Annotated in this window: 60 protein-coding genes and 2 pseudogenes (2 of these 62 only partly in view); 7 read left to right on the top strand and 55 right to left on the bottom strand. The window is 38.3% G+C overall.

Annotation, left to right across the window (positions count from 1 at the left end; genetic code table 11):
• The 3 genes from ABC371_RS09020 to ABC371_RS09010 all read right to left on the bottom strand — a co-directional run.
• Positions 1-997, bottom strand: the 5' portion of a protein-coding gene (locus ABC371_RS09020; RefSeq protein ID WP_412896493.1) for a M20 metallopeptidase family protein. The gene continues 155 nt to the left of window position 1, outside the view; the window shows 997 of its 1,152 coding nt (coding positions 1-997); the start codon lies at positions 995-997; its stop codon lies beyond the left edge, outside the window.
• 90 nt (positions 998-1,087) lie between these two features.
• Complete coding sequence (locus ABC371_RS09015; protein WP_412896492.1) at positions 1,088-1,552, bottom strand: hypothetical protein; 465 nt, start codon at positions 1,550-1,552, stop codon at positions 1,088-1,090.
• A gap of 104 nt (positions 1,553-1,656) precedes the next feature.
• Complete coding sequence (locus ABC371_RS09010; protein WP_412896491.1) at positions 1,657-2,790, bottom strand: zinc-dependent alcohol dehydrogenase; 1,134 nt, start codon at positions 2,788-2,790, stop codon at positions 1,657-1,659.
• A 218-nt stretch (positions 2,791-3,008) separates the two neighbouring features.
• On the opposite strand from ABC371_RS09010, the gene treP reads away from it, so the two are divergent.
• A complete protein-coding gene (gene treP, locus ABC371_RS09005) occupies positions 3,009-4,436 on the top strand; it encodes a PTS system trehalose-specific EIIBC component (RefSeq protein ID WP_412896490.1) in 1,428 nt (475 codons plus the stop codon).
• Positions 4,437-4,526: 90 nt separating this feature from the next.
• Positions 4,527-5,243 (top strand): trehalose operon repressor, encoded by a 717-nt coding sequence (gene treR, locus ABC371_RS09000; protein WP_412896489.1) that lies wholly within the window; start codon positions 4,527-4,529, stop codon positions 5,241-5,243.
• Positions 5,244-5,404: 161 nt separating this feature from the next.
• Here the strand turns inward: treR and ABC371_RS08995 are convergent, their stop codons facing one another.
• From ABC371_RS08995 to ABC371_RS08905, 19 genes are all read right to left on the bottom strand, one after another.
• The gene (locus ABC371_RS08995; protein ID WP_116353183.1) at positions 5,405-5,998 is read right to left on the bottom strand and encodes an NADPH-dependent FMN reductase; all 594 of its coding nucleotides are present in this window, start codon (positions 5,996-5,998) and stop codon (positions 5,405-5,407) included.
• 199 nt (positions 5,999-6,197) lie between these two features.
• Positions 6,198-6,782 (bottom strand): putative ABC transporter permease, encoded by a 585-nt coding sequence (locus ABC371_RS08990; RefSeq protein WP_412896488.1) that lies wholly within the window; start codon positions 6,780-6,782, stop codon positions 6,198-6,200.
• Between the two features lie 119 nt (positions 6,783-6,901).
• Positions 6,902-8,092: a DUF2812 domain-containing protein gene (locus ABC371_RS08985; RefSeq protein WP_412896487.1), complete on the bottom strand. Its 1,191-nt coding sequence runs from the start codon at positions 8,090-8,092 to the stop codon at positions 6,902-6,904.
• A complete protein-coding gene (locus ABC371_RS08980; protein WP_412896486.1) occupies positions 8,085-8,405 on the bottom strand; it encodes a PadR family transcriptional regulator in 321 nt (106 codons plus the stop codon). Before ABC371_RS08980 ends, ABC371_RS08985 begins: the two co-directional genes overlap by 8 nt.
• Positions 8,406-8,721: 316 nt before the next feature.
• Entirely contained in the window at positions 8,722-9,702 is a 981-nt protein-coding gene (locus ABC371_RS08975) for a GGDEF domain-containing protein (protein ID WP_412896485.1), read from the bottom strand.
• A gap of 291 nt (positions 9,703-9,993) precedes the next feature.
• The gene (gene uppS, locus ABC371_RS08970) at positions 9,994-10,755 is read right to left on the bottom strand and encodes an undecaprenyl pyrophosphate synthase (RefSeq protein ID WP_412896484.1); all 762 of its coding nucleotides are present in this window, start codon (positions 10,753-10,755) and stop codon (positions 9,994-9,996) included.
• A gap of 46 nt (positions 10,756-10,801) precedes the next feature.
• Complete coding sequence (locus tag ABC371_RS08965; RefSeq protein WP_412896483.1) at positions 10,802-11,011, bottom strand: helix-turn-helix domain-containing protein; 210 nt, start codon at positions 11,009-11,011, stop codon at positions 10,802-10,804.
• 10 nt (positions 11,012-11,021) lie between these two features.
• On the bottom strand, positions 11,022-11,513 hold the full coding sequence (locus ABC371_RS08960; RefSeq protein ID WP_412896482.1) for a DUF2975 domain-containing protein: 492 nt from the start codon (positions 11,511-11,513) through the stop codon (positions 11,022-11,024).
• 161 nt (positions 11,514-11,674) lie between these two features.
• On the bottom strand, positions 11,675-12,505 hold the full coding sequence (locus tag ABC371_RS08955; protein WP_412896481.1) for a hypothetical protein: 831 nt from the start codon (positions 12,503-12,505) through the stop codon (positions 11,675-11,677).
• A gap of 91 nt (positions 12,506-12,596) precedes the next feature.
• A complete protein-coding gene (locus ABC371_RS08950; RefSeq protein WP_412896480.1) occupies positions 12,597-12,791 on the bottom strand; it encodes a hypothetical protein in 195 nt (64 codons plus the stop codon).
• A gap of 34 nt (positions 12,792-12,825) precedes the next feature.
• Positions 12,826-13,728: a DMT family transporter gene (locus ABC371_RS08945; RefSeq protein ID WP_412896479.1), complete on the bottom strand. Its 903-nt coding sequence runs from the start codon at positions 13,726-13,728 to the stop codon at positions 12,826-12,828.
• A 117-nt stretch (positions 13,729-13,845) separates the two neighbouring features.
• On the bottom strand, positions 13,846-14,559 hold the full coding sequence (locus tag ABC371_RS08940) for a hypothetical protein (RefSeq protein ID WP_412896478.1): 714 nt from the start codon (positions 14,557-14,559) through the stop codon (positions 13,846-13,848).
• A 175-nt stretch (positions 14,560-14,734) separates the two neighbouring features.
• Positions 14,735-16,345 carry a sensor domain-containing diguanylate cyclase gene (locus ABC371_RS08935; RefSeq protein WP_412896477.1) on the bottom strand — a complete coding sequence of 537 codons (1,611 nt, stop codon included), beginning with the start codon at positions 16,343-16,345 and terminating at the stop codon, positions 14,735-14,737.
• A gap of 124 nt (positions 16,346-16,469) precedes the next feature.
• Positions 16,470-17,468: a LacI family DNA-binding transcriptional regulator gene (locus ABC371_RS08930; protein WP_412896476.1), complete on the bottom strand. Its 999-nt coding sequence runs from the start codon at positions 17,466-17,468 to the stop codon at positions 16,470-16,472.
• A gap of 31 nt (positions 17,469-17,499) precedes the next feature.
• Complete coding sequence (locus ABC371_RS08925; RefSeq protein ID WP_412896475.1) at positions 17,500-18,381, bottom strand: DMT family transporter; 882 nt, start codon at positions 18,379-18,381, stop codon at positions 17,500-17,502.
• Positions 18,382-18,480: 99 nt separating this feature from the next.
• Positions 18,481-21,540 (bottom strand): glycoside hydrolase family 2 TIM barrel-domain containing protein, encoded by a 3,060-nt coding sequence (locus tag ABC371_RS08920; protein WP_412896474.1) that lies wholly within the window; start codon positions 21,538-21,540, stop codon positions 18,481-18,483.
• Positions 21,541-21,585: 45 nt separating this feature from the next.
• Positions 21,586-22,413: a carbohydrate ABC transporter permease gene (locus ABC371_RS08915; RefSeq protein WP_412896473.1), complete on the bottom strand. Its 828-nt coding sequence runs from the start codon at positions 22,411-22,413 to the stop codon at positions 21,586-21,588.
• Positions 22,413-23,237 carry a carbohydrate ABC transporter permease gene (locus tag ABC371_RS08910; RefSeq protein ID WP_412899306.1) on the bottom strand — a complete coding sequence of 275 codons (825 nt, stop codon included), beginning with the start codon at positions 23,235-23,237 and terminating at the stop codon, positions 22,413-22,415. The genes ABC371_RS08915 and ABC371_RS08910 overlap by 1 nt, the downstream gene beginning before the upstream one ends.
• Positions 23,238-23,433: 196 nt before the next feature.
• On the bottom strand, positions 23,434-24,726 hold the full coding sequence (locus tag ABC371_RS08905; RefSeq protein WP_412896472.1) for an ABC transporter substrate-binding protein: 1,293 nt from the start codon (positions 24,724-24,726) through the stop codon (positions 23,434-23,436).
• A 367-nt stretch (positions 24,727-25,093) separates the two neighbouring features.
• Between ABC371_RS08905 and ABC371_RS08900 the strand changes: the two genes are divergently transcribed.
• A complete protein-coding gene (locus ABC371_RS08900; protein ID WP_412899305.1) occupies positions 25,094-26,203 on the top strand; it encodes a YibE/F family protein in 1,110 nt (369 codons plus the stop codon).
• Complete coding sequence (locus ABC371_RS08895) at positions 26,200-26,958, top strand: YibE/F family protein (protein WP_412896471.1); 759 nt, start codon at positions 26,200-26,202, stop codon at positions 26,956-26,958. The genes ABC371_RS08900 and ABC371_RS08895 overlap by 4 nt, the downstream gene beginning before the upstream one ends.
• Before the next feature lie 22 nt (positions 26,959-26,980).
• On the opposite strand, the gene ABC371_RS08890 is transcribed toward ABC371_RS08895, so the two are convergent.
• The 15 genes and pseudogenes from ABC371_RS08890 to ABC371_RS08820 all read right to left on the bottom strand — a co-directional run bounded on the left by ABC371_RS08890 (position 26,981) and on the right by ABC371_RS08820 (position 42,138).
• A complete protein-coding gene (locus ABC371_RS08890; RefSeq protein ID WP_412896470.1) occupies positions 26,981-27,346 on the bottom strand; it encodes a metal-dependent transcriptional regulator in 366 nt (121 codons plus the stop codon).
• 37 nt (positions 27,347-27,383) lie between these two features.
• A complete protein-coding gene (locus tag ABC371_RS08885) occupies positions 27,384-27,521 on the bottom strand; it encodes a hypothetical protein (RefSeq protein WP_412896469.1) in 138 nt (45 codons plus the stop codon).
• 53 nt (positions 27,522-27,574) lie between these two features.
• On the bottom strand, positions 27,575-28,477 hold the full coding sequence (locus tag ABC371_RS08880; protein ID WP_412896468.1) for a metal ABC transporter permease: 903 nt from the start codon (positions 28,475-28,477) through the stop codon (positions 27,575-27,577).
• Positions 28,474-29,397 carry a metal ABC transporter permease gene (locus ABC371_RS08875; protein WP_412896467.1) on the bottom strand — a complete coding sequence of 308 codons (924 nt, stop codon included), beginning with the start codon at positions 29,395-29,397 and terminating at the stop codon, positions 28,474-28,476. Before ABC371_RS08875 ends, ABC371_RS08880 begins: the two co-directional genes overlap by 4 nt.
• Positions 29,372-30,130 carry a metal ABC transporter ATP-binding protein gene (locus ABC371_RS08870; RefSeq protein WP_412896466.1) on the bottom strand — a complete coding sequence of 253 codons (759 nt, stop codon included), beginning with the start codon at positions 30,128-30,130 and terminating at the stop codon, positions 29,372-29,374. The genes ABC371_RS08875 and ABC371_RS08870 overlap by 26 nt, the downstream gene beginning before the upstream one ends.
• Positions 30,127-31,083 carry a metal ABC transporter solute-binding protein, Zn/Mn family gene (locus ABC371_RS08865; RefSeq protein ID WP_412896465.1) on the bottom strand — a complete coding sequence of 319 codons (957 nt, stop codon included), beginning with the start codon at positions 31,081-31,083 and terminating at the stop codon, positions 30,127-30,129. Before ABC371_RS08865 ends, ABC371_RS08870 begins: the two co-directional genes overlap by 4 nt.
• 470 nt (positions 31,084-31,553) lie before the next feature.
• Positions 31,554-33,491 (bottom strand): ABC transporter permease, encoded by a 1,938-nt coding sequence (locus tag ABC371_RS08860; RefSeq protein ID WP_412896464.1) that lies wholly within the window; start codon positions 33,489-33,491, stop codon positions 31,554-31,556.
• Positions 33,488-34,243, bottom strand: a complete 756-nt coding sequence (locus tag ABC371_RS08855) for an ABC transporter ATP-binding protein (protein ID WP_412896463.1) — start codon at positions 34,241-34,243, stop codon at positions 33,488-33,490. Before ABC371_RS08855 ends, ABC371_RS08860 begins: the two co-directional genes overlap by 4 nt.
• A 91-nt stretch (positions 34,244-34,334) precedes the next feature.
• Positions 34,335-35,339 carry a sensor histidine kinase gene (locus ABC371_RS08850; protein ID WP_412896462.1) on the bottom strand — a complete coding sequence of 335 codons (1,005 nt, stop codon included), beginning with the start codon at positions 35,337-35,339 and terminating at the stop codon, positions 34,335-34,337.
• A complete protein-coding gene (locus ABC371_RS08845) occupies positions 35,336-36,031 on the bottom strand; it encodes a response regulator transcription factor (RefSeq protein WP_412896461.1) in 696 nt (231 codons plus the stop codon). The genes ABC371_RS08850 and ABC371_RS08845 overlap by 4 nt, the downstream gene beginning before the upstream one ends.
• Before the next feature lie 247 nt (positions 36,032-36,278).
• Positions 36,279-37,409, bottom strand: a complete 1,131-nt coding sequence (locus ABC371_RS08840) for a Ger(x)C family spore germination protein (protein ID WP_412896460.1) — start codon at positions 37,407-37,409, stop codon at positions 36,279-36,281.
• Positions 37,406-38,506, bottom strand: a complete 1,101-nt coding sequence (locus ABC371_RS08835; RefSeq protein ID WP_412896459.1) for a GerAB/ArcD/ProY family transporter — start codon at positions 38,504-38,506, stop codon at positions 37,406-37,408. Before ABC371_RS08835 ends, ABC371_RS08840 begins: the two co-directional genes overlap by 4 nt.
• On the bottom strand, positions 38,503-40,047 hold the full coding sequence (locus ABC371_RS08830) for a spore germination protein (protein WP_412896458.1): 1,545 nt from the start codon (positions 40,045-40,047) through the stop codon (positions 38,503-38,505). The genes ABC371_RS08835 and ABC371_RS08830 overlap by 4 nt, the downstream gene beginning before the upstream one ends.
• A 122-nt stretch (positions 40,048-40,169) precedes the next feature.
• Positions 40,170-40,985 carry a ZIP family metal transporter gene (locus tag ABC371_RS08825; protein WP_412896457.1) on the bottom strand — a complete coding sequence of 272 codons (816 nt, stop codon included), beginning with the start codon at positions 40,983-40,985 and terminating at the stop codon, positions 40,170-40,172.
• Between the two features lie 266 nt (positions 40,986-41,251).
• Positions 41,252-42,138, bottom strand: a pseudogene (locus ABC371_RS08820) (Rpn family recombination-promoting nuclease/putative transposase).
• 154 nt (positions 42,139-42,292) lie between these two features.
• Here ABC371_RS08820 and ABC371_RS08815 point away from each other — a divergent pair.
• Positions 42,293-42,667, top strand: coding sequence for an SLAP domain-containing protein (locus ABC371_RS08815; protein ID WP_412896456.1), 375 nt, complete (start codon positions 42,293-42,295; stop codon positions 42,665-42,667).
• Between the two features lie 27 nt (positions 42,668-42,694).
• On the opposite strand, the gene ABC371_RS08810 is transcribed toward ABC371_RS08815, so the two are convergent.
• The 4 genes from ABC371_RS08810 to ABC371_RS08795 form a co-directional block, all read right to left on the bottom strand.
• A complete protein-coding gene (locus ABC371_RS08810; protein ID WP_412896455.1) occupies positions 42,695-43,000 on the bottom strand; it encodes a monooxygenase in 306 nt (101 codons plus the stop codon).
• A gap of 25 nt (positions 43,001-43,025) precedes the next feature.
• On the bottom strand, positions 43,026-43,598 hold the full coding sequence (locus ABC371_RS08805; protein WP_412896454.1) for an NADPH-dependent FMN reductase: 573 nt from the start codon (positions 43,596-43,598) through the stop codon (positions 43,026-43,028).
• Between the two features lie 226 nt (positions 43,599-43,824).
• Positions 43,825-44,235: a DUF3021 domain-containing protein gene (locus ABC371_RS08800; RefSeq protein WP_412896453.1), complete on the bottom strand. Its 411-nt coding sequence runs from the start codon at positions 44,233-44,235 to the stop codon at positions 43,825-43,827.
• On the bottom strand, positions 44,232-44,690 hold the full coding sequence (locus ABC371_RS08795) for a LytTR family DNA-binding domain-containing protein (RefSeq protein ID WP_412896452.1): 459 nt from the start codon (positions 44,688-44,690) through the stop codon (positions 44,232-44,234). The genes ABC371_RS08800 and ABC371_RS08795 overlap by 4 nt, the downstream gene beginning before the upstream one ends.
• 322 nt (positions 44,691-45,012) lie before the next feature.
• Between ABC371_RS08795 and ABC371_RS08790 the strand changes: the two genes are divergently transcribed.
• Complete coding sequence (locus ABC371_RS08790) at positions 45,013-45,402, top strand: iron chaperone (RefSeq protein ID WP_412899304.1); 390 nt, start codon at positions 45,013-45,015, stop codon at positions 45,400-45,402.
• A gap of 358 nt (positions 45,403-45,760) precedes the next feature.
• On the opposite strand, the gene ABC371_RS08785 is transcribed toward ABC371_RS08790, so the two are convergent.
• The 14 genes and pseudogenes from ABC371_RS08785 to nikR form a co-directional block, all read right to left on the bottom strand.
• Positions 45,761-46,297, bottom strand: a complete 537-nt coding sequence (locus ABC371_RS08785) for an NADPH-dependent FMN reductase (protein ID WP_412896451.1) — start codon at positions 46,295-46,297, stop codon at positions 45,761-45,763.
• 285 nt (positions 46,298-46,582) lie between these two features.
• Positions 46,583-47,308, bottom strand: a complete 726-nt coding sequence (locus tag ABC371_RS08780) for a ZIP family metal transporter (RefSeq protein ID WP_412896450.1) — start codon at positions 47,306-47,308, stop codon at positions 46,583-46,585.
• A 156-nt stretch (positions 47,309-47,464) separates the two neighbouring features.
• Positions 47,465-47,842 (bottom strand): annotated as a pseudogene (locus ABC371_RS08775) (nucleoside recognition domain-containing protein); the annotation flags it as partial.
• A gap of 98 nt (positions 47,843-47,940) precedes the next feature.
• On the bottom strand, positions 47,941-48,171 hold the full coding sequence (locus ABC371_RS08770; protein ID WP_412896449.1) for a hypothetical protein: 231 nt from the start codon (positions 48,169-48,171) through the stop codon (positions 47,941-47,943).
• On the bottom strand, positions 48,168-48,695 hold the full coding sequence (locus ABC371_RS08765) for an RNA polymerase sigma factor (protein ID WP_412896448.1): 528 nt from the start codon (positions 48,693-48,695) through the stop codon (positions 48,168-48,170). The genes ABC371_RS08770 and ABC371_RS08765 overlap by 4 nt, the downstream gene beginning before the upstream one ends.
• Entirely contained in the window at positions 48,682-49,059 is a 378-nt protein-coding gene (locus ABC371_RS08760; RefSeq protein WP_412896447.1) for a hypothetical protein, read from the bottom strand. Before ABC371_RS08760 ends, ABC371_RS08765 begins: the two co-directional genes overlap by 14 nt.
• Positions 49,060-49,260: 201 nt before the next feature.
• A complete protein-coding gene (locus ABC371_RS08755) occupies positions 49,261-49,488 on the bottom strand; it encodes a hypothetical protein (RefSeq protein WP_412896446.1) in 228 nt (75 codons plus the stop codon).
• 116 nt (positions 49,489-49,604) lie between these two features.
• The gene (locus ABC371_RS08750) at positions 49,605-50,480 is read right to left on the bottom strand and encodes an MFS transporter (RefSeq protein WP_412896445.1); all 876 of its coding nucleotides are present in this window, start codon (positions 50,478-50,480) and stop codon (positions 49,605-49,607) included.
• Between the two features lie 122 nt (positions 50,481-50,602).
• Positions 50,603-51,211, bottom strand: a complete 609-nt coding sequence (locus ABC371_RS08745) for an ABC transporter ATP-binding protein (RefSeq protein ID WP_412896444.1) — start codon at positions 51,209-51,211, stop codon at positions 50,603-50,605.
• The gene (locus tag ABC371_RS08740) at positions 51,201-52,127 is read right to left on the bottom strand and encodes an ABC transporter ATP-binding protein (protein ID WP_412896443.1); all 927 of its coding nucleotides are present in this window, start codon (positions 52,125-52,127) and stop codon (positions 51,201-51,203) included. Before ABC371_RS08740 ends, ABC371_RS08745 begins: the two co-directional genes overlap by 11 nt.
• Before the next feature lie 18 nt (positions 52,128-52,145).
• Positions 52,146-52,988 carry an ABC transporter permease gene (locus ABC371_RS08735; RefSeq protein WP_412896442.1) on the bottom strand — a complete coding sequence of 281 codons (843 nt, stop codon included), beginning with the start codon at positions 52,986-52,988 and terminating at the stop codon, positions 52,146-52,148.
• A complete protein-coding gene (locus tag ABC371_RS08730; RefSeq protein WP_412896441.1) occupies positions 52,985-53,974 on the bottom strand; it encodes an ABC transporter permease in 990 nt (329 codons plus the stop codon). The genes ABC371_RS08735 and ABC371_RS08730 overlap by 4 nt, the downstream gene beginning before the upstream one ends.
• A 2-nt stretch (positions 53,975-53,976) precedes the next feature.
• Positions 53,977-55,599: an ABC transporter substrate-binding protein gene (locus ABC371_RS08725; protein ID WP_412896440.1), complete on the bottom strand. Its 1,623-nt coding sequence runs from the start codon at positions 55,597-55,599 to the stop codon at positions 53,977-53,979.
• Positions 55,600-55,656: 57 nt separating this feature from the next.
• Positions 55,657-56,079, bottom strand: coding sequence for a nickel-responsive transcriptional regulator NikR (gene nikR / locus ABC371_RS08720; RefSeq protein ID WP_412896439.1), 423 nt, complete (start codon positions 56,077-56,079; stop codon positions 55,657-55,659).
• Positions 56,080-56,577: 498 nt separating this feature from the next.
• On the opposite strand from nikR, the gene ABC371_RS08715 reads away from it, so the two are divergent.
• Positions 56,578-57,671 carry the 5' portion of an Nramp family divalent metal transporter gene (locus ABC371_RS08715; RefSeq protein WP_412896438.1) on the top strand. 265 nt of this gene lie beyond the right edge of the window, so the window shows 1,094 of its 1,359 coding nt (coding positions 1-1,094); the start codon lies at positions 56,578-56,580; its stop codon lies off the right edge, out of view.

Here is a 57,671-nt window from a genome sequence, read left to right as displayed (position 1 = left end):
CTGGTATACGTTTTAAATAATGCCCATAGTCTTCTGATGCGCGGTATGGTGAGGTTAGCTCACGTAATGATAAGCCTTTGTCGACCGCTGCTTTGCGTACTTTATTAACCGATTCCTGATGATTGACGGTTTCCGGAAATTCATCCCGATAGTAAAAATGAACCTTGATGCCTTGCTCTTTCCCTAGTTTTAAAGCAAGAGCTTCTACCTTTTGTTGAAGCATGTTTAATTCCACTTCTTTTTCAGCCCGAATTGTTAATCGCAGGATACCATGATGGGCTGCAATTCCGTAATTTTCCGCACCAATATTCACCTGAACAACTGTGCATAGAACTAGACCTTCATACTGATCTGAAGATGTAAGACTTGGTAAAGCCTCTATGATTCTAGCAATTGCAAAAGAAGGATTAATTCCATTCTCCGGTTGACTAGCGTGTGCCGGTGAACCTTTCATTTCAATGGACATTCCTTTTGAGGCACAATGGGCAGTTCCATCTATTACATGCACCGCATTATACTCAATTCCTGACATATTATGATAGCCAAAAACCTCATTGATTTTTTCTTCCATTATTACTTCGGCACATTCAATGGCCCCTTGACCTGTCTCCTCTGCATGTTGAAAAAGGAAAATAATATTTTTATCCGCACCCTTTTGATCCACTTCAAGCGCAAATCCGGCAAGAGTAGCAGAATGTCCATCATGGCCACATTTATGAGATACCCCCGGAACAGTCGACTTCCATGGTAGGTCAATTGTTTCTGGAATGGGAAGGGCATCAAAATCCGCTCTAAATGCAATAGTTGGTTTATCACCCCCGGCCGTATACTTGGCATAAAAATAGTTCCCCTTATCGATGATGTCTAAGTTTGTTGTATGTTTTTTAAGGAAATCCATTAAATGTTGTTTCGTCCAAAACTCTTGATAGGACAATTCCGGATGCATATGTAAGTCATGACGAAGTTGAATTGCCATCTTTAGATTCTTCTTATCCACTGAAATCCCCCCTATAAATTATTAAATAGAATCTCCAATAAAATTTGCATAACATTCTCTAAAGACATAACCCACCTAACCCTCTAGCCTTCATTCCCTCATTTTATATAAAACTATCAATTTGGTATTTGGTAAATACTCAAAGGTTATATAACGACCGACATGTTTCCTTTTAATGGCCGTTGAGGAAAACCATTCCCCGTTAACCTTAACTTCATGTTTCCGACTTTTTCCTCGATCATCTACATATTCAATAAAACCTTCTTCAGAAGAAAACTCTCTTTGAATGACATGTGGGAAATCTTCTAGATATGGAACACTCACATATCCCAAAAATGTGGCAACAAGTGCAAAGCCAAATAGTACCCCAGTTAATTTCATAGAACTCTTAAAATTCTCAAGCTTACTACCCTTTTTGCTATTTTTTGTCCTAGTTTTTTTATTTCGTTCACGAATTGTTTCAATTCCTAAAGCAATGATTATCCAGGGTATGATAATAATGGCCATAAGTACAATTGCCAAACAAAAAATAAGCATGAACCAATAAAACCACATTCATTCTCACCTTCTGCTAAATAATGTTAATTCCATTTTACTAAATAAAGAGGATTGAATTATCAATAAAAATCGACAAGTGAGAAACTTGTCGAGAGTGTTGTTTATGGTTTTAAGACAACCTTTATGCAGTCATCATCGCGGCCATTAAAGATTTTGTAGCCGTGGCTTGCTTCATCAAGGGATAGTTTATGGGTAATAATATCGGTTGGATCAAACTCCTTGTCGACGATTTTTTTGTAGAGTTCTGGCATAAAATGAACAACTGGGGCTTGGCCCATTTTTAAAGTGATATTACGGGAGAAAAAGGCACCTAGTGGGAACATATTATAATTTGCACCATACACGCCGGTGAGATGAACTGTACCCCCTTTTCGAACAGCTTTCGTTGAAATTTGAATCGGACCAAGCGTTCCACCTTGAAGCTTTAGCTTTTGCTCGATAAATTCAAGTGGCGATTTTTTCCCATCCATTCCTACACAGTCAATCACAACGTCGGCTCCGCCGCTTGTAATTTCCTTTAAATGCTCACCCATATCGTCATTTTTTGTAAAATCAAAGACTTCCACTTTATTAGTCGCTTTGGCATGGTCCATTCGATACCCAATATAGTCGACTGCGATGACACGTTTTGCTCCTTTCATCCATGCAAATTTTTGTGCCATCAAGCCGACCGGTCCACATCCAAGGATAATGACTATGTCTCTTTCCTTCACGCCAGCATTCACCACGCTCCAATAAGCAGTAGGAAGAACATCGCTGAGGAAAAGCAATGCCTCGTCCTCTAATTCACACGACTCCGGAATTTTAAATGGAGTAAAGTTTCCGAATGGAACTCGTAAGTATTCCGCTTGCCCTCCTGGGTGGTCACCAAATTTTTCAGAATAGCCAAAATAACCACCTGAGTCATAATGTGGATTTGAGTTGTCACATTGACTCTCAAGCTCATGTTCACAGTAATAACATTTACCACATGCAACAGTAAAAGGAATAACAACCCGATCTCCCTTTTTTACGTGAGTGACTTCAGGACCAACTTCTTCGACAATCCCCATTGGCTCATGTCCAATTACATAGCCATCAGGCAGTGGAAAATTCCCTTGATATAAATGGAGGTCAGAGCCACAAATCGCAGTTGAGGTGATGCGCACGATCACATCGTCCTTTTTGACGATTTTCGGATCCTCGACTTCTTTGACTTCAACTTTATATGGATTTTGATACGTAACAGCCTTCATTTTTACACTCCATTCCTATTGTTGTTTCTCGGTTATTTTTTGCGACACATGAGAAGTTATACTTAGGCTGTTTTGTCATAAAAATCCTATATTCGAAGAAGCTAAAAATTAGTGAGATAAAACAATTGACATACTTGTATATACAGGTTAAACTGAAAACGTAATCACGACATGTATATACAAGATTCGACATCTTGTGGAGTTAGGGGGAAATAACAATGAGTAAGTACACTGATCCTGCGAAAGACTTGCTTGACCACATTGGTGGGAAAGAAAATATCGCTGCAGTTACACATTGCGCAACGAGAATGCGCTTCGTTTTAAACGATCCGAAAAACGCCGACATAGAAAAGATCGAAGAGATCGGGCTAGTAAAAGGCACTTTCACACAAGCCGGTCAATTCCAAGTCATTGTTGGTAATGAAGTTGCTTCTTTTTATAATGAATTCGTAAAACACGCTGGTGTTGATGGCACCAGCAAGGAAGAAGCAAAGGTTGCTGCAAAACAAAATATGAACTGGCTTCAGCGTATGATGGGCCATTTAGCGGACATTTTTACACCGATTATTCCAGCACTTGTTGTTGGGGGTTTAATTCTCGGTTTCCGAAATGTGATTGGAGAAATTAAATTACTTGAAGACGGTACAAAAACAATTGTGGAAGTTTCTCAATTTTGGGCAGGAATCCATGCGTTCCTCTGGTTAATTGGTGAAGCTGTGTTCCATTTCCTACCGGTTGCAATCACATGGGCAATTACACGTAAAATGGGTACCTCACAAGTCCTTGGGATTGTGCTAGGAATTACGCTTGTATCTCCACAATTGCTAAATGCATATGGGGTCGCAACCTCAGATGAAATACCCGTTTGGGATTTTGGATTTGTACAAATTGAAATGATCGGATACCAAGCACAAGTTATACCTGCTATCTTAGCTGGTTTCGTACTTGTTTATTTAGAGCGTTTCTTCCGTAAGATTTCACCAAATGCGATTTCAATGATTATTGTTCCATTTTTCGCATTAATTCCTACGGTTTTAATTGCCCATACCATTCTTGGACCAATCGGTTGGACAATTGGTTCTTGGATTTCTGATGTTGTGTACACAAGCTTAACATCAGCATTTGGTTGGTTATTTGCAGCAATCTTTGGATTTGCCTATGCACCACTTGTTATCACTGGATTACACCATATGACAAATGCGATTGACCTTCAATTGATGAGCGAGTTTGACGGAACAAACCTATGGCCAATGATTGCTTTATCAAATATTGCCCAAGGTTCTGCTGTTCTAGCGATGATTTATATTAATCGTAAAAATGAAGAAGAAAAACAAGTTTCTATCCCGGCATGTATTTCTTGTTACCTCGGTGTAACAGAGCCTGCAATGTTTGGTATTAACTTAAAATACGGATTCCCGTTCTTAGCTGCGATGCTTGGTTCCATGGTTGCGGCGATCATCTCAGTAAGTAGCGGTGTTATGGCAGAATCAATCGGGGTGGGTGGTCTACCAGGTATCTTATCCATCCAACACGAGTATTGGTTTATGTTTGCCATTGCAATGGCTGTTGCGATAGTCATTCCATTTATCTTAACTGTAATCTTCGCAAAAGCTAATGTTGGCAAAATTTCATTTGGTAAAAAATAATATAGATGGGAGGGGAAAATCCCCCTCCCCTTTTTTGCGTTAATGCGGTAAAATAAGTATAAATATTTATACACTGATTGGGGATTCTTCATGAATAACAAGTATCTAACAATCTATAGCGATATAGTTGAAGAAATTAAAAACGGAAACATTAAGACGAATAGTCTTTTACCTTCTGAAAATGAACTGAAGGACACTTATAATACCTCTCGTGAAACAATCAGAAAGGCACTCAACCTGCTTTCGCAAAATGGGTATATTCAAAAGATGAAGGGTAAAGGTTCCATTGTCATTGATGTGAATAAGTTTGATTTTCCTGTTTCCGGTCTTGTGAGTTTTAAGGAGCTAGCAGAGAAGATGGGTGACAAGCCGAAGACAATTGTGCACGAGTTGACGGTTGGTAAGCCAGATACATTCATTAAGCAACAGCTTCAACTTGCAAGCAAGGAACAAGTATGGAAGGTCTTACGCACAAGGGAAATGGGCGGCGAGAAAATTATTTTGGACAAGGACTTTATTTCTCGAAAGTATGTCCCAGAGCTCACCAAGGAGATTTGCGAGGATTCCATTTATGCCTATTTGGAAAATGAATTGGAGTTAACGATTAGTTTTGCCAAGAAAGAAATTACAGTTGTCGAGCCAACTGATGAGGATCTAGAGCTTCTTGATTTGGATGGCTTTCATAATGTTGTGGTCATCAAAAACTATGTATATTTAGATAATGCGAGTTTATTTCAATACACCGAGTCCCGCCACCGCCCAGACAAATTCCGGTTTGTCGATTTTGCGCGGAGGGCACATGTGTAGATAGGGATTGGGGCTATTTATCTAGTTTGCGAATGGATACTATTAGGAGATTGTGAACTAGGTACGGTCCTTTACGGGGTCGTAATTGGGGATTTCCAGGAGATACAGAACTAATAAAAACAGGATGGCCCACTTAAAGGCTCATCCTGTTTTTTTCGTTATTAGCGTACTGTTTTTAATGCTCCGCTCCAAGCTACTACTTGGTCTAACATTAAGTTTACGTTGTCTAAGTGTAGGTCTTGTGGTTTGAACTCAGAACCGTTTTCGAAGTCAGTGAATAATGAAAGTGTTGGATGTGTACGAACGTCCGCGATCATTAATTCACCCATGATTCCACGTAGATGTTCTGCAGCACGTGCACCACCAGTTGAACCGTAACTTACGATACCAGCAGCTTTGTTGTTCCAAGCTTCACGAGCTAGGTCTAACGCATTTTTCAATGCTCCAGTGATAGAGTGGTTATATTCTTGAACGATGAATACGAATCCATCAAGATTAGCTAATTTTTCGTTCCAAGCAGCAATTCCAGGTGCATCTGCTTCACCTAAGAATGGTAATTTGAAGTCTGCGATATCAACGATTTCGTAGTTAGCATCTCCACGCTTATCTGCGATTTCTTTTACCCATGCTCCTACTTGAGGACTTACGCGTCCTTCACGAGTACTACCTAAAATAATACCAATGTTTAATTTTTCGTTTGACATTACTTCTTCCTCCTTTTGTTGGTTACCAAAAAGTTTATCTAATAAACCCATGATGTCTCTCCTTTTTTATATTAAAGGATATTTTTGTAAAATACCTTTAATTATTTTATCTCAGAAGTATTTATCTTAACTTCAAGATAAATGTTATATTAAAAATAGGATCTTGTCAACCAAAAGACCTAAAAAAGATTTAAATATTAAAACGCCTAGGTAAACTAAGCGTCTATTATGATTCAATCTTAAATACGTATTATTGAATTGGATTTCCGGCACGTATGTTTTCTGGTATATGCCTTCTAATTGCAAATAGGAGTTCACCAAGAAAATAGAGTGCTACAGTTGGCCATATCCACGCCCAATAGCTTCCCACTACCTCATACAAATCCCGAAGTACTGGTTGAACATAGGCTAGGCTCACTAACGATAGAGCGATCCAACAAACCGAATAGGAAAAACAAATATGTCCCTGTAGCTGCCACTTATGCCCTGAATAGTCCCACCATTTCCGGCCAAAAAACCACTCTAGAAGGAAGCCACTGCAATACTCTACGATAGTTGGAATTAGAAAACATAGTAACAACACCACGGACCAATGCATATCTTTTCCTATTAAAAAGATGAGCAAAAGGGGCGCGAACCCGTACATTGGCTTAAAGGGCCCAAAGAAAAAGTTATCCTTAAAAAACACTCGTTTCCTAGCAAAGTTGTAGCTATTTTCCAGGAGCCACCCCAAAAACGAATAGATGGTAAAGAAAAATACGACAGCCATTGCACCATCCCAGGATAGAAGCACGGGCATCTCAAAATTAAAACCAGTCACTACACTCTGAAACACCGACAAATCACCTCAAGCATAATATTCTTGATTAGGATTTGCCTTTTTTCGGTTAAATATACATTTTCATCCTCATTTTTTTGACCTATAGCTCAACAGTTTAATAGAATCCAAATGAATTATTCTGTAATCTTCTTTTCAATGGCTTTTACTACCGACTCAATGCTTGCATAGCCGTAATATCGAACATAGATGACGTTCTTTCCCTTGGAAGCGTAGACTTCTTTAAAATCCTCTTCCTTCCGAACCATTAAATAATCAAAGCTTGGATTCTTAGTTTCAATAAAATCTTCTATTCTATTTTCATAGTTGTGCCTTTTTATTAAATCAGATATTAGAGGCTCCGCCATATCTAGAAAACTCAGTTGGTAAAACCTTGTTTCAATGCTTGGTGAATATACACCGCTCTCGTCTTCCCACATTTCCTCTGGAACCAACCCGTTTTCATCGGATTCATATTGAACTGGTGCAAACGGACTCCAATTAGATGAATATCGATTGGACCAATCAACATTGTCTCTCATATATTCAGACTCCCCACGACCTAAAGCAGGATTCTGCTCTATATCTGCTAATCTTACAATCGGTAAGTTAATACTTCCTTCAGGCAATGTTTTCGTATCCATTTTTATTAGTTGTGTAAATGAAAAGATGACGGTCAATCCGGCAACAATCGTAAAAAGAAAACCGATAACCGAATTTAATTGATGCTGCTTCTTCCATGGGGCATGATGATCAATCGTTTTTCCTTCAATTAAACTTTTTCGTATTGTGCGAATAGAGTTCGCTGCTAGCAGTGAGTTGTATGCCTGATACCCGATGATGATGGTCAAAAACGTTTGTGGAATAACTAATCCTTCAACCAAAATGTAGGTAGGTGTCCCATCGAGAAACCAAATGGAAAACAACATGCCAATTATTAAAAGCATTGCGACCACAACGAAACCTGCATTTAAGATTAATTTTTTGTCCAGTTCCTTTAACGTAAAAGACTGCTCAGCAGGGTCAGTATGGATTTCTGGTGCATCAAGCTCTTCAGGTGATGAATACACTTGAAAATATTGATAGCCTGTCACATAATCCCAGCCACTTTCTGCATACATCTCAATCTGTTCTGGTGAAATCTTCTTTTTCATTGATACATCTATTCTATATCTCATTTTTTTCGGTTCACCTTTTACAAAATGAGCAAAAAATTTACCCATTTTTTTGAGATGTAACCCTTGTGCTGCCATGTCTTGAAACCAGCTTTCATGCTCACCGATTCGCCAATAATCACTGGGGCGAATTTTTCGAACGATCTTATTCATTCCCATCACCATCCTCTAAAATATTCCCATCTTGTATCATGGATTTTAATCGATCATACTCAACCCTTAATGCTTGTTCTCCTTCTCGTGTAATTTCATAGGTCTTCCTTCTGCCGTCATCTTCCGCTAATGAAATGAGGCCGTCTTTTTGCATCCGTGAAAGGACTCCGTAAAGTGTTCCTGGCCCCATTTTCACTCGACCATTTGAAACTTCCGTAATTGCATGCATAAGCTGATACCCATGGTTAGGATGCATTAACGCCAGTAGTACATAATACATCGCTTCTGTCATTGGTCCGCCATTGTACGCCATTTTCAACATCCCTTCTATCATTGGGACAAGGAACCTGTCCCTGACTTATTATGTATCTCGATATTATGCATTCCGATATATCGTGTAACATAATAATACTTTATAAAATATCGAATGTAAATAAAAAACAGTGAATCAAAATCATTTGGTTTGTACTTCACAAAAAAAAGACCGCTAATCGATGTGATTTAAGCGGTTTTTCTGTCTATATACTTTATTCAAGATTGGTATGTAATCCCGGTTGTACTGCACCTCCAGGTATTAGACGATGTCTAACATTTGGATCGTAGTAAACATGGATTAACGCTCCGATTTCTTATCTACTGATAGCTAATTGTTTCTTTCTTTGATTTTTATCCTCATACATCTTATTATCTGCTTTCGTAAATAACTCTTCCATTTTTCCTATAGAGGAATGATAAAAGGCATGTCCTTTAGATAATTTTATATTAAACTTGTTGGTAGAGCGATTAAACCGATCGATCTCAAGTTCTAGTCCCTCTAAAATCGCTTCAACTTGTAATGGATTTGTGTTTAAGATCATAATGGAAAACTCATCTCCACCAATTCTTGATACTACTATATTTCGATCTAAGACTTTCTTTAAAAGATTTGCCGTTTCTTTTATTAAATTGTCACCGTTCTTATGACCAAAAGTATCATTTACGTACTTTAACTCATCTAAATCACAAATAATAATTGCGATTGGAACATCTTCATTTTTATCATAATGTTCAACTTGTGCCTCGAAATATTCTCGATTATAAATTCCTGTTAGTGAATCATGTGTCACTTTATATTCTAACTGTTGTTTCAGGATCACTTTATCATTAATATTTCTAATGATTCCTTGCATAGCGATCAATTCACCGTCTTTATTATAGATAGGAGTCGCGTATTCCTCGAAACTAATGTAAATGCCTTCCTCGTTCCTCCATCTTTGAATAAACGGTTTACTAAAATCAAGTTCACCTAGTGCTTTTTTCTCTAAAATATGATAATCATCAGGATGAATTAATTGATAAGCTGTATAAGGATTTTTCATACTATCTGAAACTAAAGTAGGGCTTAATATTTTATTAATAGCTGGACTTAAATATCTATACTTAAACACGGGCTTAATCTCACAGTAGTATATGATGTCTTTTGAATTCTCTACTAATTCAGCAATCGTTTTTAAGTATTTCATTCTATTCCGTACCTTATTCCATAATGTGTAACCGATTATAATGAATACAGGCATTCCAATAAAAAGAATATATAACATTGGAAGTTCCCTTTCTTTACGTAAACTCATAGTGGTATTGTATTTTTTCTAAATCTCCGCATCTATATTTATTATATATCCTTAATCTCCGAAATTGTTTAAAAATTTCACTATATCAAGTTTATGATTAATTTTAATAGACGTGTAATCGAGATCGTATTGTGCACGTAAATATTCCTACTCATACAAAGAAACACGATAACAAGAATTTGGGAATGGATACTATAAAAAAACAGAGTATGAATTATTTGCAAATTCACACTCCAAAATACTATGTTATGAAAGGATTTCTCTACCAACCGAACCTATCTTCAAATAAGTTTAGATTCCGCCATATCTTCTCTTTCGTTTCCGATATTCTTCTAGTGCTTGAAGAAACTCTTTTTCGGAGAAATCAGGCCACAGCACATCGGTAAACCAGAATTCCGTATAGGCTAACTGCCAAAGGAGAAAATTGCTCAGGCGCTTTTCCCCACCCGTACGAATCAGCAGATCAGGGTCTGGTAAACCAGCTGTATACAGATACTGAGAAAATTGCTGTTCATCTAGTTCATCCAGCGACATTTTCGCGTCGTTCATATCCGCGAACATTTTTTTCATGGCATTCAAAATCTCAGTTCTGCCCCCATAGTTAAGTGCAAAATTCAGCTGAAGACCGTTATTGTCTCGGGTTCGTTGGATGGCATACTGGATCGCTTCACGTGTATGGGCTGGAAGATTGTCCATGTCCCCAATTGCCTCAATACGGACATTATTGGATATAAGCTCAGGCAAATAAATATGTAGAAACTCCTTAGGAAGTCTCAATATCGTTTCAACCTCGGATTTTGGACGTTTCCAGTTTTCCGTAGAAAACGTATAAAGTGTCAGTGCCTTCACATTACATTTAACTGCAGCCTTGACAATTTTAAAAACAGCAGATACCCCTTCTTTATGACCTGCAACTCTGGGCAGGCCACGCTTCTTAGCCCAACGTCCGTTTCCGTCCATCACAATTGCGATGTGTTCCGGTGTATCATGGCCAGAATACTGTAGTGTATTGTTTAATTGCCTTTGATTAAAAAATGGAATTTTCATTGACATTGTTTTTCTCCTCCATTGGTACGAGTAGTGAGGCCTGAGTGTCCCATCAATTATCGCTTCGGTATTCTAGTAGATCCCCTGGTTGACAGTCCAAAGCTTTGCAAATTGCTTCTAATGTGGATAGCCGAATCGCTTTTGCCTTTCCATTTTTTAATATAGAAATGTTTGCGATTGTAATCCCAACTCTTTCAGATAGTTCTGTTACACTCATTTTCCTTTTTGCCAACATCACATCTATATTGATTATAATTGCCACTGTTTTCACCTCAGACCGTTAAATCATTTTCTGTTTTAATACGAATCGCTTCTTGTAAAAGTTTTTTTAGAACTGCAGCAAAGACAGCAATCACCATTGATGCACCAACAACGACCATTCCGATTAAGACAAGACCTGGTGCATCATCCCACTGCGCTATGAAAAAGACGAATGGTAAGGCAGCTAGGTACAGGCAACTAATGGTAATGGCACAGTTTCTAATTTTCTTTAGAGCACTTACAGATAAATCCGAGAAAGCTATGTTCTTGTCAATATAATTCAAAAGCTTAAACGCTTGATACAATGCAACATAAAACGGGACCGCCGAAATGTACATAAGTGTTAAAATGCCAAGTACCATATAACCTAATGTTGCACCATTTGCCGCTTCCCCAAATGCTACTTTCGCTATTTTAGGTAATAAAAATAGGCACAGAGCCAAAACGGGAATTCCCATTATAATAACAGCTAGCTTTAAAAAAAGGGTTGAACTTTGTTTCATAAAAAGCACCTCATTAATTTATTGTCAATTTAATTTACCATAGTTTTTATCGTTTTACAATAAAATATTATTGAATTTAGTTTTATTTTTGTTGTAACTTTTAAAAAAAATAACAAAAAAGCGTTAATTCTTCACAGATTAACGCAGGTTTTAATACACCTTTATTTGTGTTCTTTAGGTAAACATTCTTCTTCAGGCTTGATGTGAACCTGTTTCCACTCATCATTCGCTCTTTTGCGAAATTGTGCTATTTCTACGTCTGTTCCATTTGTTAATGTAAAAAAAACGATACAATAATCGGCTCCGTCATTCCCATGAAAACAGATGTTTTTTGTATATCCATTTTTCATTATGGGGTACTTATGTTGAATCATTTTGCACCATTGCCCAAATTTAATTTCTACGACCGATTCCCCATCATGGCTCCAACCGTGATAAGGTGCACATAGAAAATCTTCTCTAGTCTTACTCACATTGGAAATTCGAAAGCCATCTTTTTCGTGTTCAAGCTGGATGAATCCATACGAATAACCAAAGTACTCAACCATCAGATCTTCCCGCAATTCTATTGTTTCAATTTCATAGAAAAATCTAATTTCCCGCTCACCAGCTGGCACTCGGCAGAGCTTTAGCAAACTCGTATGTCCGATTCCTGCAAACGAATCTACATATTTTTCATAGCTTAGTTTTTCTTGGTATGCTTTGGACAAAAAATTATAGGCAATCGGGAATGGAAGATCGCCATTGCCTATCGAACCGCAAGACCTCCCCCCTAGAGTTGCAGCTTCTCGTAGAATACTAAAATAATTGATTAGTGTATCCTCAGGTGTCTTCGTTAATTCTCGCGGTAGCTGGATCTGATCATACGTTTTATCATAATAAGGATCATAAAATTTCCAATCATTAAATCTTAAATTTAAGGCTTTCAAACATGATGGACGAAAATACTTTTGATGATAAGCAGTAAATTCTTTTTGATTTTGATTTCGCATAGTTAATCACCCTAGATTCAATTTATGGGTGTGCGTGGAAAAGGTGTTCGTTTTATTCAGAAAAAAAAGCGCCCGTTTGGACACTTCATTTTTACGCATGCATCTTTATATAAATTCCAACTGCAATCAAAGAGAGCAGAATAACAACTGCATAAATGACGGTTAGATTGATGCTGTTTCGCTTCGTTTTCTCACGGTAGTTTGCATCGCCTTTACCTGCTATCATAATTGTACCGATAAATGCAGCAATTCCAAGAATAATGACGATAATAAATGCAAGTTTCATTGTCTGAATTCACCTCTTTTATAAAGATGCCTCATTATCTACTATAGTTTTTTCCGGAAGCCTCTGACTTATTTTCTTGAACAATAATTACGGCGGCGATCACCATGATAATCCCTACATATTGCCACATTTGCAATGTTTCTTGGAAGATAAAAAAACCAATGATGGCGGCAACAACGGGTTCAATGGTTGCAATAATGGAAGCTCGGCTTGATTCAATATACTGTAATCCTTTTGTATATAGGATAAACGCCAGCATCGATGAAAGAAAGCCCAGTCCTGCGATATACAACCATGATTTGATATCTGCAAACAAATTCACTGCAGACCATATTCCGCTAAACGGTGTCACGGCAACTGCTGCAAAAATAAACGTATATACCGTGACAGTCAGAGAATCATATTTTTCAAGAGCAAACTTACCAAAAATACTATAAAGTGCATAAAAGAAACCGGAACCGATCCCTACTACCAGCCCGAAGAGGGAAATTGTCCCCGAAAAATTAGGAAAGACCCCAACTACAAATGCACATCCTACAATGGTCACTGCAAGTGCCAGCATTTTTCGAATGGTGAGTTTCTCTTTGAATAGTAATCTTGCAAAAATTGTAACAAAAGCTGGTGCAGTATAAAGCAGAATAGCGGCAACGGATATCGAGGTTTCCTCAATCGCCACAAACATGCACCAGTTAAAGAGGACAATACTTATGATTCCAGTTCCAATAAAATATTTGCTGTCGGATATCTTCATTTTAAATGCTTGGGGGTTTTTTAGTAACGCATATGTAATCAGAAAAATGGAGGCGGCGATTGCTCTTACCGCCACAACCTGTAATGGCGTAAAACCAATTGCGTACAGATTGCTTACAAACAAGCCGATAATCCCCCATAATGATGCACCTGCGGCAATGGAAAGCCCCGCCATTTTTTTGTTCATCAGCGTTTCCTCCGATTTATGTATTGCCCATATGTTACCAAAATTTGAAAGACTTGAAAAGGATAATCCTTGAATACGAAAAAAGCCAAGCAAACAATTTTGCTCGACTACTTCTTTTTATCTTATAGGTATTTCAAACTCTTCATCACCTAAGAGCACTTTCAGAATTAATGGTTTATCGGTTTCAGATACCGGTGTCGGAACTTGGAAATAAATATGTACATTCCCTTTCGTTAACGGATTTACACTAGCCCCACCAAATTTTGTACCATTCTCTTCCTCGGTTGCAGCTAAACTTTCAAACTCATGTTTACCATCATATAATAAAAAGAATTTTACCGGTGCCAGCTTGTGACCATAGTGAAAAATATCGGTTGTATCATTGTTAATCGTTCCTGTTATATGAAAATAGATTTGGGAATCCGTATTTGTACTACGACTTGCCCAAGTATTATTCGGATCTGCATTGGAAGTTGAAAATTCTTTAACGAAAGATGCATTTGTAAGTGTAATTTCGACAGAGTCATTATCATAATAAAATACCTTATCGGAATCAAATACATTTTCAGCTGGTTCTACTGTTTTTTTCTCATCATTACTGGAAGCTCGAAAAACCTCTGTTTCCTTGTCTTTATCTTCTTTATTATTTGCTACTGATTCTTCTGCTTCTGAGTCCTCTTTCTGATCATCTGTATCAGTTTCAGCTCCATTCGTAGTAGACGTATTAGACTGGTTATCACTGTCCTTTGCTGCTTCATTCGTACTACCACAAGCTGCTAAAAACACGGCTAATACCAATGTTATAAGTATACTTCCCCATTTTTTCTCCATAATGATCCTCCCATCTTTTCTCCAAAATTCATTATAGTATCCAAATTTTGGGCAAACAACAAGAAAGAGAATAATTAAGGAAAAATAAGTAAAAACTCCCTGATCTCACAAAAAGGGGTACGAGACTTTTTCACTAGATATACTTAAAACCAATACTTTCTTCTCATATGAAACTCTAACTGTTATAAAAATGATACTGATTTTTTCCTTTTCGTTTTGCTTCAAACATGGCCATATCCGCATGTTTCATAAGAGCATCTACTGTGTCACCGTGCTCCGAAAAAAAGGCAATTCCTATACTAGAGGTCACAAAAATGGAAAACTCCCCGATGTTAACTACTTCCTGAACGGATTGAATAATCGTTTCAGCTAATCGCTTCGTTTCCTCAACGCTTGTGTCGGGTAGGAAGATATTAAACTCATCCCCTGCCATCCTCGATAACATGGCCTTTTCTGGTACAAACTCTTTCAATCGTGTTGAAATATGCTGAATGAGCGTATCACCTACATCATGCCCATACGTATCATTAACCGCTTTAAATCCGTCTAAATCAAGGAATAAGACTGAAAGTCGCTCTCCCTTTTCAATTGCTTTTTCTAGTTCTTTGGCAAAGTACCTCCGATTCGGTAGACCTGATAATCCATCATAATAGGCTAGCTGGTACATCATACTTTCCGCTTCTTTACGTGCGGTGATATCAGCAAAAAATACTTGGGCAAATGTCTCTCCATCCATTTCATAAGGAGAACCAGAAACTTCAGCATGAATCGGTTGTTTATCTAGCCGAATCATTACTTCTTCGATTGCTTCAACAGGTTGATCATTCCGAATGGATTTCCAGCGACTTTTAATAATTTGATGATAATCCGGGTGAATAAAATCGAGAAATTGTTTTCCAATCATTTGCTTAGCATCCGTTCCACCTAGGATTTCGATACCCGTTGAATTGATAAAATGAATGATTCCAAACTTATGAATGATAATCCCAATTGGCGCTAGTTCGACCAATCGCTTATAATGGTCTTCGCTCACTAACAAGCGAGTTTGCATTCTCTGGTCCCGGCTTGCTTGAAAAAGGAGAAGAACAAACAATATCAGAATGAAAATTGTAATCGTCGTTGCAATGGTATAACCCGATAAAACGTATCCCGCTAGATTTTCATTAGGTTGATGGAATTCTAATTTTTCAAAGGTTGTAGCACTCATTCCAATGTAATGCATGCCTGCAATCCCACAGCCTAAAGTAATGGAGCTAACTGGCCCAAACCAAGTTGCATCACGATATTGAGAAAACAACCAAAATGTAACCCAAGATCCAATGATTGCTGCTAGTAGCGATAGGAGCAACAAGATAGTTGCATAGGTAAGGTTGGCCTCCATCTGCATGGAACGCATGCTTAGATAATGCATGCTAAAAATGCCGAATCCCATTAAAAGGCTACTTATCACTACCGTTTTATGTTTTTGAGAATGTAAGATTAGTGAAAAAGCAAGAATGGAAAATATTACAATCAGACATAAAGAAGCAAGGACGAGCCAAATATTATAGCTTACGGTAACTTTAATATGGACAGCTAGCATTCCGATGAAATGAACTGCCCATACACCGCCCCCCATCACGAGCGAGGCTGTAAACAACCAAAACTTATCATTTCTAGGGCTTGTTGTATCTCGATTAATTAAATGAAGCGCAACATACGAGGTGAAAATGCCAATTAAAATAGACAGAACAACCATCCCTACATGATACTCAGTCGTATAGCTTTCATGGGTAGAAACCAACATAAAAAACACCTTTTCTGCAGATTTGCATCGTTCCAGTCACTTATCATTAGGATGGGTTATTTAGGAAAAACCATTCATTTTGGCTAAAAAACCACGAAACGGGTGTCTCGTGGTTTTTGACTTATTATTTCTTAACCTTCGCCGCACTACCTCGCACGACGAGCTTTGTGTGAATGGTAATTTTTTTACAGATTTCACGTTTGGTTGCGATACGCTCGAGCAGCAGGTCGACCGCAGATTCACCCATAATCTCCGTGTATAATTTAACTGTGGTGAGGGGCGGCACCATGTATTGCGCAGAGGATACGTCGTTAAAACCAACGATGCTGAGGTCTTCTGGAATTTTCACACCTAGTTCATAGGCTGCCTTGTAGCAACCAACTGCAATTGTGTCGTTCGCTACAAATAAGGCCGTTGGCTTTTCTTTTTCACTTAGCATTTCCTTCAGGATCTGGTAACCGTCCTTTGGATTATAGCCGCCAATTTTAACGAAGTCCCCGTTAAAAATTCCTTTTTCCTTTAGATACGATTCAAAAACGTCCTGTCGTAAATCCTTGAAACGATTGCCGTACATATCGGTCTCGACACCGCCGATAAACCCGATATTTTGATGACCTAATTCTACCAAATAATTGAGGGCTTTTTTTGTTGCTGAGTTAAAATCGATCACCACTGCATCGAAGTGGTCCTCATCTGGATTTGCATCGATAAATACAGAGGGCTTATCAAAGCTCTTGATCAATTCTATATCTGCTTTTTTAAAGGTTCCAAGACAGATGATTCCATCCAATTTAGAAAGGCTTCTTTTTGTGTCGTCTTTGGTTATTTTTATGATTTCCATGCCAATGCTTTCAAGTTTCTTTTCTAGTGCCACCCGAATCGAAAGATAGTAAGTGTCGACCAGTTCTTCTTCAAGTGAATAGGAATAGTAGAGCCCCACGACCCCTTTCTTTTTTGCTTTTTTCTTTTTCGGGGTGATGACATAGTTAAGTTCCTCTGCTGCTTCAAAAATTCGCTTTTTTGTCTCAGGTGTCACATTTAATGTTTCATCATAGTTTAACACCCGAGAGACCGTTGCCATGGAAACCTGTGCTAAATCCGCTATATCTTTAATCGTCGCCATTTTTCATACCCATCCCTTTTGAGAAAACTCCCTATATCGCTTCTTTGTAACTCTTTTTCTTCAAAAATTTTAGTTTTGTTTCGGAAATGATGATTGCTGCAAGGATAATGATCGCTCCAATGATCATTCGTACGGTTAATACCTCACTTAAAATGATGATAGAGAATACCATACCCCATAATGCTTCTGTAGATAATATGATTGCTGCATTCGTTTCGGTTGTGAATTTCTGCGCGACTGTTTGCAATAGAAACGCAATCGTTGTTGAAAATACCCCTAAGTATAGAACTGACGAAACGCCTTCAATGCTAGCCGCAAAATTGGTTTCTCCTTTGAATAGGACTACGATAAAGCCTAAAACTGTAGCCGCCGCCATTTGGATGACCGTTAGCAACACGGGGTCTTCATCCTTCACAAATTGAGCTGTGTAAAAAATGTGAAATGCAAATCCAACCGCACATAATAACGTCAGGAAATCACCAAAATTTACGCCTCCAGAGAGTTGAAGGGACATCACACCCACACCGGTTATCGCAAACACTGCACCTAGCAGTTCAAATTTATCCATTTTTCGTTTAAAGACAACAAACGCGATAATCGGCACGATCACCACATTCACCGCCGTTAAAAAGGCATTTTTTGATGGTGTGGTGTATACTAACCCAACGGTTTGCAAGGCAAATGCTAGGTATAGAAAGATTCCAATGATGGAACCTTTAATAATTGTACTTTTTTTAATATGTTTTAGTTTCTTAAAAAAGACAAGGCTCAACAAAATGACACCAACAAGGAAACGGATCGCAAGGATTTGATACGGTGTGAAATGGTCAAGCGACACCGCACTTGCGACAAACCCACTTCCCCAAATGATGGCAACAATCGTAAGACCTAGTTCCCCAATATATTTACGCATGTATACCTCCACAGTGGGACGAAAGGGACAGTCCCTCGTCCCGTTTTTTAGTTTGCGGGACAGTGTACCTGTCCCCTTGTCCCATGCTTGTTGTTAATTTTATCGTACAATAAAGAATTTAGCTTCTTCAACTAGATTTTCTTTTTTGATGCTTCGAATTTCAAATTGAAGGTGGAAGTCCTCAATGACTGTACGATATGGAGGTAGCTGCTCTTCACCACAACTGTTACTTCCGACACCGCTTTGCTTGTAATCAATCGTCAACACATTGAAGGGCGACTTTTTAATTTTACCACGGTGCTTTGCCTCTTCAAGAGCACTTGTTTCATAGTCATGGATCGTGAAGTCATACTCTTCTTTAAAATTGATGAGGTATGTGTTCTCACCTTTTGCCACCGCTAGGAAAGAGGTGTCGCATCTTGATCCATTCTCTTGCGGGTACACGTAATCAGTATGCATTTCGTGAACGGTTTTGCTATAAAGTCCAATCGGCTGGCTACGCTTTGTATCTTGATAGGATTCTGAATCTCCACGTCCATACCAAGTAACATTGTTGTAATCTTGGTTAAGATGCATGGTTACCCCAATTCGTGGTAGCATTTCTGGAATTTCTATACCTCGTAAGACCTTTTCACCTTTTATGTCAATGTTTAAGGCACCATTGTTCGTGATGCGGTAATTGTACGTTAAGTGGAAGCCCCATGCTTGGTTAACGGTTGATAAGTACTTCGTGATGACAACATCCACATAGTCATCAGTCACTTCATAAGAAACTTCACCAAGCTGTTCTTTTATATTTTTTAGGAAGTACTTGTTAATCCAGTCATCCTTTTTATACATATCATTGTCAATAATTGCTCTCCAAAGGGTTACTTCCGGTCCTTTGTTGATGATTGCTTCCCCTTCAGATTCGAACGATTCTAGTGTTCCAAAGACGTTTGAGAAGACTGCCTTGAACTTATCGTTTTCAATGGTAAGGTTAGCTGCCTCGTCTTCGATTACGAAATCTGAATCAGTTGATGCGACAGCCTTCACTACTTTTTCAATTTTAGTCGATTCTAACAGGAAGCTTTCCTTTGTAATCTCATGGCCTTTGTTGGCGTAAAGCGTATCTTCTGCTTCACGGTAGCTTAAGTAGATGCGAACATCATCGTGTTGATCAGCTTTTGCTAGATCTACTGGTAAAACAATTTCTGCTACTTCATGTGCTTGGATGCTAGGAAGTTTCATTTCTACTTCCTCAATAAGAGTACCGAACGATTTAACTTCAATGTGAAGAACAATCCCGCTTAAGTTTCTAAAATCGTATAAGTTTTTCATTCGGATTTTTCCTTCAGCTAGGTTTACTTCTTCTGTTACAATTGGTTCGATCACTTTTTTATATTCAATAAGACCTGGTGAAGGAGTTCGGTCTGGGAACACAAGACCATCAATACAGAAGTTTCCGTTTGTCGGGAAGTCTCCGTAATCGCCACCATATAAGTAGTAAGTTTCACCACTTTCGTTCGGCACTTCGATTCCATGGTCACACCATTCCCAAATAAAGCCACCTTGCAATCGAGGATATTTTCTCATTAATTGTTGGTACTCTGTTAACCCACCAGGACCGTTACCCATGGCATGGCCATACTCACAAAGAATATGAGGCTTCTTGCCTTCAGCATCTTTACCGATTTCTTCAAGCGGCTTTAAGCGAGTGTACATCGTTGTGTATACATCACTGTATGCCGCAACTCTGTCACCCTCGTAGTGTACTAATCTAGTTGAGTCGATCGCTTTAATTGCATTATACATCGCTGTGAAGTTACGGCCAGCACCAGACTCGTTTCCTAGTGACCACATGATAACACTCGGGTGGTTGCGATCTCTTTTCACCATTCTGACAGCACGGTCCACATATTGTTTTTCCCATAGCTCATTGTCAGAAATCCAGTTGTAGTTGCCAGTGTTTTCGAAACCGTGACACTCAAGGTCTGCTTCATCAATGACGTAAAGACCATATTCATCACATAAATCATAGAACACATCATTATTTGGATAGTGCGCTGTACGGACCGCGTTGATATTGTACTGCTTCATCATCTTAATGTCCTGAAGCATATCCTCGTAAGTTACCGTTCTACCTGTCTTCGGATGTGAATCATGGCGGTTCACCCCGTTAAAGAAAATACGTTTGCCGTTGACGCGAATTTCGTTGTCGATCACTTCAATTGCACGGAACCCAATACGTAACGGAACGATTTCCTGATCACCATTTGGCAAGCAATATTCAAATAGAAGGTGATAAAGATTTGGTTCCTCTGCATTCCATAAAAGTGGATTTTCAACTAATCTACTCATCTCAAATTTGCCATCAACCACTTCTATTTCAAATCGATCTACTTGTTCACCGCCATGGTAAAGAGTCGCGAATAAACCTTTTACATGATCAGTTAAAAATGCTCCAGCAATTTTTAAGGTGAAATTTTCATAGTTTTCATCTGGGAGTGTTTCTACATACACATCCTGAAGCGTATCCTTGTTGATTTTAAAGAGCTCCACGCTTCTAAAAATTCCAGAGAGCCACCACATATCCTGGTCCTCAAGGTATGTCCCATCAGAAAATTGATAAACTCGTACGGTTAGACGGTTGGCGCCTATTTTCACATATTCTGTGATGTCGAATTCAGAAGGAACTCGTGACACCTTGCTATAGCCGACATGCTGTCCGTTCACATATAAATCAAATGCAGAGTCGACCCCATTAAATTTTAAAATCAGGGCTTCGTTGTCTGCTAGGTCGGTAACCTCTAACTCTCTAAAATAAATCCCAGTTGGATTTTCCTGTGGTACAAATGGTGGATTAATGGCAAATGGATACAATACATCTGTGTAGTGCATGTTTCCATAGCCCTTGATTTGCCAGCTCGATGGAACCTCGATATCGTCTAAACCTTCGATTGCAAAGTCCTCAGCTTCAAATCCCTTAGGTGAAAGTTCTGGTGCATCAACAAATAAGAACTTCCACACGCCATCAAGCAATGTATATCCAATACTTTTTTCTCTATTAAAAGGAATTGCATTCTCTCTCGTTTTATATCTATAAAAATCAGTATGAGCTGGGAGTCTATTGATCCCCGTTAGATGAATGTTCTCCCATCTCTTCATTTCTCGTCGCATTTTATCTTCCTCCGGAACCTGTATTTACACGATTTATAGTATTAATTACTCTTTAACTGACCCACCCAATATCCCTGAAATAAAGTGCTTCTGCATAAGCAAGAAAAAAACCATGATTGGTAGTGTCGATAAAGCTGTTCCAAGCATTAATTGCCCATAATCGATCCGTGCCAATCCAATTAAACTTGATAATGCCACAGGCAACGTAAACATGTCCTTTGAATTCAATGTAATAAGCGGCCAGATTAAGCTGTTCCATTGTGACATAAATAGAAAAATCGAAACAGCAGCCAATGCCGGTCGAACAACTGGTAATACAATTGTGAAGAATATCTTCATTTCTCCAGCTCCATCAACACGTGAGGCTTCAATTATGGAATCAGGCACAGCCAACATATTCTGTCTCATTAAATAAATCGCAAATGGTGATGCTAACGTTGGTAGAATAATAGCCTGATACGTATTAAGCCAATCAAAGGTCACCATCATTTCAAACAATGGAATGAGCGTAACCTGATATGGAATCATTAATGAGCATAAAATAATGAAGAAAATCGTATTTTTCCCTTTAAAACGAAACTTAGCAAACGCATAACCTGCCATTGCCGCTATAAGCGTACTTAAAGCGGTATAGATAATCGCAATAAAAATTGAGTTCCAAAAGATACGCGCAATACCTAGCGAGTCCTTTAATGACGCAAAGTTTTTTGCGAGGAAATCCCCTGGTGACAATTTAGGTGGTAATGAGAATATCTGTCCTGTTGGTAGGGTCGATCCTACGATCATCCAATAGAACGGTGCAATCGAGATAATTACACCAATTAGAAGTAAACTATAAATAAGTATTTTTGAGAATTTATTCGAAGTTTTCATTACTCTGTGTCACCTACCAACTTCATCTGAATCCATGAAATAACCGCAATAATTAAAACAAGTACATACGCAATAGAAGAGGCATAACCAAACTCAAAATATTTAAAGCCTACCTCATATAAGTAAAGCGTTATCGTCATTGTTGCACTATTCGGACCACCTTCAGTTAAGATAAATGGTTCATCAAATAGTTGAAGCGTTCCGATCGTTGACATAACGACTGTAAATACGAAAACCGGTTTTAGTTGTGGAATGGTGATCATAAAAAATTGTTTAAATTTACTTGCTCCATCAATACTTGCGGCTTCGTATAAAGAATCAGGGATATTTTGTAAACCAGCTAAGAAAATTACCATATTATATCCCGTCCATCTCCACGTCATAACTAATATAACTGATACCTTCGCCCAAAAAGGTGAAGTTAACCACGCAATCGGCTCTATGCCTACTATTGAAAGAAGATAGTTTACAAGGCCGAATTGCTCATCAAGCAAAATCATGAAAACAATTGATGCTGCTACAAGCGCTGTAATGGCAGGCATAAAATAGGCAATTCTAAAAAGGCTTTTGAATTTTACCATTGATGAGTGAAGTCCTACAGCAATTAACAACGCTAGAAAAAGCATCAATGGTACTTGAACGATAAGAATTTGAAATGTATTAAGTAAGGACTTATAAAAGATCGGGTCTTGAAATAACCTAGTATAATTTGATAATCCAACAAACGTTTTTTCAACCCCACGAACCTCTTGGAAACTTAAAATAAATGATGAAATCACAGGATAAATTGTAAAAATGATAATTAACAGAAGAGCAGGTCCCATAAAAAAGTATGGTGCATTTTTGGGAGTAATGAACTGTGAACCGACTCTCTTTTTGGTTTTTCCCTTAACATCTGTAGTGAACGTAACGGCCTTATCCGGTTGTTCCACTAAAACACACCCCTAACTATTAATAAAGATGAGGGTTTTTTTACATCATTTTTCGTTCACCCTCATCCAAAGATATATTAAGTAGATCTTATTTTTTAATTTCGTTTTCTAATTGCTTACTAGCGTCTTGTAATGCTGATTCAACCTCTTTATTCTCAAGTAAAATCGATGCTTGTGTATTGCTCATTACTTTACTTCCACGAGCAAAGTTTTCATCTAACGGAATTTCCGGTACTTGTTCAACAATATCAGATACCTTTTTAAAGATTGCGCTCTTATTAAAGTATTCGCTTTCAGCTGTAAATATTGGTGAATCATAAGTGCTATTCAAAGAAGGGAATAAACCAAACTTTTCAAAACCAACTAATTGTGCATCAACATTCGTTGTAAAATACTCAACAAATGCATATGCCGCGGATTGATTTTTACTAGATGATGGAATCAGCAATGATGATCCTCCAACATTTGCATATCTTGCTCCCTCATCTTTGAAACTAGGAAGATAGAAGATATCCCATTTTCCAGCAAGATCTGGAGCTTGGTCCATGATTGTTCCTGCATACCAGATTCCATAAGGAACTGTCGCTACCGCACCATTAACAGTGGCTGTTACAATTCCATCCCAACCATCATTGTTAAAAACTAAATCTTCTTCATGCATTTTTTTAATTGCTTTCATTGCTTGAACAGCCTCTTCCGATTGAAGATTGATATTACCTTCAGCATCAAAATAAGACAGTCCTTGTTGCTGAAGCATCATGTGGAACACACCATCATATTTAGCAATATCAATTGGTAATAACTGTGCACCTGTTGCTTCTTTAATTTTCTTTCCAGCTTCAATATAATCATCCCATGTTTTAATTGAATCTGGATTTACGTTTGCTTTTTCAAAAAAATCAGCACGGTAGAACATAACGGCTGGTCCAATATCCCAAGGAGCAGCTATAATGTCACCGTCTTTATTCTGAACAGATGCCATTTTAGCTGGGTTGAAAGAATCTTTATATTGGTCATAACCATGTTCGTTCAGTTTCATGAACCCCTCTGGAAACTGATTGATATACCCAGGAATTCTTTCGTCTTCCATAAGGATTACATCGGGTAGACCTGAACCTCTTGCTGCTAGCCCCACAGTTAACTTCTCATATAAATCGGAACTATTGAAATCTTCTACTGTAACTTCAACATCAGGATATTCTTTTTGGAAGTTTTCCACAGCTAGTTTCATAGTTTCAGCTGCAACATCCCATCCCCAAACGGTAATTTTCCCTGACGGATTATCAAAATCTCCATTAGAGCCTTGTTCATCCGTCTTGTTTGAACAAGCAGATACTACCAATAACAATAAAACCATGATGAATGAAAGATACTTTTTCATTTTCATAACCCCTTTTTTGTTAAGTCAGTTCGTTTTTCTTCATTTCATTTTACGAGTTTATTATATAGTCGATTTTAGTAAATGTAAACGCTTTTACATATATTTTACTAAAATTAATTCGGAATATTGTTATTTCATTGTAAAATCTCATAGTTTTTAGACATTTTACAGGCATTTTAAGGAGAATGTCTTCTAAAAGATATTAACAAAGTAGAATTTTTAGTAAAAAAAGTTTAATTTTACTAATTGAAATAGAGAAAGATTCTCTAGTAGCTGAATTAATAAGACGACGGGCCTGTGGTATACTGATTGCATATGGTGATTTGGAGGGCTTTTTTTGAATTCAATAATAAATTTTTATAGAAAGATGACTTTCAAATATAAGTTATTTTACATAATTGTATTTCTTTGTTTTGTAGCCAGTATTGTACTTGTTCATAACAATTACTCATTTTATGAACGTCCCATCGCAAAAGTTGTGGAGGTAGAATTACAGGATAAGACGGAAATCGTGAATAAATTTGAGAACAAAGATTCTCTGTTCACCCAGCACATCATTGCAGAAATAAAAAATGGAGAGGAAAAAGGTAATCGGATTGATTTAGTCAATGAATACTCTTCATCGAAAGCATATGATTATGAATTCCGTGTTGGGAATGAACTATTTGTTACAATAGATGCGAATAAACAGGAAGATACTAATTTAACTGGAACAATCATCGAGGTAAAACGCGATAAATATATATTGATTGCAGCTTGGATCTTTGTTTTTATCTTACTTTTGGTCGGAAAGAAACAAGGACTTTTCTCGATTTTCAGCCTAATCATCAATGCTATCCTATTATCTTATGCATTGGATTTCTACTTAAATAAACCAGACCGTAGTCTCTTATTGATTTGCAGTATCGGAATTATTTTATTTACGATCCTATCTCTGTTACTTGTAAATGGTTTTAATGAAAAAACATATTCGGCCATTATTGCGACTCTTATCGGTACTTTTGTTTCTTTGGCCGTTGCCTATCTTGTTATCACAATAACTTCAGGAAAAGGCCTTCGATATGAAGAACTTCAGTTTATTACTAGACCGTATAAAACGGTATTTATGGCTGGGTTATTTATAGGTTCTTTGGGGGCTGTAATGGATGTAGCTATCACAATGTCCTCTACAATCTTTGGGTTGTATGAAAAAAATAATACTATCTCAATTAAAGCTCTTGTAAAGTCGGGGATGGAGGTAGGTAGAGATATAATGGGAACGATGACCAATATTTTGTTTTTCGCTTACATAAGTGGCTCGATTCCATTATTGATTCTGTATTTTAAAAATGCATCTCCACTAGGATTTACTCTAAACATGAATCTCTCCCTGGAATTAGCGCGTGCACTTGCAGGTGGGATTGGAATTGCGTTAACGATACCAATAGGCCTGTTCACGACGATATTTTTTGTAAGCAGAAAGAGGGCGAGATCATGAATACATTAGTTGTACTCGCAGCCATTTTATTTATATTAATGACCCTTATTGGTGGAAAAAAAGGAGTACGGTCATTTTTGGCTTTATTCTTTAATTTCGGTGTACTTATCATTACGATCATTTTTATGAATGATCCAAATCTGAATCCGATTTACTTAACCCTGCTTGCGTGCGTTGCGATAAGCGGAATCAATCTTTTCTATATAAATGAAGTAAATAGTACAACAAAGACTGCCTTCATTTCCACCATCATTACAACAATCATACTATTATTGTTTATTCTTTTACTTACGAACAAGTCGATGATTCAAGGTTTTGGGGAAGAAGAAATAGAGGAGCTTGGGATGTTTTCCTTATATATCGGAGTGGATTTTGTAAAGATTGGAGCTTCGGTCATCATCATGAGTACCATTGGTGCGATTACAGATGCGGCAATTGCCATCTCATCACCGATGCGTGAAATTCATTACCACAATCCAACTCTCAGTCGGAAAGAATTATTTGCTTCTGGGTTAAGCATAGGGAGGGATATCCTTGGAACAAGCGCAAACACATTATTTTTCGCCTTTTTTGGTGGCTATCTTGCCCTGTTCATTTGGTTCAAAGATTTATCCTATTCAATAGGGGAAATCGTGAATTCGAAGATTTTTAGTGCTGAAATGATCACCATTTTAATTGCCGGAATTAGTGTCACACTTGTTATTCCAATTACCGCCTGGATTACAGCCTATAGTTTCGTAAAAAAAGAGAAGTAGGGAACGACGGATTTTCTGTCTCCTACTTCCTATTTGTTAGGAAGGTATTCAGTTTTTTTATTACATCACTGCTAATATATGATTCTATCTTTTTAACTTCATTTTCAATCTCCTCATCTTCGACTTTAATTAATCGAAGGAAACGGGAGAGGACTTCATGGTTAAAGGCTAATTGCTCAGCCAATTGATTTCCTTTTTCTGTGAGTGAAATCATCCCATATCGCTGAAATTCGATAAGACCGTCTTCCTTTAACTTCTTTGCCATTTTTGATGCGGAGGGAACGGAAACATTCAATAGCTTTGCTAATTGAGATACACGTGCGAACCCGTCATCATTCATATTTGCATATATCTCTAAAAGATATCTTTCCCGCTTTGCTGAAATCACTTTTCAACACCACCTTGAATCAAACCCTTTTCAAGAGTCAATCATCTGATTCCTGAAACTCATTTGAAAGGCTACCCATAATTTGCCGATAGTCGTCTTTATCAAGGATTCCTAAGGCTTTTAGAATAATGGAGTATTTTACAATTTTAGCGTTGATTCTTTTACTTCTTTGCATGCTTCCACCATCCTTTCGAAGGGTCACTCAGAACAGGTCCCGTGAACCATCCTTTATTTACGTGGTAAAATGGGGCTTTGAATCTGTCCCTCTGTGCCGGGGCGCAGCCAATTTGATAGCATTCCGTGTCGAGGGGATAAAAGATAGCTTATGAGGAATATTCCCCCTGTAGCAAATGCCATTGAACCTGAAATCGAGGTATCAATCCAAAGCGCAAAATAATATCCCACAATCGCGGAAACAATTCCAAACATTGAACTTAATCCAAGCATAACAAGCAGTTTGTCAGTCCAAAGATAAGCGGATGCTGCTGGTGTAATAAGCATTGCAACTACCATAATCGCACCTACTGAATCAAAAGAAGCAACCGTTGTGACAGAAACGAGCGTCATAAACAAATAATGCATCCCTAGCACCGGGATTCCGATACTTGCTGCAAGTGCTGGATCAAACGTAGTGAGTTTCCATTCCTTGTAAAACAACCCGATCACCAAAATGACTAGAAGCAAGACACACGAGAGCATAAATGTTGCTAGTGGCACCTCACCTATTATTGGTACATGAATGGTATTCCAAGGAACAAACGTAATTTCCCCCATCAATGCATGTTGTACATCAAGGTGAGCATTCCCTACCTTTGTGGCAATCAGGATCACCCCAATTGCGAAGAGGGTTGTAAAAACAACCCCAATCGACGCGTCCTGCTGGACTCCTTTAGAGTGAAACCATTGCACAAGATAGGTGGTTAACATTCCGGCTATTGTTGCGCCGATTAACATATAGATTCCAGTCAAGGTATGCGTTAATATATACGCCATGACAATTCCTAGTAAGACCGTATGGCTAATGGCATCTGCCATCATCGCTACTTTCCGTAAAATGAGGAACACACCAACAATTCCACAAGAAACTCCAACTAATGAAGCGGTTAGTAGAATCCAAGCTGTATATGTCATTGATTTCCCTCCTTCACATAGGAAGTAGAAACCAAATGTCTGTGTACTTCCCTCTGCTTATTTCGTCTCAATATATATTCAACAACCATTCCCTTCTTACTACCCAAAAATAAGGAGAATAAAAAGATGGTACCGGATGTCACTACAATGAAAGGTCCTGTCGGCCAACCGGCTCCTAAGGTACTCAATGTCGTTCCAATCGCTCCTGCCGCTCCACCAAAAATTCCCGATAACCACATCATCGTTTTAAAGGAGTGGGTCCAATAACGTGCACTAACTGGCGGTATGATGATAAGCGCAGACATTAAAATTACACCTACAGCCTGAATGCCGATTACAATTGTCATCACAAGAAGGATCAAATAGATTAAATTCAACCCTTTTACCGATAAGTTTAGCCCCTTTGCAAAATCCGGATCGAATAAAAACAATTTCCACTCCTTGAAACCGACAATGACAATCATAATCACGATAGCCGCAAGAACCGACATAAGTTTTACATCTGAACTGACCATGGATGCGGCCTGACCGAAGATAAAACTATCTAATCCAGCTTGATTCCCTTGCGCGGTTCTGTTTACAAGTGTTAAAAGGACAATACCCCCACCAAAAAAGACCGATAAAATCATTCCCATCGCAGTGTCCTCGGTGATACGGGTTGTTGATTTGATTAGCATGATTAATAATGCACCGAGAAGGGCGCTTACACCTGCACCAATGATGAGAACAAATAGGTCCTTCACTTGAAACAACAAGAACGCAACGACAACACCAGGAAGAGCGGCATGAGACAGGGCATCACTGACTAAGCTTTGTTTTCTCCAGTAAGCTAACCCCCCCACAAGACCTGAGGCAACCCCTAGAAGGAGGGTACTAAAAAGTACCCATTGAAAATTACTTGATTGTAGGAGCAGTAACAATGCCAACTCCCTCCTTTAACAACCGGAATGTTCCACCATACGTTTTTTCGATATTTTCCACTGTGAATGTTGACGCAACATTGCCATGTGCAATGACCGTTCGATTTAAAAACAAGACTTGATCAAAGTAATCTTCTACCGTTTGCAGATCATGGTGGACAACTAATACAGTACTTCCTTCATTTTTTAGTTCCCTTAATATCGTCATTATCGCACGTTCTGTTGCTGCATCAACACCGGCAAGTGGTTCATCCATGAAATACAAATCAGCATCTTGAATGAGCGCTCTTGCTAAGAAGACACGTTGCTGCTGTCCGCCCGATAATTCACTAATCTGGCGGTTTGCGTAATCCGCCATCCCCACTTTATCCAATGCTTCAAGAGCTTTCTCTTTATGGCGTTTATTTGGCCACTTCACCCATCCAATTTGACCATACATTCCCATCATCACAACATCTAGTGCATCTGTGGGGAAATCCCAATCAACAGAGCCCCGCTGTGGAACGTATCCAACTCTTGTTTTTGCCTTTTTTAAAGATGTTTCAAAAAAGGAAGTGTTACCTGATAATCGTGGATGTAGTTCAAGCAACACCTTGATGAGAGTCGATTTACCCGCTCCATTTGGCCCCACGATACTTGTAAGCGATCCTTGCTTGATTGTAAAATTAACATTATTTAGAACTGTATTTTTTCGATATGCTGCACTAAGCTGTTCGACTTGTAGTACATTCATTTTTCTACACTCCCTGTTAGCCCTTCGTATATCGTTTTAACATTATGCTTATACATTCCAATATAGGTGCCATCCTCAGTTCCCGCTTGACCCATCGCGTCTGAATAAAGCTCTCCACCTAGCGACACTTTAAGCCCCTGTTTACCAGCACCTTCAATAACGGCTTTAATGGAATTCTGGTTAATACTGCTTTCTACAAATACAGCTGGAACTTGTTTTTCAATTAGCAAATCAACTGTTGATTGAATGTCAGACAAGCCAACTTCATCCTCCGTACTTAGCCCCTGCAAGCCAATGACTTCAATGTCAAACATCCGACCGAAATAGCCAAATGCGTCATGAGCTGTTACTAAGACACGTTGTTCTTTTGGAATTCCCGACAATTTTTCGGTCGCGTCCGCTTTTAGTTCCTCGATTTTTTTAAAATATTCCTGCTTGTTTTGTTCGAAATAATCCGCATCATCAGGGGAGTAGGTTTTTAACTCCTCTGTTGCATTTTCTAAGGCATCCTTCCAAATATCTATATCAAACCAAACATGTGGATCAATTTCACCCTCGTCTCCCATTAATATGCGGCTTTCATCGACGGATTCTCCTAATGCAAATGTGTTTTTCGTTTCTTTTAGCTTCGCGAAGATATCCCCCATATTCCCTTCAAGATTCAGACCACTATAAAAAATAATTTCAGCATTTTCCATTTTTTCGATATCACCTTGAGTTGCTTTATACAAATGTGGATCCACACCAGGTCCCATTAGGCTTTCCACTTTCACACGATCACCACCAATGACTTCCATTGGCTCTCCAATTTGCGCGATTGTCGTGACAATTTGAATCGGTTCATCTGGATTCTTTTCATTCGATTGAGTTTCTGAACTTGCGCACCCCATTAATAATACGGCCATTGCTACTCCTAAAACTAATAATCTTAAAGCATCTTTTCCTTTTTTCAATTTCCTGTTCCTCCTTGGGTTAATGAATAAATGTTTCCTAAAGGAAACTTTTTGGGCAAAAAAATAAGTCCGTTTTTTGTACACGCTAAAATGTTTCCTTAAAGAAAGATTAATTCCTATAAGCAAGTCTTGTCAAGTACTTTTTTAAAATTACTAAATTTTCTTTATAGATTTGATATTGGGCGAAAGGGAGATTTGAATGGCATTTTTCTGCAAGCGCTCTTCATCCGGCTTATGATGAGGATTTCGATATTGATTTTTTCGCTCGCAATGGTCTTCATCTTCCTATGAAGGACTTTTCGGACGTGGCTTTCGCTCGAAATGGTCTTCATGCTTACAAAAACAACAACGACCAAACACGAAAAGCCGATTTCCCGCATACAAGGAAATCGGCTCTTTATTATACCTGTATCCAATCATTTAAAGACTGTATCAGCTGGGACGATGGACCTGTCCCTCTGTCCCGCATTTTACAATGCTTCTTTTATCAATTTTTTGTAGTACATCACTGATAAAATCCCGAAGACGGAGTACAGCAACGTATAGAACACCATGACAATGATCATCGGTGTCCATAGCTCGGTTCCGAAGAAGAACCAGCCTGATTTTACCGCAAAATAGCTATGACACAGCCCAACGATTAACGGGATACCAAAGTTAAACAATTGCTTCGCCTTGATTCCGTTTAATAAATCTGTTCTTGTAAACCCTAGTTTACGTAAAATCGTGTAGCTGCCTTTTTCCTCCTCGCCTTCATCCATTTGCTTGAAGTAAAGGATACAACCCGATGTAATTAAGAAAGTCAATCCGAGAAATCCGACGATAAACATCATGAAGCCCATGTTTTGTTTTTGCATTGTTAAAATATCGAGCTGTGACTGATGTCCTGCCCATTGCCCTAATTCTAGGTCATTGAAAAGTTGATTGGCTTCTTGTAGCTCAGACCTTTTGTCAATATCAATTCCTACATATTTTGGAAACTCAGTCACCACTTCTGGGTCAACGTCTGCCGCTAATTGCTGGAATACCTTGTCATCGACAACAGCAACTGGGAATCCTCCGCCTGTTAATCGCAATGGAAGTAAACGTTTATCTTCATACTTCATATATTCCAACTCGAAGGTTTTGGTTTTTCCGGACATGGTAAAAGTTCCCGTTTTAAAGGTCATGAATGCTTGGATCGCTGAGTTGCTATTCACGAACACCGATTCATTTTCAGCCACATCAATACCCTCGACAAAACGGTCCGATACAACCGTCATTGGAGCCGTGAGATCCAGCATCTCTGATTCTTCCATATCTATGACGTTTGATAAATCCGTCTTCACATTCATCAAATCAATCTCAGTTTTCGTATAGTTAATGTGCGCAGTGTCCAGCAAATCAGTGTATTGCTTTGCGCGCTCCTCGTTCGGAATCGAAAAGTCATTCACGACAGCCTCTCCCGCTGCTTTTTCTGCAGAATAATACGAAATGTAGGTGAGCGATAACAACCCGAGTGCCAATGCAGACACGGTTGTGATCACAGTTAGCAACACCGAATTCGATCTCATCCGAAACATAATCGAAGATAAGGACAACACTTTATTCACCGAGAGATATCCATTATCCTTTTTACGAATCAGATTAAAAATAAACCGGATGGAGCCCTTGTAAAAGAAATACGTTCCGATAATCACGGACCCCAGAATCACTATCATCACCATAAACATTTGATCCATCATTGTAAACTGACCATCAAATAATTTCGTTGATAAAAAGTATCCAAATATAATAAGCGCAAGTCCGAGAATTCCCATAATAACTTCAAGCACAGAGACCTTCCGTTTTCTCTCCTCTGATGTTGAAGTGGTATGGAACAATGATAAAATTTGCTGCTGTTTAATAAACAACGCATTCAGCGCCATGATTAACACATAAATCGCCGCAAACACAATCACGGTTTGTACAAGTGCTTCTGTTGAAAATCGCAATTTTGCAACCTCATCAATCCCAATGATTTTCAAAAGAATCATCATCACGAGTTTTGACGAAACGAAACCAAGGAAGATTCCAATGATCATCGAGCTAAAATACAGAATCATATTTTCAACACTTAAGATCCAAAAAGTCTTTCTTTTTGAAATTCCGACTAGTTGGAACAAGCCAATTTCTTTACCACGACGCTTAATAAACAACGTATTGGCATAGACAAGGAATACCATGACGATGGCAATAAGCATGAGGGACGCAGCTTTCATCGCTGCAGCCCCTTTAACCGAACCATCTGTTACATCCATCGCTGGATCATACTGTAGCGTTACAAAAGCAAAATACAACGAGACACTAAAAATAAGCGCAAATACATATAAGTAATAATTTTTGATGTTCTTTACTAAATTTCGAAAGATGAGGCTTTTAAAGCTCATGCTCTCACCCCACCTAACACGGCTTGCGTCTTAATGATATCGTTAAAGAAGTCCTGCCTACTCTCCTCGCCACGATTTAATTTGGTAAAGATTTGCCCATCCCTAATAAAAATCACACGGCTGCAATAGCTGGCTGCTTGCGGGTCATGGGTCACCATGACAATCGTCGCTTCTCGTTTTTCGTTTAAGTCACTTAATTTATTCAGTAAATCTGAAGCAGATTTCGAATCGAGCGCACCCGTCGGTTCATCCGCAAAAATAATGCTAGGCTCATGAACGAAAGCACGCGCTGCTGAAGTCCTTTGCTTCTGTCCACCTGAAATTTCATTTGGATACTTATCCTTCACTTCAAAAATGCCTAATTCCTTTGCTACATCTTCAAACATGATTTGCGCAGCCTTAGGCGAAATCTTATTAACCGTCAATGGTAGCATAATATTTTCTTTGACTGTTAAGGTATCTAATAGATGGTATTCCTGAAAAATAAACCCGAGATGACGTTTTCGAAACCCAGCTAGTTCCTTATCCTTCATGCTCGTAAATTCCTTACCTTCAACTCGTATCGAACCTGAACTCACCCGGTCAATCGATGAAAGCACGTTTAGCAAAGTCGTTTTACCAGAACCTGAAGGACCCATGATCCCAACAAACTCCCCCTTTTTTACCTCTATATCAATTCCTTTTAAAACCTCTTGGCGGTTCCACTTGTTTCCGTACGTTTTAATTATTTTATTTGCTTCTAAAATATTCAATCTGATCAACTCCTTATCTTTATCATAGACAGGATTCGGCTCTTTTTCCTTCGAATCAGCGAACAAAACATGAAAGCATGTGACATTTTCGTCACATGCTTGTTAGCTTAAGAAAATCATTTTTCCTTGGAAAGGTCAATGTAATAGTCGTACCCTCTCCATATATAGACTCGACATTTATATGTATTTTTAACGGTTTGGCCGCATTTTTTGTAAGATAGAGACCCATGCCCGTTGCGGCATGATCCCGATGATCGGTTGTGGACGTGAAGCCTTTTTCAAAGATGCGTGACAGGTCTTTCTCTTTTATTCCACGACCGTAATCCTGGATTTCCAGAATAACAGTTTCATTTTTTTGATAGCTACGAATCTCAATATCGGCGTTTTCACTGTATTTGACCGCATTTGTTAGAAGTTGACGTAAAATAAATTGAAGCCATTTTCCGTCAGAGTACACCTCTGAAACCTCAAATGACATGTCAAAACCGATTCCTTTTTGAAAACACCACGATTTTAATGATTGGATTTCTGGTATTAGGAGCTTTTCCAAATCAACCTTTTCGATAAAAAGGTCATTTTCCATGAAAGGGATTCGGCGTTGATGCAATTGTTGATCGAGTAGCAAGTGGACCCGAAGCCATTCTGACATCAATTGCTCTTTTAATCTGTGGTCTTCTACTCTTTCAATCATTAATTTCAAAGTTGTAAGTGGAGTCTTCACTTCATGAATCCAAGATAATAACTCATCTTTTTCCTGCTCAACGCTTGTCGCGTGACGGCTTATCTCACTTAAATAAAAATGATGTTGCTGTTTGAGAGTGGATTCTACCATTTTTTCAAATGGAGTCTTTCCTTCTTGAAGACTATCAACACCGACAATTGGGTCCCAATCATCTAGGTTTTGATAAAAGGAAACTTCCCGATTGTAACGAATGATAAGAAACAAGGTAAAAATGACAAAAAAGACAAAGACAATATAGAGCATAGAACGTAATGATAGGGTTGAATCAAGATACCCAATTAACAAAATGAGGCCTTGGACAAGACAGAAAAATAGAATCCAACTTCGCCTTTCGACGAGAAACTTCTTGATCATTCGGTGCCTACCTCTTCCCTTGCCAAATACCCTTGTCCCACTTTTGTTTCAATATGTTGACCCAGTCCAATTTCTTCGAGCCGCTTTCTCAAACGGTTGACGTTTACAGTTAGTGTGTTATCACTTACAAAACGTTCGTCATCCCATAGGCTTTTAATGAGCTCCTCGCGGCTGACGATTTGATTCACATGTTCAATTAGGATTTTCAATATAAACATTTCATTTTTCGTTAACTCAATTGTTCCGGTTTCATTTTGCACGGTGTTTTTTACGTAATCAATAGAAGCTCCGTTCCAGATTTTCAAATGGATTTGCTGTTCAAGGCTATAGTTGTAGACTCGTCTTAGGACGGCTTGAATCTTCGCAATTAGAACATCGAAATGAAATGGCTTCTGAACAAAATCATCGGCACCCAGTTGCATTGACATCACCATATCGGTTGGGTGGTCCCTTGATGACAGAAAAATAATTGGGACCTTGGAGTGCGTTCGAATCATCCGGCACCAGTGAAAACCATCAAACTTCGGTAATTGAATATCAATAATAACCAGGTCGGGCTGGATACTAGTAAACTCCTTCATTACATTGCCAAAATCCTTGATTCCGTACACATCATACGACCATTGGGACAGACGCTCCCGAATCTCGTTATACAACGTCACATCATCTTCGATCAACAATATCTTAAACACACTACCACCATTTCCTTCTGGGTCACAGGATAGGTTCCGTGGCCCACCATTTTATGGAAAAATAACCCTCGTGTAGAGGGTTATACTCTTTGATAAATCAATAATACCATAAACTACCACAAGAAGCCTGAATCCGATTATGGATTCAGGCTTTGATATTTGGATCGGTTTTTTTGCGGCGGAGCCGTGGGTGGAACTGGAATTTGTCTCGGCAGAGCCACGAGAACCGTCCCTGTGGTGCCTGTCGTTATTTGCTGGTTTCGTTGACTGTGCCCATGCCTTTGATGTCGATTTCGACGGATATGTTGATATCGGCTTGTGATAGTGCTTCGCCCCAATTATCTTGGACTTTTTTGAAATGTTCGTACTGATAGGCTCTAGCGTAGATTCCAAATCCAATTGGGTCAATTTTATGACTTTGGATTTTTTTAAACAGTTTTTCATATTCCGTTTTTAATCGGTCCTCAATTATTTCCTTGATTTTCTTTTCATTTGTTTTTATATCCATAGATAATAAACTTTCGAGAATAAAAATGGACATGGAGACTTTGACATCAAATTTAAACTTGTCCGTTTCATTTGATGTTTTAATTTTAGACTTCACATCTGCCACTTCAAAACTCAGATCATGCTTATGAAAAATTCCGTCCTCATTATCAGTCGGTATTGTGATTGTCGTGTAACTAATTGGATGTTTCTGATTATGTTTTAAAAAAAGGAATAACGTTGATTCTGATAAATCAAGAGAGTCAACATATTTCCCACGATCATTAAGCAACACGTTTCCAATCACTTCAACCCTTTCCCCCTTTCTCACATTGGATAAAGCTGGTGTCACTCCCTTGTCATAAATCTCAGAATGGAATTGTTGAAGGGTCCCTTTTTCCGTCCTCGTTCGTTTATGATTTTTATCAATGACATTCTTCAAATACATGACAAGATATGCATTGCTTTTCGGCTCGTAGTTGATAACATCCGATACTTTCCCGTCCACAACGACAACTCTTGTATTAAGCGAAAAATTACTGTTCCTGTACAACGTATCTAACATCGGAAACCAATCTTCATGTTCCACAACCCTTTTTCCCAATAAAAGGACCTGGATTTTGGCACCTGTAACCTCGCCACTTTCTACTGCATCAAAATACTTCTTAGAATCTCGTATCGTATCCGCTTTTGTGTGATATGTCTCGGTTTGAACCTTTGCTCCCTTATTAAATACAGGACTGGACTCATAGAAAATGAGATTATTGTCTTCATCAAGATCAATCCCTAAGATGAAGACAATCGTCGTATCCTCCAAAGGAACTTGGTATCCACAACTTGTGAGCATCATTAAAAGTGGAATGAACAAAAAAGTATGGAACCAACGTTTCATTTCATGCTCCTCCTTTTAAAAAGACCATGTATGAGTACATATCCCCATAAACAAATAGGGAAAGCGTACGTAAAGAGATAGCTTAGTGTCTCTAATTCCCCACGCCATATCAAACTAATATTCGTAGAAGGAGGAAACAAAATCACATAAATCACACTAAATACGAGTACCCAAAATAACGGTTTTGTGTGTTCCTCTTTACCAAATAACCAACTTGTACTAAAGACAGATACAAACATAAGTGGGAGGACTTTTGTAGACATGACAAATATGTATAAAGCGAACAAAACAATCTCTAATCGTTCAATAAATGTAAGCTCAATGACCTTCAGGATGGAGATGGTTGGTTCATTATATTTTGTAATTTCATCAGGGCTAAAAACAACAAATGCCATAAGAGTAATCATCAAATAGGCAAACATTGTAATTGTATTCGCAATGACAACGCCAATTGAAGCGTATTCCTTCTTTTGTAAATAAGGATAAAGGAAAAAGGCGATTTCAAAGCCAACAAATGTGATAATGGTTATTTTTACAGTTTTAATGACTGGATGCCACCCTTCCTTTAGTAGGGGAAGTAGATTCAGGAATTGGGCTTCTTTTAATGAAAGCATATAAAAGAAAATGATCCAAATCGTCATAAAAAAAACAACCACAGAATATCTGCCAATAATTTGAATATTGTTACGGACCAATAAATACGAAGGGATCGCTAGCAATATCAAGAGTAAAGATATGGATGCACGAGGTAAGACCCAGGCTTGTATAAACATCGCTTCTGTAATAAACGAGTAGAGGGCTAAAAAAGCAAAATACGCAGCAAGGATCACCCCACCCACTTTTCCTACCCACTTGCCAAAGTAAAATGTCAACAGGTCAAGAATTGTTCCATTCGGGTGTTTTTTCATAATTTGAATAATAATTAAACTAGTAACTGTAGCAATGAACCACCCTACAATAATGCCGATCCACCCATCAGTCCCCGCCTTTTCTGCTAAATCTCGAGGTAAGGTAAGGACGCCAACCCCAATTTGAACACCATGAATTAATAAGATGAACTGTAACAATGTGATTTGCTTTCCTTGAACATTCATCATTTTTTGTCACCCTTTGGACGACTAGAATCGGCCCTTCTTAATTGAGTGGCCATCGCACTAACCGGACGTTTGAGGATAGACCATTGTGGGAATCGAATAAACAAATCCTTCCAGTCCTGAAATCGCAAGGGTGAAACTGGACTAGCATATGAGATCCCAAGTGATTTTAACTCAATAAGATGGATGATTAGTGTCATTAAACCTACACTTAATCCAACAAAACCAAATAAAGAAGCAATAATCATCATTGGAAATCGGATAAGCCGAATGGAGGCTCCCATCTGATAATTTGGGATGATAAACGAGGCCACGGCTGTTAATGCAACAACAATGACCATAATATTACTGACTATCCCAGCCTGTACAGCAGCCTGTCCAATGACAATACCACCCACAATTCCAACGGTTTGCCCAATCTTTGCGGGCAGTCGAATTCCGGCCTCACGTAGCATCTCCAGAGCAATCTCCATAATTAAAGCTTCAATGAACGGCGGAAATGGCACTCGTTCCCTCGACACCCCAATGGACATCAGCAATTTCAAGGGAATCACTTCGAAATGAAACGCAATCACCGCGATATAAGTCGCCGGTAAAAAGATGGCCATAAAAAAACCAACATACCTTAACAGGCGGATAAAGGAGGCCACCAACCAACGTGCGGTATAATCATCCATGCTTTTAAAAAATGAAAAAAATGTCGCTGGAGCCACTAAGACATTTGGTGCTCCATCTACCACCACGACCATTCTTCCTGCTAAAATTTCCAATGCTGAAAAATCAGTTCGCTCCGTTATAAGAAATTGTGGGAATGGCGAATAGGGATTATCCTCAATATATTCTTCTAATTCTACACAATTTGAAATACTATCAACCTTAATTTTATTCATCCGGGTATCCAGTTCCTTAATCAACTCCGGGTTGGCAACATCGTCTAAATATAAAATGGAGACCTTAGTTTTCCCTCTTTCACCAATGATGTATTCTTCTATTTTTAAATTTTGATTTTTAATATGCTTTCGGATGAGTGCAATATTTTTGCTTCCAGATTCAGTAAACCCGATATGTTCTGCATAAACGGATGATTCAATCGGGGTATCTTCAATGGAACGTTCCGGCCATTTCCCGGTATCTAAAAGGAATGCTATTGGAGATTGTTCAACAAATAATATACTTTTTCCTTGTAAGGCTCCCTCTGTAATTCGGGACCATGTATTTGCTTCCTTGATTTGAGCAATTGATACGTTTGGTGTGGGATTCTCATTATTCACATCAACCTGAAATAACAATGGTTTTAATACATGCTCATTGACCATTGTAGAATCAGTAAGTTCACCTAGATAGACGAGGGATGCTTTAGCATTTGTTTGTTTAATCACAAGATTTGTCACAACCAAATCAGGCGTTTTACTGAAAATGTTTTTTATTTCAGTAAGATTCTCTTCTAGCTGTGAGCTAATCAGTTTCTCGTTTGGTCCTGGCTTCTCGCTAGGATTTGATTGTTGCTGCTGAGGTTCCTTCTTACTTTTTTTGAAAAAAGACATGCGATACCCACCTAAGATATGATGGTTTAGTTTGCTTCATAGATTGGAAAAACATGCATTTAAAGTAAAAAAGAACCGGGCATTTTGGCCCAGTTCTTCGGTTTGACAGTAGACGAACATTTCTATCCTAACGCCACATCTAGAATCATCATCACGACAAAACCAATCATTAAGCTCATTGAGGCGAGATCTTTATTTCCTTTTTCCTGTGAGCTTGGAATCACTTCTTCCGCGACAACGAAGATCATCGCACCCGCTGCAAAACTTAGTGCATACGGAAGCAAAGGTTCAAAGAAAGAAACGGCAAATGCTCCGATCACAGCAGCGATTGGTTCAACCATCCCTGAAAACTGCCCATAGAAGAAGCTTTTTCTACGCGACATACCATCCCCTCTTAATGGCATCGAAACTGCGATACCCTCTGGGAAATTTTGAATTCCGATTCCTATCGCCAATGTCAGTGCACCTGCTAACGAAGCTTCTGTTCCCCCATTAGCAAGGGCTCCAAACGCAATTCCGACCGCCAGACCTTCTGGAATATTATGTAACGTGATTGCGAGCACTAGAAGTGTACTTCTTTTTTGACCTTTCAAATGCAGTCCTTCTGCATCTATAATTGGCGCATTTGGATGTAAATGAGGCAAAATCTTGTCTATTCCCCATAGAAAAACGCCTCCTAATAAGAATCCAAAAGCTGCCGGAAACCATGCACCGATTGGGTTATTACTTGACATGTCAATCGCCGGTCCTAATAGCGACCAATAACTAGCGGCAATCATCACACCTCCTGCAAATCCTAACATACTATCTAAAAGTCGCTGATTGATAGTTTTCGTTGCAAAAACAAGGGTGGCCCCAAGCGCGGTCATCCCCCACGTAAACAATGTCGCAAATAACGCTTGCATAACCGGATGAAAATTTTCAAAAAATGCGACCATGTTAAAGAACTCCTTTACGTTCAACTAAATTAAGTTTAGCATAACCAAGGCAGAGGTAAAATATGGAGTGAGGTTTGGATATAGGACAAAGACCATATCTAGGCCCCATATTAAAAGCATTTCACATTAAAAAAAGAACCCTGGGCCGGCAATCAATCGATTGACCAGTTCAAGGGTCCCTTTTTGTTCTCTTCATCCTTCGTCTTCCTCTTAATATAAATTTCGTTGACTGCTAGTTTCGTTAATTTTAATTAAAACTGTACTTTTTACTTTAGTTTATTTACTTCTTTTTCTGTTAATCCAGTTAATTCAGCTATTTCTGCTGGTTCTAAGCCTTTGTTAAACATGTTACGAACAATTTTCTTCATACCAATTTCAATACCTTCCCTTCGATACCCTTCCATATTACTGAGTAAATCTCGTAGTTCCTTTAATCTTTCTTCATACGCCTGACGATTTTCTTTGTTTGTGCTCAAGGTTTCCCATTCAATAAGTGCTTCACGGATCTCTTCAATATTCATGAACCATTCCTCCAGTTCACTAATCATTTCGTTATTTACTGGCTTTTTATGCACATTGGCGGCTGAAAGCATCATAAGCCAAGGTAATTCTTGATGGTTTTGCTCCTTAAGTTTTCTACGATATTTTCTCCATTGTACCACGAACGCACTCAAATCAATTGCATGAAATTCAAGATGGTTGCTCCATATGAAACCTTCTTTATCTTCTTTGATATGAAAAACTGTGTGAAAACTATCTGTTTCTGAAGGAAATAACGGATAATTTAGAATGCTGATTAAAATAGTTGGAGGGAGTTCCTGATAAGAATCACCAGAGTTAATAGAAGCTGCAAACATTTTTGACCAATAGTACAGAGTACGTTCAGGCATATCGTGTTGATTACAAGTTGAATTTCAATATTGATACGTTCATCCAATGAAGTAAAAACTGTAAGGTCTAGTCGTACAGACTTTCCATCTTCACTATCCTTCACATATTCAGTGTTTTCATAATGTAAATCAATAATTCTTTCATCACCACTTCTCCCCAATAAATCATTTATGAATGCGATAGTGATATGCTTACGAGTGGGGTGTCCAAAAAGCTGTTTAAACATAAAATCCATTTTTAAATCGATGTATTCAGGTGACACGAAATCTTCCTTTCGGGGTTTAATTTTAAACGAGGAATGAAGAGGACACATGACTAGTTTTTTTACTAATCCAAAATAATAAATTCGACAGATATCGGAAAGTTCCTGCCTAATTCATTCTATTTGATATAATGACTCTATACGAGGTGAGTACATGCAAAAACTAGTATTAGAAGATGCCTGGGATCGGACGATTTCGCAGAAGGATCGAGAGGAATTTGAACGGATTTTTCAAGATGTGTTTCCGAACCTAGATATGGGAATTACATTCACAACCGTCCGAATTGCAGTAAACCATAAAAACGAACGTCTAGTAACAGCTATGATTCATAATAGTACAGAGCAAACTCTCGTTTTTGAAAATACAACACTAGAAATTTGGACCGAGGATAAACGTTTCGCCGAGCACAAATTCACCCATCCTACACTTCAGGTACCACCTGAAACCAGCATGCCGTGGACATTTATTTTTCCTGATACGGTTGAAGTCCCAGGTTCCGCCACACTAACACTAAAAAAAGAGAAGTAGACTCTATTTAGAATCTACTTCCCTTTTTCATTTTACCGGACCTTTCGTGATCTCAGACAGTTTTGAATTGATAGCAAAGATTTTTCCGTTTACTCCATTTATCCCAAAGCCACCTAATCGTTTCGTATGCATGTCGAGATATTGTTCGGCGGTTTCTTTTGTCTCGAACAAATAAATCCCACCCGCTTCTTTTGCTTCGGGATTCTCTGTCCAGATTTTCCAGATGAACCCTGGTTCCTCCGTAATGCTTTTCGCTAAATCTGCAAATGCATTTGCCATTTCATCTCCAAATGGTCCATCCATTTTAAAATCTACCTGTAATACATATGGCATCGTTATTTCTCCTTTTTATGAATCGTTATACTAAAACGCCTTGTCTAATTCCTTTCAATGCAGTCGACCAAGCGACAACATCGTCTAATGTATTGTTTAAGGAATCCTCGTGGTATGGGGCTGGATTAAATTTACTCATATCTTGAAAATCAGTGAACAGGCTCATCGCTACGGAAGGTCCCACAGTTGCTACCTTTGGTACCGTTAAAATGAGACGTAAATTATTGGCTGCTGTAACACCTAATGTCGATCCGTAACTAACAATTCCTGCAGCTTTATGGTTCCACTCCACATATAAATAATCAATCGCATCCTTTAATCCAGACGTCACAGCCTTATTATACTCTGGTGTGACAAAAATAAATCCGTCAAGACTGTCAATTTTTTTAGACCAAGCATGTGCTTCTGGTGCTTGATAATCCTGGGACATAATCGCCGGAGTCGGCTCATTGAATTTTGGAAGGTTGTAATCCTTAATATCGACCAATTCAAATTCTGCATCTGTTCGTTTGTCCGCAATTGATTTCACCCATTCAGCGACTTGTAGATTTACCCTTGAATCTCTTGTACTTCCAGTAATAATACCGATTTTAACCATTCTTATTTCCTCCTATTGTGTATGATGTATCTTAACTATAACAAGGACGAAAACAGGAGGACACCAACAGTAAATTACTTTTGTTGCTTATCCAACACTTTTGAAAAAGTGTCTAAAAAGACGACCCTTTTCTGAAATTTAACCGTTTCATTCATTTGAGGTACCTGCATAGAGATAATATCCGCATTAAAGCGTAAGCGCCTTAGGTCCTCATACACATCAATTTTCATAGTTTTTTCAAACAATCATTTAATTTTCTGGCTTGATTTTTGAAGTAGAGATAAAATGCAACCCAGAAGATCGTATAGACGACACAGGAAATGATGAGTGTTAACAAAATATTTATGATACTAAATGGAATCCATCCGATTGTGAATGCTAAGATGAGGTATAGGATTGTGACGGTTAAAAAATGAAGAATGGTCTGTTGGGAAAGGGTCAAATTCCTGTTTTCATAGTACAAAGAACTGACTGTAAAAAACCAGCCGCAAAGAACAGAACCTACGGAGTTTTTTAAAAATAATGGTCCATCTATCATTTCATAGCCTCCGAAAAGGATATTCAGATTGGTGATTAAAACCGCAATAAAGCCTCCGAAAAAAATACCTGAAAAACTACGGATAATAAACGTTTTCATTCTACTTTCCTCCTATTCAATTTTAAAGCTTCCTTAATCGCTGGGACATAGGTACGAGACACATATTCTTTCTTTCCTGATTTGAAGTAAACACAGAGTGTACCATTGAATGATGCTTCAAAACGGCTCATTTGATTTAAATTGGCGATAACCGATTTAGACAGGCGGATAAATTTTTTAGAAAGGAGCATGGCCTCGAGCTCATATAATTTCTCTTTTAAAATAAAAGAATCTGCTTCCGTTACGGCGATAATATGATCATTTTCAGTATGAAAATAGTGGACATCATCCGGTTTGAGAATATGTTGCATTTCTCCCTTTTTTCCAATTAGGAATTGTTGCTCCCTTCCATAGATGAAATCAATGAGTTCCTGTATATTTTCATCCAACTCAGGTCCTTCGATGGTAACTCTCGCTTCTTTAAGTGCTTTGTCAATATTAAGAAAAAGTTTCAAATTTCAGACACCTCTTTTCACCTAAAGTATATTTGATTCAGCTCTCGATGTCTGTCAATAAATGTTTTTTAATTCCTCCTCTCATTCACTTTCTAATCAAATTGTATGATGAAGTTCCTTTTAAGTCTGTATAATTACAGTAAGTGGTAGAAAAACGAGTGGTAACTAGTGGAAAATTGTTGGTGACTTACACTCCGAAGATGTAAGTCAGTCTTCTTTTCATGTTTTTCAAACAGGATTAAAAATATTTGGTAGAAGTTATTCAAGTGAAATAAGTATGATAATAATAAGAGATAAAAAAGAAGGAGAGAACAATATGGAGATGAAACAACAAACGATTATACCGAAATCAATTGATGAATATATTTTACAATATCCTCAAGAGATTCAGGAAACACTAAAAACAATAAGAAAGGTTATTAAGGAATCAGCCCCAAATGCTGAGGAAAAAATAAGTTATAGAATGCCCACTTTTGTTTCAAATGGAAATCTAGTGTATTTTGCTGCATTCAAAAAGCATATAGGATTTTATCCAACTTCAAGCGGTATTAATGCATTTAAAGAAGAATTATCGGGTTATAAGACCTCGAAAGGTGCAGTGCAATTTCCAATAGGAAAACCCATCCCTTATGAATTAATTAGTAAAATCGTAAAATTTAGGGTTGATGAAAACAAAAGTAAGGCTGAAGGGAAAACAAAAAAGAAGGAATAATTTCATTCCGCTTTCTTTAAAGAAAATAAATATTGGACAGAAACTATTGGGGCTTTACTTTAACAGGAGTGAAGCCTTTTTCTTATTCAAGTTATGGTGAAGGAGTGTGGAAGAAGAAGGAATTGTTATAAAAATAACGGGTAGCTTAAGATTATGCTAATTGACTTGCTATCGTTGTAATAAATTCCATTAAATCAATAAAATAGCAGAGCGAATCCCTCTACTATTTTAGATTTTTTATTGCTACTTGGTACCTCAAAAGGAGTGGCTATTTGGTTATTGGTGATGAGTTCCTCGTCTTAATTTTTTATAATAACCCAGATCAAGTCGCCCTGTCTATCAATTTTTAGTGAGGGACTTAATGTTTCATACTTTTTTGCAGTGAAATCATTTCCTCAGCTAGTTTGTTTATTCGTTTTAGTAGTCCCTTATTGGTAATTTCGTTGTCGTCATCGAATTCGTCATTGTGAATAAAAACTTGATGCACTGGTACTGTCCCTTTTAAATACGACAGGATGGGCTTTAAATGGTATTCTGAAACAAGGAAGTGTTTTTCTGTTCCACCGGTTGTAATGATCCCTGTCACTTTATTTTTGAAGGAATCGACCGGAAAAAAGTCTAACAGATTCTTTAGTACCCCTGAAATCGACGCCTGATAAATCGGTGATCCAAATACAAGCATGTCTGCCTCTAAAATTTTATTGACTACTTTAATGGTATCATCATTGTAATAGCTTAACGGGCTTCCATTTACAAACTCCATTTCGAAATCCTTTAGATCAAGTAATTCTATTTGAACTGAGAAATCCTGTGATTTAATTGCCGCTAACACTTCGTAGACAGCTTTCGATGTTTTTGCACCAATCAGTGAACCTGATATACCAACGACTTTCATATAAGCCAACCTCCTAAAATTAATTATCTCAATATAGAGTCTGCTCATACATGTTCATTTATGTGAGATTCAGTTTTTTAGCCGAAACCTTTTATACTCCTATTATGCTATCTTGGATGATTTTGTATATCTTTTTATTGAAATTATCGTAGCATTCCATTTTTTTATAGTCAACTTTTAAAATTCTTGGATTCAAGATATTTAAACACCGAAGAAAAACGGGAGATAAAAATCTCTCGTTACATTCAAGTCTAATCTTTGGGAACGGACTGAATGAAATAAATCCTATCTTGTTACATCCGTAATAAATATCATGGTTAACAAGCCAATAACAAAGGAAAAGGTTGCTGATCTTTCATTGCCGTCACCATGACTTTCTGGTATTAGTTCTTTGTAGACAACAAACAGCATAGAACCTGCAGCAAATGCTAATCCATACGGAATAATATCTAAATGTTGGCCACTTAATTGCAAACCAATAAACGAGGAAACCCATTCTATTCCCGCTGTAAAAGCAGTGAATAGGAGAGCTTGTACCCTTGGAATTTGATTCGTAATTAAAAATAGACAAACTAAGAACCCTTCAGGTATGTTTTGGATCCCAATAGAAAATGAAACAAGGGAGCCTAAATCTTCTAGTTCACTAGCATAGCTAATTCCTACAGACATTCCTTCGGGTATATTATGTATCGCCATTGCAGCGATTAAAAGAAGCGGACTGGTCTTGTGGTTTGCGTGGACCGAGTGATCCATCTCTAGATGCGGTAAGCTAATTTCTAATAATGTAAGTGTCGCAGTTCCTAATAAAATTCCAATCACCAATACAAACATATTAGACAACTTTAACGTTGAAGGAATTAACGCATAGGTAGAAGCTGCTACCATGATTCCAGCACTATAAGCTAATAGATTATCTTTAATCCGATGTGTTACATTTGTTAATAATAAAGCAGGCAACGCGCCTAAGATTGTCCCTAAAGCACTTATTAGTATTCCTAAATTAAATACCACGAGTATCCACCTTTAATTTCCTTTTTAACATTATATGAAAGTGGATGATGTTGCAGAATAAGAACAACAGAAATCCCTTATATTTTCAATAATGGATTTCCTTCATAGTACATTTAATCATTCCAATATGGTCCTAAAATAGTACATTTTAATGTCCTAAACCCAACCAAAAAGCTTTGCTAAAGTAGCTGTAAGGAAGGTAACTCCTATGGCGATACCTGTTGGAATCGCAAAGGACATAAAGGTCCATTTCTTACTTTTGGTTTCTTTATAGATATTAAGTAGAGTTGTTCCGCAAGGATAGTGTAATAATGAAAACAACATCATATTTAGGGCCGTTAACCAGGTCCAGCCGTGGTCTATGAACACCTGCTTTAACTTTCCTAAATCCTCAATTTCCAACATGGCTCCTTGAGATAAATAGGCCATGATAAGGATAGGAACAACAATTTCGTTGGCAGGTAACCCTAGGATAAAGGCGGCTAAAATGAACCCATCTAAACCTAATACACTTCCAAATGGGTCTAAGAAGTTATTACACAAAACCATTCTTCTGCTTTTGATGGAAACAATTATCTCATGAAACCTCTAATGTCTAGCAAAAAATGAGAAGGTGGTTACCTGTCCCATCCTCACAACACAAACAGTACGAACGTTAATGGCACAAGAAATACCGGTATCCATGTTATCGTTAGAAACGCACTTTTTGTATATCCGAATTTAGGAAACGGAATCGAAACCGGATTAAAAAACCAGTTTGCCATACGGTCGAGCCGTGATTTTTTCATTGGGAAGTCAGGTACTTCAACGGTGAATTGATCGAGCTTTTCTTTTAATTCTTCTTCAAATTGATTGTGATTCAATCCTCATTCACCTCTAATTCTTCTTTTAGTTTTTTCAACGCACGATGCAGCTTGGATTTTACCGTTCCGACAGGGATGTGTAGAATCGTGGAGATTTCCTTTTGTGTAAGATCATGATAGTAAGTTAGCAACACAATCGCCCGTAAATCTTCCGGTAGTGAGTGAATGGCAGATTGAACGGTTATTTTTTCATCGGAGTTTTCGTGATGTGGATGTCGGTCCGCCAGAATCGGTAATAAAGTGCGAAATAAGGTTTGTCGCCTCAGCCTCGTCATCATCGTATTATAGGCAATCTGATAGAGATATGTTTTAAATTTTCCTTTTTCCTGATCAAATTGACGAAAGTTGCGTTGTAGTTTTTCAAAGGTATCCTGAACAAGGTCAATGCTTAGTTGTTCATTGTTCGTATACCGAAAAATAAACTGATACAAAGGGGCTTTGTACACATTGTAAATAACCTCCAGTGCTTCCTTATCCCCTTTTTGAAATTTCAGGATTGCTTCCTCCGCCCTACTGTAACTCATCAGACCACCGCTCTTTTATTCCTTTATATACATAAGCAAGCTTCGTAATGAACCAAATAAATGTTATCAAACTGAAGACAAAGGTTTGATGGATGAAAAATTGGATAATTGGGCTGTTGATGGTGTCCCCTCGTAAAAGGAAAACCAAAAGCCCGGTTATACATAAAAAGGTGTACACAGCTGCTATTGTAATAATCGTATCCCATCTTGACCAATAAAAATAGATGTTTGATTTCGTAAAATCAATATTCCCCCTATGATCACGGACAACCTTTTTATTCATTGAACCAATTACCATCGCGAAAACCGTTCCAAGTATCGCAACAACAATAGAACTCACAACCATCCCCGTGATTGTCGTCATCTTTAACACTCCCTCATTTTTGTTCTTACTTCTTATACTAATGAGAGGTGGAAAAGGTTCATTTTTTATTTGAAATGTTTGTTGGACTCCTAAATTGATTACGACTTATAGCGAATATTTTTTATGTGCGTTGTGCGCTATTCCTCGAAAAAAGAGTGCTACTTATTGGAAAGTAGCACTCTCAATACTAGACGTTTTTAATTATCTGCCAAACCCTGGATAGAATCCGCCGTGGCCGTGGTGATAGCCATAGCCTGGATAGTATCCGCCATGACCGTGGTGATAGCCGTAGCCTGGATAATAACCGCCGTGACCATGGTGATAGCCATAGCCTGGGTAAAATCCGCCATGACCATAGCCATAACCAGGGTAAAAACCACCTTGACCATAGCCATAACCTGGGAACATTCCAAACATTTGTCTGTCCATATGATCTCTCCTCCTCAAATAGGCTGCACCATAGTGTATGTGTCCCTATTCAAGGTGGTGCCAATCCAAATGTAATCCAATAAGGTGAGAAGCGGAACAAGGTTAGCACGTGTTGGTTACTTTTTTCGTTCCATTAGATAATGAGCAGGGAACCGATTTTGAGTGGTCAACAGATAAATTCCCGAACTTACAAGCAGTATTCCTGCAACAATAAATGCAATTTGAGCGTTAGTGTACTCTACAATTCCCCCGAACAGTAAAGTAGAAAATCCAAACACCAATGAAATCATAGCATGTTGGGCACTATATATCTTTGGTAAATCTTCTGCAGATGCTTCTTTTTGCAAATACGTATGTATGGTGATACCTTTCATTTGATCAATTAAACCGCTAAGTACAACAAGGATTAATGCAATCCAGGCGATTGAATTTAATCCAAATAATACAGTCACTACCGAGACACCGAATGAAGAGTACACTACAGTCTTCCTCATGTTCTTTTCAATAGTTGCTGAAAACCTTGAACAGACCAGTCCACCTAGTATCAAACCGCTAAAAAAAGCAGTGTTAATATATCCCCACCATGCTTCGGTTACATGTAATACTTCATAAACAAAAATATAAAGAATCGCTGCTACCCAAACGACGTTTGCAACAGCTTCAATACATATCACGACATGGATACTTCGAAAAAGTGGAGTTCTCCATATCATCAGCCAACCTTCTTTTAATTCTTCAACCGTTCTTCGTTTCTCATTTTTAACATAGAAAGGTGTCTCGTCCACAATCCAAAGCATCATCATTGTAGAAATGATAAACAAAGTAAAGGTAAGCCAAATAACATTTTGTCCACCTACTAGAGCAACTAGTAATCCGCCTAATGCCCATCCACCTAATTGAACGGTCTCATTCATAACGGAAATAAAACTATTTGCCCGTAATATCTCAGATTCTTCAACTACTCTAGGAAGAATCGCATTTGTCGCGGGCATTGCAAATTCCCAATTCTAGTGCAGGTTTTATATTCATAAAGAATAGGTCATCCATAAATTCATTTTCTCTTTCAAAAGACCGTGATACTAAATTAAAAACCCAAGAAGTCCATTCTACAGTATTAAGCATTAAAATTGCCGAATTGGACCACGCGGTGGCAAATTCTTTGAATCAGCTTAGCTTCATGACTGACAACGACAATTCCCATGTCTCTCTTTTGGGCAATTTGCAGTACGGCATGCCATATCTGAGCTTGTGTGATCGCATCCAACATGGTTGTCATTTCATCTGCAATGAGAAATCGTGTGTTCGGTCCCAATGCCCGCGCAACGCAGAATCGCTGCAACTCTCCTCCAGATAACTCATTTGGCCATCGCTTTAGCCATTCCTTCTTAATACCAAATAAATCTAGCAATTCTTGATCCGCGTTCCAACCTTCGTTTAGTGTTTTTTTCATCTTCCAACGAGGATTTACTGCTTTTTCTGGATGCTGAAAGATTAATTGAATAGGTTGATAGCCGTTTTTTCGTAACGGTTTCCCACCAAACGTGATAGTTCCCTCAGCAGGCTGTTCATATCCAGCTAATATCCGACAAAACGTTGTTTTCCCACTTCCACTTGGTCCGGTTATCCCAACGATTTCACCTGGATGTAAGGTAAAATTGATCCCATGAAAAAGCCATGGACTATTTTCATAACGAAATCCAATCCCTTTTGCTTCAATCTGCATGGTTACACCTCACCATTCCATCCCTTAGTTCTCTCATTTCTGGTTTCTTTTCTTGGCATTCAGAGGTTGCCATTGGACAACGAGGAGCGAATAAGCACCCCGTTGGCAATTCGCTTGGATGAGGCTGTGATCCTGGAATCGGAATAAATTCATTTTGAGGTAGAGCTCTCCACAAAGCCTTCGTATAAGGATGTCTTAGCCACTCTCCCTGGTTCGTAAAATTTTCTACTGGAGCAATTTCTACGGTAGTTCCTGCATAAAAAACAGCAATTTTATCAGAAATTTGAAGGGCTGATTCGATATCATGTGTAATGAACATGACTGCACTGCCGTTGTCAGCAAACTCTCTGATATTTTGTAAAGCCTCTTTCATAACGACGGGATCAAGGCCTGGAGTCGGCTCATCCGCTATAATCACTTTTGCACCGCTTACCATAGCACTCGAGAGAAGTACTCTTCGCGCCATTCCGCCAGAAAGCTGAAACGGATACATCCTTTCAGCTTCATTACTTAAGTGATAGCGTTCGAATACCTCTCGCTGCACTGTAGTCGCATTCTCGCTCCCTTTGACAGACGTTCGGACTTGTTTCCCAACTCGCATAAGCGGATCCAGAAAGCTTACTGATTGAGGAACAATCGCGATTTCCTTCCCTCTTAATGCCTTTTTGCGAGCAGATGTTAGAATCTCACCTTCATATTTTATCGTTCCACTCGTCCTTGCATTTCTCGGAAGGATACCAAGAATGGCATGAGCCAGCAGACTTTTTCCCGATCCACTTGCTCCAACAACTGCAAGGATTTTTCCTGCTTCTAATGAAATATTTAAACTTGAAATCACTTGATTATGAATCTGTTTAAATCCAGCTTTATATTGCTTAAATGATACTGATAAATTCTCTACTTCAAGGATAGGCATTTCACAACTCCTCTACTATTAATCATGTGCCCTAGCCGGATCCATAAGCATTCTAATATTTTCTCCAATATGATCAAATGCTCTTACAATCAAAAGCAAGCAAAGCCCAGGGAAGAAGGCAAGCCACCACATACCTGACGATAAGTATTTCATCGATTCTGACAGAATTATCCCGATTGCTGGTTCATGAGGAGACATCCCTAATCCTAAAAATGTAATGGCTGCTTCATGTAAAATAACATGAGGAAACATGAGCATAAAACCAATTAAAAGTTGCGGGAAAACATGGGGGAGAATATGATGCATTGCAACCCACCATGTGAATTTCCCCATTTTCTTAGAAACTTGTACATATTCTGCAGAACGAACTTGCATGACCTCTGCTCGAATAACCCGAGCTAAGCTTGGCCAATGGGTCAATGCTAGCCCCAACACAATACCTTTAAATCCGCCTCCTAATGTAAAGGCAATTAAAATCAGGGTGACAAGGTGTGGCACACTTAGAAAAAGGTCAATGAGCCATGTGACAATAAGATCTGCCACTTTTCCCAATGTTGCCGCCATGCCTAGGAAAAGAGCAATTGTCGTACTACCTATCGCTCCAATCAAGCCAACCCATATACTTAATGAAAGTCCCATAACAGTCCGTGTAAACATATCTCTTCCTAACCAATCTGTGCCAAATAAACGATTGAAAGATGGGGGAGCATTACGATTTTGTAGATTGGTAGCGATTTTTCCTTCATCTACTAGAAAGCTTCCTAAAATGACAGCGACTAAAAAAACAAAGGAAAGTAGAATCGAAAGCAATGTCCACTGCCTTCTATTCAGAGGGAATCGTTTACTAATACTATGATTCATTTCGAACGCCCCTCTTTCATCCGTGGATCTAAAACTCGGTAAATTAAATCAGCTACTAGATTTCCAGTAAAAACAAATAATGTACTAAAAAGGACCAAACCTAATAAAAGGGGAACATCTCCTCTTAAGCCTGCCTCTACCGTCGCATGCCCAAGCCCAGGATATGAAAAGACTTGCTCAGCTAGCACTGCTCCACCAAACAATTCACTAAATGCAGCGAATTGCAAGGTTATCGCCGGTAAGGCTACGTTTCGTAATCCATGTCTCCAAAAGAGGACGAAGCCTTGTTCACCTCTCGCTCTTGCGAATAAGACATAATCACTAGCAAGAACATCAATCAGTTTCTGCCTTGTATGCATCGCGATGTTTGCAACACCGACTATACTAAGTGTAAGTGCCGGGAGGATCAGATGCTTGATTTTATCCGCTAGGGTAACATCTTCCGCAAGAACCCCAGCTGGAACTCCCATGCCAATTGGAAACCATTTTAACCATACGGCAAAGACGATCAGTATGAGAAGCCCCATCCAAAAGGTTGGAGTTGAGGCTAAAGTAAAGCAGTACCATTTAATCAATCGATCAATCCAGGTACCCTTTTTCATTGCAGCAATAACGCCCATTGTGAAACCGATTATTCCGGATAAAATCCAAGCCGATATCATGAGAGCTAGGGAATTTAGAAAACGTTCACTAATGATATCAGCTACAGGACGACGATAGATCATCGAGGTACCAAAATCTCCTTGTAACAAAGCTGAACCCCAATTAAAGAATTGCACCATTACTGGCTGATCAAGGCCCCAATATTGGGCAATCATTTCTCGCTGTTCAGGACCAACCTTCAACAGATCCGCACCAATATAAGCTTGAATCGGATCAATCGGAGAATTTTTTATTAATAGAAAAGAAATGAAGCAGATGGCGACTAACAACGTCACCATTCTTGCTCCTTTTAATAATAGGAATTTCCCAAGACTTTTTCCCACTGTTACTCAATCCATTTCCATTCCGTAATGTTATCAGTAGCTGGCCAGCCATGGCCATGCACATGGATTCGTTGTTCTCCAATATCTAATCCATCCTTCACTAAATATAAGTGATTTATATTCACTAACCATGCCCAAGGAGCATCACCATTCGCACTTAAACCCGTTGTGCCATCCCATTGAGCTTTTTTCCAATATTCATTTGCTTCTTTTTCATCTGTAGCACGGAGCGCTTTTTTAAAATATTCATCTACTGTTTTATTTTCGTAATAGCCAGTGTTGTAGAAGTCTACTCCTGCGAATTCACTACTATAAATATTATACATTTCATGTGGGTCATGGCTTCCCCAACCTAGAAGAACAGCATTCGAATACATATTCTTCATAATGACATCCCAGCTTCCGCCTTTTAATTTTATATGAATACCTAATGGCTTCATCATATCTGCAACAGCGATGGATAAGGATTGTCTAACCGCGTCATTCGCTGGATAATAAAGAGTAAATTCAGCTTTTAAAGATCCCTTTTCAAGAATTCCATCTCCATCATTATCCTTCCATCCTGCTTCTTCTAAAAGCCTCCGCGCCCCATCCATATCAGCATCTTTAATGACTGTATCTGGGTTCCACCAAGGGAGAGCATCCACGGAGGTATAGGCAGGTGTTCCTTGTCCTTCTAACACTCCATCAACAAGTGCTTGTCGGTCTACAGCCATATTAATTGCATGCCGAATAGCAGGATCAGCTGTCACATCATTCCCAATTGGATCACCATCTTCGGTGAATTCCCCAGATTTGACAAACGGGAAAACAATACCTCGGTTATCAACGGTTTGAACAGATTCTAATTTCATTCCTGGAACTGTCTGATTACTAAACGATGCAGGTATCGATGCAAGATCAACCTCTCCTGCTTGAGCTGCAGCAAAAGATGCATCCTCGCTTAAAAACAAGAATGTGATCTTTTTAAAATATGGCTGCTTGTCATAGTATTCAGGATTAGCCTCTACAATAACCTGTTGGCCTTTGTCCCACTGTACCAGTTGAAATGGCCCCGATCCTATAGGATTTTCCGCATAGTCTGCACCATAGGCATGTTTCGGAACAATCCCTGTTCCGATTAACGTATTAACAAATGTGGATTGAGGCTCTTTTAATGTGAATGTGACTGTGTAATCATCGACTTTCTCTACTTTATCCAATACATTAAGATCTACAACTGAACCTGCATTAGCAGCCGTATCAAAAGTAAATACGACATCATCTGCCGTTAATGGCTGTCCGTCTGAGAATTTCACATCATCACGCAAATTTACTGTCCAAACTTTACCATCTTCACTCACTTCGTAGTGGGTTGCTAAATCATTGACAATATTAAGCTTGTCATCTCTTTTTAGCAGTGTGCTTTGGAATAGCGGTGAACCATAGCGCCCCCAACCTGAGGTAGGATCAAATCCCTTTTCAGGCTCCGATCCAAGAGCCAACACAAGCTCATCTTTTTTCTTTTCGTTATCGTTACTCATTCCGGCACTTGATTCATTAGGATTCGATTGACTACAGCCTGCTAACACGAATAAAAAAACAAAAATTGCTATTAAAATAAGTACAAACGATTTTCTTCTCAAATTATTCACCCCGTATTTTTATTAAAAAAATGGATAATTCTCCTGATATGTAAGAATCTATATAGTTTCGATTGGTGCCACTGTAAACTTTCCATACTGAACACCCTTTAAACTAGTAAGTTTATTACTGAGCTCCTGAATGTCCTTTGTTCTTCCCTTTACGATAATGAGCTCAAGACAATTATTATGATCCAAATGAAAATGTGTAGTGGACATAATAATATCATGCATATCGTGTTGGGCTTTTGTCAGCTCTTCTAATAAATTTCTTTTGTGATGGTCATAGAATAGTAGAATACTTCCTGCAACAATTTGATCATCCTTTTCCCACGAGTGTTGGATAAGCGCATCACGAACAAGATCGCGAATCGCTTCTGAGCGATTTTCATATCCTTTTTGCTGAACTAAGCTGTCAAACTTACGAAGTAAATTCCCCTCCATCGAGATACCAAATCTCTTTAACATTGAATCTTCCATCATGTCCTCCTATTTTTTAATTTCATTAATCCATTGACGGATCGCATCACTTAGTAACACGTTTTTAATCATTAGTAACACGACGGTACAAACTGAAATAAGGTAATAGCAAATCAATGAATATATATTAATACCCTTAAACATTTATGATAACTTATCAAAAACATTATATGCTATTTTATTGAGATATAAAAATCATTCAAAAACAATTTGTTCAAGTAGGTAGTATTACATTCATGTACAAATGGAACACTAATTTTGAAATAGTACTCAAATTTACGATATTAATTTTAAATAAACAATACTATGTTTTATGCGTTTATAACAACAGTATAGCTCGCTAATTCTTTATCTAACGCCCAAAGTTACGGGCAATCAAAAATATTTACAAAGGCAAAAATCAGAGTTAAAATGATTTCGTAAATTAAGTCACTTTTTCAAACAAAAAGTTTCCCTAGGGAAAGTTTTTTAACTTTATTTACATTCTAGGAGAGATGATTAATGGATAAAGAGCAAGAATTTAAGCCAAAAGAGCATAGCTGGTTAAAGCAAAGCTCGAGTGTAAGTTTAGAAGAGGTAAATAATACAGTAAGTGTTCCGAACAAAGGAGGATTTTGGCGTAAGTTACTTGCCTTTATGGGGCCTGGATCATTAGTAGCCGTAGGGTACGTAGACCCAGGAAACTGGGCAACATCTATCGCTGGTGGTGCACGATTCGGTTACACTCTGTTAATTATCATATTACTTTCAAACTTAATTGCGATGCTTTTACAAGCATTGGCATCAAAACTTGGAATCGTCACAGGAAGAGATCTTGCCCAGGCTACAAGGGATGCAACCGGGAAGAAAACAGCCTTTGTTCTCTGGATATTAACCGAATTAGCTATAATTGCAACAGACTTAGCCGAGGTTATTGGTTCAGCCATTGCCTTAAATTTATTATTTGGCATCCCTTTATTACTGGGTATAACCATAACTACATTAGATGTTTTGCTTTTACTTTATTTGCAAAAGAAAAGCTTTCGTATTATTGAATCTATTGTCATTGTTTTAATGGTAACGATCTTTGTCGTATTTGCATTCGAAGTAATTGTTTCAAAGCCGGAAATTGCCGCCTTATTTGGTGGATTTGTTCCTAAACCTGAAATTGTAACAAATCCACAAATGCTCTTTATTTCTTTAGGTATTTTAGGAGCAACGGTGATGCCGCACAATTTATATTTGCATTCTTCGATAGTGCAAACCAGACAATATCGGAGGACCACTGAAGGAAAAAGAGAAGCCATTAAATTTTCCCTCATTGATTCTACCTTTTCATTAAGCGTTGCTTTTCTCATCAATTCTGCTATTTTGATTTTGGGAGCAGCAGCATTTTATGGTACAACTCTAGATGTATCGGAAATTGAAGCGGCTTATGAACTACTTAGTCCAACACTCGGGGTAGGTATAGCAAGTACCCTATTCGCTGTTGCCTTACTTGCATCCGGTCAAAATGCTACCATTACTGGAACACTTAGCGGACAAATTGTTATGGAAGGATTTATTCATTTACGAATCTCACCATGGCTTCGCCGCTTAATTACACGTTTATTGGC

The sequence above is a fragment of the Bacillus jepli genome, assembly GCF_047238305.1.
Taxonomy (GTDB): domain Bacteria; phylum Bacillota; class Bacilli; order Bacillales; family Bacillaceae_L; genus Ferdinandcohnia.
Note: the sequence above shows the minus strand (reverse complement) of the source record. Positions and strands in the feature narration are given on the sequence as shown.

Coding starts and splice junctions, on each gene's coding strand:
- ABC371_RS08750 (WP_412896445.1), bottom strand. CDS start 50,480: ATGCCCGCGACAAATGCGATTCTTCCTAGAGTAGTTGAAGAATCTGAG.
- treP (WP_412896490.1), top strand. CDS start 3,009: ATGAGTAAGTACACTGATCCTGCGAAAGACTTGCTTGACCACATTGGT.
- ABC371_RS08885 (WP_412896469.1), bottom strand. CDS start 27,521: ATGCAAAGAAGTAAAAGAATCAACGCTAAAATTGTAAAATACTCCATT.
- ABC371_RS08790 (WP_412899304.1), top strand. CDS start 45,013: ATGAAACAACAAACGATTATACCGAAATCAATTGATGAATATATTTTA.
- ABC371_RS08765 (WP_412896448.1), bottom strand. CDS start 48,695: ATGAGTTACAGTAGGGCGGAGGAAGCAATCCTGAAATTTCAAAAAGGG.
- ABC371_RS08960 (WP_412896482.1), bottom strand. CDS start 11,513: ATGAAACAAAGTTCAACCCTTTTTTTAAAGCTAGCTGTTATTATAATG.
- ABC371_RS08760 (WP_412896447.1), bottom strand. CDS start 49,059: ATGACGACAATCACGGGGATGGTTGTGAGTTCTATTGTTGTTGCGATA.
- ABC371_RS08740 (WP_412896443.1), bottom strand. CDS start 52,127: ATGCCTATCCTTGAAGTAGAGAATTTATCAGTATCATTTAAGCAATAT.
- ABC371_RS09015 (WP_412896492.1), bottom strand. CDS start 1,552: ATGTGGTTTTATTGGTTCATGCTTATTTTTTGTTTGGCAATTGTACTT.
- ABC371_RS08825 (WP_412896457.1), bottom strand. CDS start 40,985: ATGGTCGCATTTTTTGAAAATTTTCATCCGGTTATGCAAGCGTTATTT.
- ABC371_RS08930 (WP_412896476.1), bottom strand. CDS start 17,468: ATGGCGACGATTAAAGATATAGCGGATTTAGCACAGGTTTCCATGGCA.
- ABC371_RS09010 (WP_412896491.1), bottom strand. CDS start 2,790: ATGAAGGCTGTTACGTATCAAAATCCATATAAAGTTGAAGTCAAAGAA.
- ABC371_RS08975 (WP_412896485.1), bottom strand. CDS start 9,702: ATGAGTTTACGTAAAGAAAGGGAACTTCCAATGTTATATATTCTTTTT.
- ABC371_RS08735 (WP_412896442.1), bottom strand. CDS start 52,988: ATGAATCATAGTATTAGTAAACGATTCCCTCTGAATAGAAGGCAGTGG.
- ABC371_RS08925 (WP_412896475.1), bottom strand. CDS start 18,381: ATGCGTAAATATATTGGGGAACTAGGTCTTACGATTGTTGCCATCATT.
- ABC371_RS08835 (WP_412896459.1), bottom strand. CDS start 38,506: ATGATGAATGTTCAAGGAAAGCAAATCACATTGTTACAGTTCATCTTA.
- ABC371_RS08785 (WP_412896451.1), bottom strand. CDS start 46,297: ATGAAAGTCGTTGGTATATCAGGTTCACTGATTGGTGCAAAAACATCG.
- ABC371_RS08880 (WP_412896468.1), bottom strand. CDS start 28,477: ATGACATATACAGCTTGGATTCTACTAACCGCTTCATTAGTTGGAGTT.
- ABC371_RS08850 (WP_412896462.1), bottom strand. CDS start 35,339: ATGATCAAGAAGTTTCTCGTCGAAAGGCGAAGTTGGATTCTATTTTTC.
- ABC371_RS08950 (WP_412896480.1), bottom strand. CDS start 12,791: ATGAAACTTGCATTTATTATCGTCATTATTCTTGGAATTGCTGCATTT.
- ABC371_RS08860 (WP_412896464.1), bottom strand. CDS start 33,491: ATGAGCTTTAAAAGCCTCATCTTTCGAAATTTAGTAAAGAACATCAAA.
- ABC371_RS08920 (WP_412896474.1), bottom strand. CDS start 21,540: ATGCGACGAGAAATGAAGAGATGGGAGAACATTCATCTAACGGGGATC.
- ABC371_RS08915 (WP_412896473.1), bottom strand. CDS start 22,413: ATGAAAACTTCGAATAAATTCTCAAAAATACTTATTTATAGTTTACTT.
- ABC371_RS08940 (WP_412896478.1), bottom strand. CDS start 14,559: ATGGAGAAAAAATGGGGAAGTATACTTATAACATTGGTATTAGCCGTG.
- ABC371_RS08985 (WP_412896487.1), bottom strand. CDS start 8,092: ATGAATAAGATCGTTCGAAAAATTCGCCCCAGTGATTATTGGCGAATC.
- ABC371_RS08895 (WP_412896471.1), top strand. CDS start 26,200: ATGAATACATTAGTTGTACTCGCAGCCATTTTATTTATATTAATGACC.
- ABC371_RS08905 (WP_412896472.1), bottom strand. CDS start 24,726: ATGAAAAAGTATCTTTCATTCATCATGGTTTTATTGTTATTGGTAGTA.
- ABC371_RS08935 (WP_412896477.1), bottom strand. CDS start 16,345: ATGTTGGTTTCTACCCATGAAAGCTATACGACTGAGTATCATGTAGGG.
- ABC371_RS08980 (WP_412896486.1), bottom strand. CDS start 8,405: ATGGCGTACAATGGCGGACCAATGACAGAAGCGATGTATTATGTACTA.
- ABC371_RS08910 (WP_412899306.1), bottom strand. CDS start 23,237: ATGGGACCTGCTCTTCTGTTAATTATCATTTTTACAATTTATCCTGTG.
- ABC371_RS08755 (WP_412896446.1), bottom strand. CDS start 49,488: ATGGACAGACAAATGTTTGGAATGTTCCCAGGTTATGGCTATGGTCAA.
- ABC371_RS08745 (WP_412896444.1), bottom strand. CDS start 51,211: ATGCAGATTGAAGCAAAAGGGATTGGATTTCGTTATGAAAATAGTCCA.
- nikR (WP_412896439.1), bottom strand. CDS start 56,079: ATGATGGAAGATTCAATGTTAAAGAGATTTGGTATCTCGATGGAGGGG.
- ABC371_RS08800 (WP_412896453.1), bottom strand. CDS start 44,235: ATGAAAACGTTTATTATCCGTAGTTTTTCAGGTATTTTTTTCGGAGGC.
- ABC371_RS08955 (WP_412896481.1), bottom strand. CDS start 12,505: ATGCGAAATCAAAATCAAAAAGAATTTACTGCTTATCATCAAAAGTAT.
- treR (WP_412896489.1), top strand. CDS start 4,527: ATGAATAACAAGTATCTAACAATCTATAGCGATATAGTTGAAGAAATT.
- ABC371_RS08840 (WP_412896460.1), bottom strand. CDS start 37,409: ATGAAACGTTGGTTCCATACTTTTTTGTTCATTCCACTTTTAATGATG.
- ABC371_RS08870 (WP_412896466.1), bottom strand. CDS start 30,130: ATGAATGTACTACAAGTCGAACAGCTTAGTGCAGCATATCGAAAAAAT.
- ABC371_RS08995 (WP_116353183.1), bottom strand. CDS start 5,998: ATGGGTTTATTAGATAAACTTTTTGGTAACCAACAAAAGGAGGAAGAA.
- ABC371_RS08900 (WP_412899305.1), top strand. CDS start 25,094: ATGACTTTCAAATATAAGTTATTTTACATAATTGTATTTCTTTGTTTT.
- ABC371_RS08810 (WP_412896455.1), bottom strand. CDS start 43,000: ATGCCATATGTATTACAGGTAGATTTTAAAATGGATGGACCATTTGGA.
- ABC371_RS08945 (WP_412896479.1), bottom strand. CDS start 13,728: ATGAACAAAAAAATGGCGGGGCTTTCCATTGCCGCAGGTGCATCATTA.
- ABC371_RS08815 (WP_412896456.1), top strand. CDS start 42,293: ATGCAAAAACTAGTATTAGAAGATGCCTGGGATCGGACGATTTCGCAG.
- ABC371_RS08805 (WP_412896454.1), bottom strand. CDS start 43,598: ATGGTTAAAATCGGTATTATTACTGGAAGTACAAGAGATTCAAGGGTA.
- ABC371_RS08830 (WP_412896458.1), bottom strand. CDS start 40,047: ATGTCTTTTTTCAAAAAAAGTAAGAAGGAACCTCAGCAGCAACAATCA.
- uppS (WP_412896484.1), bottom strand. CDS start 10,755: ATGTCAATGAAAATTCCATTTTTTAATCAAAGGCAATTAAACAATACA.